This window comes from Litorimonas haliclonae, from assembly GCF_965138505.1.
Lineage (GTDB): Bacteria > Pseudomonadota > Alphaproteobacteria > Caulobacterales > Maricaulaceae > Litorimonas > Litorimonas haliclonae.
Window position 1 is genome coordinate 403,700 of sequence record NZ_CBCSCO010000001.1, and the last position, 57,671, is coordinate 461,370.

Annotated in this window: 52 protein-coding genes and 1 tRNA gene (2 of these 53 running past the window's edge); 20 read left to right on the forward strand and 33 right to left on the reverse strand. The window is 49.4% G+C overall.

Going from position 1 to position 57,671, the window contains the following annotated elements; translation table 11 throughout:
* Positions 1-329: the start of a TonB-dependent receptor domain-containing protein gene (locus ACNA05_RS01750; RefSeq protein WP_415809653.1), read on the reverse strand. Its footprint begins 2,782 nt before the window's first position; 329 of the gene's 3,111 nt are visible here — the first part of the coding sequence; its start codon is at positions 327-329; its stop codon lies off the left edge, out of view.
* A gap of 271 nt (positions 330-600) precedes the next feature.
* Here ACNA05_RS01750 and ACNA05_RS01755 point away from each other — a divergent pair, with 271 nt between their 5' ends.
* Both ACNA05_RS01755 and ACNA05_RS01760 read left to right on the forward strand, forming a co-directional pair.
* On the forward strand, positions 601-2,184 hold the full coding sequence (locus ACNA05_RS01755; protein ID WP_415809654.1) for an N-acyl-D-amino-acid deacylase family protein: 1,584 nt from the start codon (positions 601-603) through the stop codon (positions 2,182-2,184).
* A gap of 30 nt (positions 2,185-2,214) precedes the next feature.
* Positions 2,215-4,803 (forward strand): M14 family zinc carboxypeptidase, encoded by a 2,589-nt coding sequence (locus tag ACNA05_RS01760; RefSeq protein ID WP_415809655.1) that lies wholly within the window; start codon positions 2,215-2,217, stop codon positions 4,801-4,803.
* Positions 4,804-4,883: 80 nt separating this feature from the next.
* On the opposite strand, the gene ACNA05_RS01765 is transcribed toward ACNA05_RS01760, so the two are convergent.
* The 4 genes from ACNA05_RS01765 to dgcN all read right to left on the reverse strand — a co-directional run bounded on the left by ACNA05_RS01765 (position 4,884) and on the right by dgcN (position 9,351).
* Positions 4,884-5,801 (reverse strand): LysR family transcriptional regulator, encoded by a 918-nt coding sequence (locus ACNA05_RS01765; protein ID WP_415809656.1) that lies wholly within the window; start codon positions 5,799-5,801, stop codon positions 4,884-4,886.
* 96 nt (positions 5,802-5,897) lie between these two features.
* Positions 5,898-7,196, reverse strand: coding sequence for a dicarboxylate/amino acid:cation symporter (locus tag ACNA05_RS01770; RefSeq protein WP_415809657.1), 1,299 nt, complete (start codon positions 7,194-7,196; stop codon positions 5,898-5,900).
* A 145-nt stretch (positions 7,197-7,341) separates the two neighbouring features.
* Complete coding sequence (dgcA, locus tag ACNA05_RS01775) at positions 7,342-8,319, reverse strand: N-acetyl-D-Glu racemase DgcA (protein ID WP_415809658.1); 978 nt, start codon at positions 8,317-8,319, stop codon at positions 7,342-7,344.
* Positions 8,320-8,349: 30 nt separating this feature from the next.
* Positions 8,350-9,351, reverse strand: a complete 1,002-nt coding sequence (gene dgcN / locus ACNA05_RS01780) for an N-acetyltransferase DgcN (protein ID WP_415810103.1) — start codon at positions 9,349-9,351, stop codon at positions 8,350-8,352.
* 492 nt (positions 9,352-9,843) lie between these two features.
* On the opposite strand from dgcN, the gene ACNA05_RS01785 reads away from it, so the two are divergent.
* Positions 9,844-11,295: a flavin-containing monooxygenase gene (locus ACNA05_RS01785; RefSeq protein WP_415809659.1), complete on the forward strand. Its 1,452-nt coding sequence runs from the start codon at positions 9,844-9,846 to the stop codon at positions 11,293-11,295.
* 346 nt (positions 11,296-11,641) lie between these two features.
* Here the strand turns inward: ACNA05_RS01785 and ACNA05_RS01790 are convergent, their stop codons facing one another.
* Genes ACNA05_RS01790 through ACNA05_RS01805 form a run of 4 tightly spaced genes read right to left on the reverse strand, consistent with a single transcriptional unit; the run spans position 11,642 to position 16,251 of the window.
* Positions 11,642-12,913, reverse strand: coding sequence for a spinster family MFS transporter (locus tag ACNA05_RS01790; RefSeq protein ID WP_415809660.1), 1,272 nt, complete (start codon positions 12,911-12,913; stop codon positions 11,642-11,644).
* Positions 12,914-12,915: 2 nt separating this feature from the next.
* Entirely contained in the window at positions 12,916-13,836 is a 921-nt protein-coding gene (locus ACNA05_RS01795; protein WP_415809661.1) for an alpha/beta fold hydrolase, read from the reverse strand.
* Positions 13,833-14,699 (reverse strand): alpha/beta fold hydrolase, encoded by an 867-nt coding sequence (locus tag ACNA05_RS01800; protein WP_415809662.1) that lies wholly within the window; start codon positions 14,697-14,699, stop codon positions 13,833-13,835. Before ACNA05_RS01800 ends, ACNA05_RS01795 begins: the two co-directional genes overlap by 4 nt.
* Positions 14,692-16,251 (reverse strand): class I adenylate-forming enzyme family protein, encoded by a 1,560-nt coding sequence (locus tag ACNA05_RS01805; RefSeq protein WP_415809663.1) that lies wholly within the window; start codon positions 16,249-16,251, stop codon positions 14,692-14,694. The genes ACNA05_RS01800 and ACNA05_RS01805 overlap by 8 nt, the downstream gene beginning before the upstream one ends.
* 79 nt (positions 16,252-16,330) lie before the next feature.
* On the opposite strand from ACNA05_RS01805, the gene ACNA05_RS01810 reads away from it, so the two are divergent.
* Positions 16,331-16,999: a TetR/AcrR family transcriptional regulator gene (locus ACNA05_RS01810; protein ID WP_415809664.1), complete on the forward strand. Its 669-nt coding sequence runs from the start codon at positions 16,331-16,333 to the stop codon at positions 16,997-16,999.
* On the opposite strand, the gene ACNA05_RS01815 is transcribed toward ACNA05_RS01810, so the two are convergent.
* The gene (locus ACNA05_RS01815) at positions 16,996-19,254 is read right to left on the reverse strand and encodes a TonB-dependent receptor (protein WP_415809665.1); all 2,259 of its coding nucleotides are present in this window, start codon (positions 19,252-19,254) and stop codon (positions 16,996-16,998) included. The genes ACNA05_RS01810 and ACNA05_RS01815 overlap by 4 nt on opposite strands.
* 208 nt (positions 19,255-19,462) lie before the next feature.
* On the opposite strand from ACNA05_RS01815, the gene ACNA05_RS01820 reads away from it, so the two are divergent.
* Positions 19,463-20,593 (forward strand): CaiB/BaiF CoA transferase family protein, encoded by a 1,131-nt coding sequence (locus ACNA05_RS01820; RefSeq protein ID WP_415809666.1) that lies wholly within the window; start codon positions 19,463-19,465, stop codon positions 20,591-20,593.
* A 7-nt stretch (positions 20,594-20,600) separates the two neighbouring features.
* Here the strand turns inward: ACNA05_RS01820 and mmsB are convergent, their stop codons facing one another.
* Genes mmsB through ACNA05_RS01840 form a run of 4 tightly spaced genes read right to left on the reverse strand, consistent with a single transcriptional unit; the run spans position 20,601 to position 25,216 of the window.
* Positions 20,601-21,491: a 3-hydroxyisobutyrate dehydrogenase gene (gene mmsB, locus ACNA05_RS01825; RefSeq protein ID WP_415809667.1), complete on the reverse strand. Its 891-nt coding sequence runs from the start codon at positions 21,489-21,491 to the stop codon at positions 20,601-20,603.
* 29 nt (positions 21,492-21,520) lie between these two features.
* A complete protein-coding gene (locus ACNA05_RS01830; protein ID WP_415809668.1) occupies positions 21,521-22,567 on the reverse strand; it encodes an enoyl-CoA hydratase/isomerase family protein in 1,047 nt (348 codons plus the stop codon).
* Between the two features lie 3 nt (positions 22,568-22,570).
* Positions 22,571-23,710, reverse strand: coding sequence for an acyl-CoA dehydrogenase family protein (locus tag ACNA05_RS01835; protein ID WP_415809669.1), 1,140 nt, complete (start codon positions 23,708-23,710; stop codon positions 22,571-22,573).
* Positions 23,711-23,719: 9 nt separating this feature from the next.
* Entirely contained in the window at positions 23,720-25,216 is a 1,497-nt protein-coding gene (locus tag ACNA05_RS01840; protein WP_415809670.1) for a CoA-acylating methylmalonate-semialdehyde dehydrogenase, read from the reverse strand.
* A 90-nt stretch (positions 25,217-25,306) separates the two neighbouring features.
* On the opposite strand from ACNA05_RS01840, the gene ACNA05_RS01845 reads away from it, so the two are divergent.
* The 6 genes from ACNA05_RS01845 (at position 25,307) to ACNA05_RS01870 (ending at position 32,065) form a co-directional block, all read left to right on the forward strand.
* Positions 25,307-26,179, forward strand: coding sequence for a LysR family transcriptional regulator (locus ACNA05_RS01845; RefSeq protein WP_415809671.1), 873 nt, complete (start codon positions 25,307-25,309; stop codon positions 26,177-26,179).
* A gap of 151 nt (positions 26,180-26,330) precedes the next feature.
* Positions 26,331-27,938 carry an exopolysaccharide biosynthesis polyprenyl glycosylphosphotransferase gene (locus ACNA05_RS01850; RefSeq protein ID WP_415809672.1) on the forward strand — a complete coding sequence of 536 codons (1,608 nt, stop codon included), beginning with the start codon at positions 26,331-26,333 and terminating at the stop codon, positions 27,936-27,938.
* Positions 27,939-27,975: 37 nt separating this feature from the next.
* Positions 27,976-29,448 (forward strand): lipopolysaccharide biosynthesis protein, encoded by a 1,473-nt coding sequence (locus ACNA05_RS01855; RefSeq protein WP_415809673.1) that lies wholly within the window; start codon positions 27,976-27,978, stop codon positions 29,446-29,448.
* The gene (locus ACNA05_RS01860; protein WP_415809674.1) at positions 29,441-30,364 is read left to right on the forward strand and encodes a glycosyltransferase family 2 protein; all 924 of its coding nucleotides are present in this window, start codon (positions 29,441-29,443) and stop codon (positions 30,362-30,364) included. Before ACNA05_RS01855 ends, ACNA05_RS01860 begins: the two co-directional genes overlap by 8 nt.
* Before the next feature lie 89 nt (positions 30,365-30,453).
* Positions 30,454-31,131 carry a polysaccharide deacetylase family protein gene (locus ACNA05_RS01865; RefSeq protein WP_415809675.1) on the forward strand — a complete coding sequence of 226 codons (678 nt, stop codon included), beginning with the start codon at positions 30,454-30,456 and terminating at the stop codon, positions 31,129-31,131.
* Between the two features lie 4 nt (positions 31,132-31,135).
* A complete protein-coding gene (locus ACNA05_RS01870; protein WP_415809676.1) occupies positions 31,136-32,065 on the forward strand; it encodes a glycosyltransferase family 2 protein in 930 nt (309 codons plus the stop codon).
* A 15-nt stretch (positions 32,066-32,080) separates the two neighbouring features.
* Here the strand turns inward: ACNA05_RS01870 and ACNA05_RS01875 are convergent, their stop codons facing one another.
* Complete coding sequence (locus tag ACNA05_RS01875; protein ID WP_415809677.1) at positions 32,081-34,099, reverse strand: GumC family protein; 2,019 nt, start codon at positions 34,097-34,099, stop codon at positions 32,081-32,083.
* Between the two features lie 125 nt (positions 34,100-34,224).
* Between ACNA05_RS01875 and ACNA05_RS01880 the strand changes: the two genes are divergently transcribed.
* A complete protein-coding gene (locus ACNA05_RS01880; protein ID WP_415809678.1) occupies positions 34,225-35,127 on the forward strand; it encodes a polysaccharide biosynthesis/export family protein in 903 nt (300 codons plus the stop codon).
* Positions 35,128-35,212: 85 nt separating this feature from the next.
* Here the strand turns inward: ACNA05_RS01880 and ACNA05_RS01885 are convergent, their stop codons facing one another.
* The 5 genes from ACNA05_RS01885 to gatC all read right to left on the reverse strand — a co-directional run bounded on the left by ACNA05_RS01885 (position 35,213) and on the right by gatC (position 40,219).
* Positions 35,213-35,509: a hypothetical protein gene (locus ACNA05_RS01885; RefSeq protein ID WP_415809679.1), complete on the reverse strand. Its 297-nt coding sequence runs from the start codon at positions 35,507-35,509 to the stop codon at positions 35,213-35,215.
* A 374-nt stretch (positions 35,510-35,883) separates the two neighbouring features.
* A complete protein-coding gene (locus ACNA05_RS01890) occupies positions 35,884-36,573 on the reverse strand; it encodes a nitroreductase (protein WP_415809680.1) in 690 nt (229 codons plus the stop codon).
* Positions 36,574-36,949: 376 nt separating this feature from the next.
* Entirely contained in the window at positions 36,950-38,443 is a 1,494-nt protein-coding gene (gatB, locus tag ACNA05_RS01895; protein ID WP_415809681.1) for an Asp-tRNA(Asn)/Glu-tRNA(Gln) amidotransferase subunit GatB, read from the reverse strand.
* Between the two features lie 2 nt (positions 38,444-38,445).
* Complete coding sequence (gene gatA, locus ACNA05_RS01900) at positions 38,446-39,912, reverse strand: Asp-tRNA(Asn)/Glu-tRNA(Gln) amidotransferase subunit GatA (protein WP_415809682.1); 1,467 nt, start codon at positions 39,910-39,912, stop codon at positions 38,446-38,448.
* A gap of 4 nt (positions 39,913-39,916) precedes the next feature.
* Positions 39,917-40,219, reverse strand: a complete 303-nt coding sequence (gatC, locus tag ACNA05_RS01905) for an Asp-tRNA(Asn)/Glu-tRNA(Gln) amidotransferase subunit GatC (RefSeq protein WP_415809683.1) — start codon at positions 40,217-40,219, stop codon at positions 39,917-39,919.
* 150 nt (positions 40,220-40,369) lie between these two features.
* Here gatC and ACNA05_RS01910 point away from each other — a divergent pair, with 150 nt between their 5' ends.
* The 6 genes from ACNA05_RS01910 (at position 40,370) to pyrC (ending at position 44,959) form a co-directional block, all read left to right on the forward strand.
* Positions 40,370-40,966 carry a 1-acyl-sn-glycerol-3-phosphate acyltransferase gene (locus ACNA05_RS01910; protein WP_415809684.1) on the forward strand — a complete coding sequence of 199 codons (597 nt, stop codon included), beginning with the start codon at positions 40,370-40,372 and terminating at the stop codon, positions 40,964-40,966.
* 18 nt (positions 40,967-40,984) lie between these two features.
* Positions 40,985-41,578, forward strand: coding sequence for a 1-acyl-sn-glycerol-3-phosphate acyltransferase (locus ACNA05_RS01915; protein ID WP_415809685.1), 594 nt, complete (start codon positions 40,985-40,987; stop codon positions 41,576-41,578).
* On the forward strand, positions 41,579-42,175 hold the full coding sequence (locus ACNA05_RS01920; protein ID WP_415809686.1) for a hypothetical protein: 597 nt from the start codon (positions 41,579-41,581) through the stop codon (positions 42,173-42,175). It begins immediately after the preceding gene.
* 9 nt (positions 42,176-42,184) lie between these two features.
* Positions 42,185-42,637: a Holliday junction resolvase RuvX gene (gene ruvX / locus ACNA05_RS01925; RefSeq protein ID WP_415809687.1), complete on the forward strand. Its 453-nt coding sequence runs from the start codon at positions 42,185-42,187 to the stop codon at positions 42,635-42,637.
* A gap of 61 nt (positions 42,638-42,698) precedes the next feature.
* A complete protein-coding gene (locus tag ACNA05_RS01930) occupies positions 42,699-43,697 on the forward strand; it encodes an aspartate carbamoyltransferase catalytic subunit (RefSeq protein ID WP_415809688.1) in 999 nt (332 codons plus the stop codon).
* The gene (pyrC, locus tag ACNA05_RS01935; protein ID WP_415809689.1) at positions 43,694-44,959 is read left to right on the forward strand and encodes a dihydroorotase; all 1,266 of its coding nucleotides are present in this window, start codon (positions 43,694-43,696) and stop codon (positions 44,957-44,959) included. Before ACNA05_RS01930 ends, pyrC begins: the two co-directional genes overlap by 4 nt.
* Positions 44,960-44,966: 7 nt before the next feature.
* On the opposite strand, the gene ACNA05_RS01940 is transcribed toward pyrC, so the two are convergent.
* Positions 44,967-45,314: an Mpo1-like protein gene (locus ACNA05_RS01940; RefSeq protein ID WP_415809690.1), complete on the reverse strand. Its 348-nt coding sequence runs from the start codon at positions 45,312-45,314 to the stop codon at positions 44,967-44,969.
* A gap of 325 nt (positions 45,315-45,639) precedes the next feature.
* Between ACNA05_RS01940 and ACNA05_RS01945 the strand changes: the two genes are divergently transcribed.
* A tRNA-Asn gene (locus ACNA05_RS01945) sits at positions 45,640-45,715 on the forward strand.
* Positions 45,716-45,851: 136 nt separating this feature from the next.
* Positions 45,852-47,249 carry a DUF6538 domain-containing protein gene (locus tag ACNA05_RS01950; RefSeq protein WP_415809691.1) on the forward strand — a complete coding sequence of 466 codons (1,398 nt, stop codon included), beginning with the start codon at positions 45,852-45,854 and terminating at the stop codon, positions 47,247-47,249.
* A 273-nt stretch (positions 47,250-47,522) separates the two neighbouring features.
* Here ACNA05_RS01950 and ACNA05_RS01955 read toward each other — a convergent pair whose 3' ends face one another.
* The 12 genes in view from ACNA05_RS01955 to ACNA05_RS02010 are tightly spaced (at most 33 nt apart) and all read right to left on the reverse strand, a layout consistent with a single transcriptional unit that may run on beyond the window.
* Positions 47,523-47,846 (reverse strand): DUF736 domain-containing protein, encoded by a 324-nt coding sequence (locus tag ACNA05_RS01955; RefSeq protein WP_371397380.1) that lies wholly within the window; start codon positions 47,844-47,846, stop codon positions 47,523-47,525.
* A 33-nt stretch (positions 47,847-47,879) separates the two neighbouring features.
* A complete protein-coding gene (locus tag ACNA05_RS01960) occupies positions 47,880-48,104 on the reverse strand; it encodes a DUF2274 domain-containing protein (protein ID WP_415809692.1) in 225 nt (74 codons plus the stop codon).
* Positions 48,101-49,357, reverse strand: a complete 1,257-nt coding sequence (locus ACNA05_RS01965; RefSeq protein WP_415809693.1) for a TraB/TrbI/VirB10 family type IV secretion system protein — start codon at positions 49,355-49,357, stop codon at positions 48,101-48,103. Before ACNA05_RS01965 ends, ACNA05_RS01960 begins: the two co-directional genes overlap by 4 nt.
* Positions 49,354-50,406 carry a P-type conjugative transfer protein TrbG gene (trbG, locus tag ACNA05_RS01970; RefSeq protein ID WP_415809694.1) on the reverse strand — a complete coding sequence of 351 codons (1,053 nt, stop codon included), beginning with the start codon at positions 50,404-50,406 and terminating at the stop codon, positions 49,354-49,356. Before trbG ends, ACNA05_RS01965 begins: the two co-directional genes overlap by 4 nt.
* Positions 50,403-51,104, reverse strand: coding sequence for a conjugal transfer protein TrbF (trbF, locus tag ACNA05_RS01975; protein ID WP_415809695.1), 702 nt, complete (start codon positions 51,102-51,104; stop codon positions 50,403-50,405). Before trbF ends, trbG begins: the two co-directional genes overlap by 4 nt.
* Before the next feature lie 22 nt (positions 51,105-51,126).
* A complete protein-coding gene (gene trbL / locus ACNA05_RS01980; protein ID WP_415809696.1) occupies positions 51,127-52,494 on the reverse strand; it encodes a P-type conjugative transfer protein TrbL in 1,368 nt (455 codons plus the stop codon).
* Positions 52,494-53,228 carry a P-type conjugative transfer protein TrbJ gene (trbJ, locus tag ACNA05_RS01985; RefSeq protein ID WP_415809697.1) on the reverse strand — a complete coding sequence of 245 codons (735 nt, stop codon included), beginning with the start codon at positions 53,226-53,228 and terminating at the stop codon, positions 52,494-52,496. Before trbJ ends, trbL begins: the two co-directional genes overlap by 1 nt.
* Positions 53,207-55,666: a conjugal transfer protein TrbE gene (gene trbE / locus ACNA05_RS01990; RefSeq protein ID WP_415809698.1), complete on the reverse strand. Its 2,460-nt coding sequence runs from the start codon at positions 55,664-55,666 to the stop codon at positions 53,207-53,209. Before trbE ends, trbJ begins: the two co-directional genes overlap by 22 nt.
* On the reverse strand, positions 55,663-55,938 hold the full coding sequence (locus tag ACNA05_RS01995) for a VirB3 family type IV secretion system protein (RefSeq protein ID WP_415809699.1): 276 nt from the start codon (positions 55,936-55,938) through the stop codon (positions 55,663-55,665). The genes trbE and ACNA05_RS01995 overlap by 4 nt, the downstream gene beginning before the upstream one ends.
* Entirely contained in the window at positions 55,938-56,279 is a 342-nt protein-coding gene (locus ACNA05_RS02000) for a TrbC/VirB2 family type IV secretion system protein (protein WP_415809700.1), read from the reverse strand. Before ACNA05_RS02000 ends, ACNA05_RS01995 begins: the two co-directional genes overlap by 1 nt.
* On the reverse strand, positions 56,264-57,274 hold the full coding sequence (gene trbB, locus ACNA05_RS02005) for a P-type conjugative transfer ATPase TrbB (RefSeq protein WP_415809701.1): 1,011 nt from the start codon (positions 57,272-57,274) through the stop codon (positions 56,264-56,266). Before trbB ends, ACNA05_RS02000 begins: the two co-directional genes overlap by 16 nt.
* Positions 57,267-57,671, reverse strand: the 3' portion of a protein-coding gene (locus ACNA05_RS02010) for a hypothetical protein (RefSeq protein ID WP_415809702.1). Its footprint extends 111 nt past the window's final position; the window shows 405 of its 516 coding nt (coding positions 112-516); its start codon lies off the right edge, out of view — the gene reads right to left on this strand; it ends in the stop codon at positions 57,267-57,269. The genes trbB and ACNA05_RS02010 overlap by 8 nt, the downstream gene beginning before the upstream one ends.

Here is a 57,671-nt window from a genome sequence, read left to right on the forward strand (position 1 = left end):
ACGGAGGCGACATCACCCCGGGCATTGTTAACCGTACTGGAGTTGGAGTTATTGAAATTGACCGCCCCATTTGACGGCAAAGCCCGAAACAAATCTTCACCGTCAACAGATCCGATACTTTGCAGGTCTTCCGATGTAACAACCGTGACTGGAAGCGCTTCATTGACACGTGCGCCTTGAATATAGGTTCCGGTCGCGATGACTTCATCTTCGGGCGTCGCTGCAGATGGGGTTTGCGCATTGGCCACCATCGGCAAACAAACAAGCATAGTACTAGCAAGCCAAAACCGGCGTGATTTTACAGCTCCAAGCAAATTGCGGTTGTTCATAGTAAATCCCCTAAAAGTAAAATCAGACGAGACTGATTTTTAGTATAACTCAGATCGATACTGACAATATCCTTTGGGCTGCGTCAGAATCTGCTTCCTACATTGGTTAAGAAAAGGAGCGTAAGTCAAATTAAATCGACCTTCCATAACCCTAGTCTATGCCCTACCCCACTGAAAGCTATGGACATTCTCCAAGGGGTAAGTTTTATATCTGGGCAAGGCCACACGCCCCACTTTTTAAGCTAAAACTCTGATGAGACTATTTTAAATTATGAAAGTTTCGAACATCAAACGTCTCTTAACAATAACTGTCGGCTTAGCAGTTTCGGCGTGTCAGACAACTTTAGACGCTGACTTTTTGATCCTGAACGGAGATGTTTACACGGGTGAAGATTCTATAAGGCAGGATTTATCCGTCGCGACGAAGGGGTCTGATATTGTCTATGTCGGGACCAACCCTTCCCATATCAGAGCTCGTCAGAATTTGGATGCGAGCGGTATGATTGTCGCTCCCGGTTTTATAGATCCCCACACACATGCACGCGACGACCTTAAAAGCGAAGAATCCGAAAAGCGTGAAAACTCTGCCTTCCGACTACAGGGGGTTACGACAGTCGTGATTGGAAATGACGGCGGCGGGGCTCCTGATATTTCAGATCAGGCATCAAGTTTTGCAGAACAAGGTATTGGGACGAATGTAGGACTGTTTGTTGGACATGGAGCGGTTAGAAAACAGGTCATGAACCGGGACAATCGCCCTCCAAGCCCCAACGAACTTCTGGCTATGGAGAGTCTCATTGAAACAGCAATGAGAGACGGCGCACTCGGGCTTTCGACAGGTTTATTTTACAGTCCAGGTAGTCATTCGGAAACAGACGAAATCATCTCTTTGGCAAAGATTGTCGCGCAAAATGGCGGCATTTATGACAGTCATATCCGGGATGAAAGTAATTATAATATTGGCGTAAAAGCCGCCGTTGAAGAAGTTATTGAAATTGGACGCCGGGCTGAAGTTCCTGTCCATATCTCACACATAAAAGCTTTGGGCGTGGATGTATGGGGTCAAAGCAACGAAATTATTCAAGCCATAAATAAAGCCAGAAATGACGGTATAGATATCACGGCTGACCAATACCCCTGGACAGCCTCTTCCACCAGTCTGTCTTCAGCCTTTATCCCAAGCCGGTTAAAAGCCGGAGGCGAAGAGGTTTATCAAAACCGGCTATCAGACCCTGAATTGCGCTCAGAAATTCTGTCAGATGTTAAGGAAAACATTCGTCGGCGCGGGGGGGCAGACGCTGTCTTGCTAACTCGGAGTAAACCCGAATGGCAGAATAAGAGGTTAGATGAAGTTGCAAAAGAGTTCAATATGAGCCCTGAGCAAATGGTGGTGCACATCGCCCAAAACGGTGACTCTAAAATTGCATCTTTCAATATGAATGACGCCGATATCGAAGCGTTTATGAGCCAGACCTGGGTCATGACCGGATCCGATGGGGGTAGCGGCCACCCGCGGAAATTTGCGAGTTTTCCTCGGAAATACGAAATTTATGTGAAAGGTAAGCAAGTGCTAACCCTCACAGAGTTTCTCTATCGAAGCAGTGGGTTAACGGCAAAAACCCTGAATTTGTGTAATCGCGGCTTCTTAAAACAGGGGTATAAGGCAGATATTGTTATATTCGATCCCTCCGCCTACTCTCCCAAGGCAGATTATGAGAACCCTGATCGGTTATCCGAAGGCGTGACGTACTTACTGGTAAACGGGGAGTTGGCCGTCGAAAAGGGTCAGTCTTTGCCCAACCTTCCAGGAACTATCGTCAATCGATGTTTGAAAGCCAAACGTTCCACCCAATAAACAAACCTCACCAAAACCTAAGAGCCCTCAATGTTAAAACGAATACTTCCCCTCAGTCTCTGCTTTGCCGGTATGATATACGGAGCCGCCGAGGCCGCCCCCGTCGAAGATTACTTTCCTAACACTGAAGTTTTCGAAGCAAGCGTGACAACACCGGAAGATCATCTGGGCTATGGTTTAGGGGAACAACATATTTCACCGGCAGCTCTATCGGGATATATGAGACAGCTCTCCCGTGAAAACTCGCGCGTGGACATGAAAACAATTGGTTATTCACACGAGCGCAACAGTATTGACCACGTCTATATTTCCTCGCCAGAGAACATTGAAAACCTTGAGGTTCGCCTAGAGCAACATCGGAGTGCAACCTCCGCTGAAGAAGACATTCTTGTCTTATATCTCGCCTATAGCGTCCATGGGAATGAGGCCTCGGGTTCCAACGCCGCACCTTTGGTGGCATATTATTTAGCGGCGTCGAAAGACCCAAAAGTAAAAACTCTTTTGGAAAAGACCATAATCATCCTTGAACCCGTCCAAAACCCGGATGGGCTTGGCCGCTTTGCCTCTTGGGTAAATCAGCACCAAGGGAACACCCAAAACTTTGATAATAACAATCGCGAACACCACGAACAATGGCCCTCCGGACGTACAAACCATTATTGGTTTGATCTAAACAGAGACTGGATCTTCGCCGTTCATCCCGAATCAAAAGCGCGCATTAAAGCTTATCAGACATGGAAGCCGCATGTGTTGGGAGATTATCACGAAATGGGAGGTGATATTCCTAGCTATTTCTTCCAGCCCGGACACCCTGACCGCACTCACCCTCTAACGTCTCAAGCCAATCAGGATCTAACATTTGGCCTGGCCGAGTTTCATGCGAAAGCCCTGGACGAGCGAGGCCAAGCCTATTTCACTGAAGAACGGTTTGACGACTTATATTACGGTAAAGCGTCAGCGTACCCTGACTCTACCGGGGCTATTGGCCTGTTGTTTGAACAAAGCTCTGTTCGGGGCCACGCCAGAGAGCTTGGCGGTGAAGAAGTGACTTTCAATGATTCCATTGCCAACCAACTCACAACATCTCTCTCTTTAATTTGGGGGTCTGATCATTACCGAGACGATATTCTTTCCTACCGGTTCGAGACAATCAAAGAACAAAATGAATTAGCAGGCACACAAGATGTGAAGGGCTATATTTTTTCAGATAATGGAGATCCGGCTCGGGCGGGGGAACTTTTAAAAATCTTATCCTTGCATAATATCCCTGTGGAAAAACTTAAAGCAGACAAACAGGTTGGAGACGTAAACTTTCGTAAAGACCAAGCTTGGATTGTGCGTACCGGAGGCGCTCAAAATGCTCTAATCCATTCCTTATTTGAAATCCGTACTGAATTTAAAGATTCTGTCTTTTACGACGTTTCATCATGGAATCTTCCCTTGGCGTTTAATCTACCGTTTGAGACCCTCACGTCTTTAAATGGGATTGATAGCAGCCCCATCCAAGGCGCTGTTCTCCCCAAAGCGGTCACTCCGGGAAATGATAATCCTGTCGCTTACGCGATATCCTGGAATCAATTCCGCGCACCTCGCTTACTGCAAAGCTTTCTAGCGGCCGAGCTACACCCCCGTCTCGCGGCATTACCTTTTTCTGCGAAGGTTCAGTCCGGAGGGATTAAAAACTTTGCCGCTGGCAGTATTATTGTACAGCCAAAATCCGAAGCCGAGCATAAGAAAGTTCGCGAAAGTCTCGCATCCCATCCCGATATCAATGTTTATGGATTGACCACAGGTTTAACTCCGACAGGCCCGGATTTGGGATCACGGGGCATGGAAGCCATCGCTCCTATAAAACCGGCCCTAATTGTAGGAGACGGCATCAGGCCAACAGAGGCCGGAGAAATTCGGTACGCGGTCGATATGCGCTTTGGTGTCCCTTTAACAATTTTGGACAACACAGCGCTAGGTTCCGTGAATCTGTCTAATTACACACATGTTTTATTGGCTGATGGGTCTTACAACTCATGGAAAGATGCACCTGAAATTCTATCCGACTGGGTAGAAGACGGCGGCATTCTAGTTGCTCAGAAAAGAGCAGCCGAATGGGCGGAAACCAAAATGATTTTTGATCAAGACGATGAAAAATCTGACAACAAGCTATCTCAAGGAGAAAACAACGAATCTGAATCAGATATCGATGAGGAAGCCCCGTCAAGCAGGGCCTATCAAGATTACGAAAATGACCGTAGCAAAAAGACGATTTCGGGCGCCGTATTACGGGCAAAGGCCGATCTGACACATCCTTTATTGTTTGGCTTCACCGATACGGATATCCCTGTTTTTTACAATAGTGACCATATCCTGAGAGAGGCCCCAATCTCATACGACATGCCACTCTCATATTCCGGCGAAGAGCTTTTGATAACGGGATATGCCGACGATAAACAGTTGGAGAAGATAGCAGATACGCCAACTCTGGCATTGCACCGAAAGGGAAAAGGCAAAATAGTTCTCTTCTCCAACAATTCCAATTTTCGGGCGGTTTGGATTGGGACGGAACGTTTATACGCCAACGCCCTCTTTTTCACGCAATCAATAGATAGTCGTAAGGAAGACTGATCTTTATCATCCCCCAACTCTCTAATTTTGATTTTAATGATATCACTCGGCTAAATTGGCTGGGTGACTCGAGCGGTAGATCACTTCTTTTTCTTCGCAGACTTTGAGTCGAGAGAAGTTGAAGACAGGGTCTTTGTCAAACTGCGTATAAAATCCCGGGATAATTTTGATAACGGGCGATCATCAAGATGAATACAGTAAATCGGATATTCCGCTCGTTTCGTGAACGGTCTAAAGTCCAAATCTTCAGACAGATTTGCCTGCGCTGTGAATTCATCAACGATAGCAAGCCCGACCCCGTGCCTCACCAAGGCCGCGGCAATATAATAAGTCTGCACGGTAATGCTCGAGGTCATATTCATGGCATTGTCTAGCTGACCCTCCATTAAACTACCGACGGCTCCGTCATCTGTTAGACGGATAAGTTTATGTCCGCGCACCATGTCCAAAGACACCTCATCAGGCAAATTAGGAAGATCGCGCTTTGGATAAAGCAGAACTAGCTCGCCTTTCCCAATCCGTTTATCTGCGAGTCGGGGATGCAAAGGAGCGTCATAGACAATCCCAATATCGCTATTTCGTTCATATAGAGATCGCAACATATCCTCATTGTGCATCGTTTTAATATTAAACGTTACGCCGGAGAATCTTTTCAAAAACGTCGCGACGGCGGCTGGCACAACATCCAATCCAAGCGAAGGTAAGACAGCAATACGCAAATGCCCGTCATGGCCCCGGCTTATATTTTTTGTTGTCTCATTGAGCGATTGTATTCGGGTGTGAACATCGCGCGCTTCGTTGAATAAGATATGAGCTTCGTCAGTCGGGACTAGACGGCCTTTAACAACCCGGAACAAAGTAAACCCAATCCGGCTTTCTGCATGACGTAAAACTTTACTCACAGAGGGCTGGGACACATTTAAATGTCTGGCCGCGCCGCTGACCGAGCCAGCCTGATAAACGGCGTAGAATACCTCAATATGACGAAGAGACATCATAACGTTAAAGTCGCATGTCCGGAGCGTTCAATTCAAGCGAAAGATGAATTTAACGTTCTCAAAATCCAGACATAAAGTCTGCATTGTCTCTACGCCTTAGTGAACGGGCTCCGCTCTAAACACGTCCTCATCAAGTTGGTCTTCCCACTTTGCCACCGTGCACGCGACAGCAATATCTCCGGTCACATTCGTCACGGTGCGCATCATATCCAAGAGTCGGTCAAACGGGAAAATAAAGGCAATAATCAAAGTGTATTGCTCCAGACTTACCCCGAACACCCCTAAAACGGCGAAGGCTAAAAACAGACTGGCCGAAGGAACGCTAGCGGTGCCAATGGATGTCAGAGTGACAGTGATGGCAACCAGTACATAATCCATAAGTGATAAGTCTATGCCGAGAGCCTGGGCGGCAAACAAAGCGATGATGCCAAGATAGATAGCCGTACCGTCCATATTGATCGTCGCGCCCAATGGCAAAACAGACCCGGCAATTGAATCGTCAACGCCAAGATTATCCTTCGCACATGAGATTGTTACAGGCAGGGTCGCGCTGGAGGAGGAGGTAGAAAAGGCGACGCCTTGCGCGTCCACAACCCCGTAAAAAAACCTGACAAGCGGAAGTTTCAAAACCGTCCGCACTAAAATTCCGCCATAAACAACAACTATATGGACGAAGCAGGCAAGATATAAAGCAAGCGCGAGCTTACCCATCGCTGTAATAATTCCCAGACCAACATCCGCCATGACCCAAGAAATTAGAGCAAAAACGCCAAAGGGGGCCAGTTCCATCACAAAGAGAGTGATTTTCATCACAACTCTCTCGGCACTATCAAAAAAGTCCGCAAGCGGCTTTCCTTTTTCGCCAACTGAGATAATTCCAATCCCGATAATAATGGCAAAGAAAATAACAGGAATGAGATCGCTTCCGGCCATGGCTGCCACAGGGTTTTCAGGAATAATTGCCAAAAGGCTTTCTGAAATCGTGGGGGTTTCCTGCGTGGCTGTCTTCGCCAAATCAGCGCGGAGAGCGGGATCAACATTAGAGAGATCAACGCCCTCACCGGGCTTAAAAATTGTTCCGGATATTAACCCTAGAAAGACAGCAAAGAAAGTTGTTCCAAGATAGAGAGCAATCGTTTTGAACCCGAGAGATCCGAGCCGTTTTGGATCTCCCATAGCGATAACCCCGACAACCAAAGTCGTGAAAATCAGCGGCAAGATCAACATCTTAATGAGCCGGACAAATGCTTCCCCAAACGGGTAAATCCAGTTTGTTACAAAGTTAATCGCAGCTTCGCCGCCAAGGTAGTGGGCTGACAATCCTACAAGAGCCCCTAGCGCCAATCCGATAAGGACCCGCTTCCATAATGTAATACTTTGCCATTTTCTAAGCATATAAGTCGTCCCCTTCAAATCACCCCACACATTCCATCATCATGCGCTTATGTCGTATTTTACCGTTCGCGCAGCTGATTCTTTTTGTTGTTACCACTCGCGAAGCTGAAAGAATAGAATTGATGCAGCACGATTTACCCCTTGCCTAAACAATAAGCTGGGTAGGAGGACTCATCCGAATTCCGTCGAATTTACACCCTCCGTCACGATCTTTTTTCAGCCAGAGAGGGCCGTCAATATCGATAAACTCAACACCTTCGGTCAGGGCAAATACAGGTAGAATTGATAGGGAGGTACAAATCATACAACCTAAAAAGATCTTCATTCCTAGAGATTCTGCTTCTCTGCGAAGCTTTAAGGCCTCCGTGAGCCCTCCAGTTTTATCAAGTTTTATGTTAATGGCGTCATACAGCTTAGATACCTCTGTGAGAGTGTCTGAAGCGTGACAGCTTTCATCCGCGCAGATAGGGATTGGACTTTTAAAATCTGCCAATGCGCCGTCGGCGCCTTGGGGTAAGGGCTGCTCAATTAATTTCACCTCGGCATCGATCAATGCGGGCATATTTTCGACCAGCTGCTCCATCGTCCAAGCTTCATTTGCGTCGAGTATTAAAGTGGCCTTTGGTGCCCCTTGGCGAACAGCCCTTACACTTTCGGAAATATCTGTAGATCCCAGTTTAACTTTCAAAAGCCCCTCGCCAAGTCGTTTGGCGGCTTTGCCCATCTTTTCTGGACTATCCAGGCTGACGGTCTGTGCTGTCCTCACGGGGCTGAATTGTTTCAGACCGAATAACTCGGCCAAGCTTTTATCCTGGCGTTTGGCTTCAACCTGCCACAAAGCGCAATCTAGGGCATTTCGAGCGGCGCCGGCTGGTAATAAGGCCTGCAACTCTTCTCGAGCGATACCTTCCTCAACCTTTTGGGAGACTGACAGAATTGCCTCAATTACCTGTTCTAGGCTTTCGCCGTAACGGGGGTAAGGAACGCATTCGCCGTAACCTATGTTCTCTCCCTCCGTTATTTCAACAACAACGACATCAGCGACTTTTTTGGCGCCGCGAGAAATATTAAATACGGCGTTTAACGGCCAGCTTTCGGGTGTGACTTTAACCTGGCGTTTCATGCTTAAAGAATATCGTTTCTGCAAAAGCGATTAAATAAGAACATGGTCTACAATTCTTTCAACTCCGTGCCGCATGGGGTCCTGACACGGCAATTTAAATTCTCGCTCTAACTGGGCGCATAAGCGATCTGCTTCTGCCTTATCCAGGTTCCGGCTATTCAAAGCAATACCAGAAAAATGGGCCTCGGGATTGACGACTTTTGCCGCCCAGAGATTAGCTTTAATGCAATCCTCTAATTCCGGAACGCTGCGGCCCGGAAGGTGACGCATATGCGCTCGGTTCGCTTCATGGCACAAGATCAAATGATCCGGTTGAGCCCCGTGTAACAATCCCAAAGAGACCCCAGCATAGGCAGGGTGAAAAAGTGACCCCTGCCCTTCAATAATATCCCAGCCCCCGTCTTCTCGCGCCGGGGATAGAGATTCGACACTTCCAGATATGAAATCAGATATCACAGCATCCACTGGCACACCCTCTCCGGCAATAAAAATGCCAGTCTGTCCAGTGGCGCGAAAATCAGCGTTTTCCCCTCGCGCCTCCATTTCTTTTTGAATCGCAAGGGAGGTAAACATTTTGCCAACAGAACAATCCGTGCCGACGGTCAAAAGCCTGTTGCCGGGCCTCTTCGTGCCTGTACCGACCTTGAACGCCTTGTCACTACGTCTGACATTATGGAGTTTGCAATTCTGGCGCTCTGCTGCCTCTTTGATAAGGGCATTTTCTTGTAAGTCGTGATGCAAACCTGAGGCAACGTTCAGGCCTAATTCCAAGGCTTTCACTATATCCTCTAAATTCGACTCCTCTATGTACCCTCCGGAATTTGCATATCCGATAATGAGGGTTTTAGCCCCCCGCTTGGCGCCTTCTTCGATCGTCATCCGATCTGCCCCGACAGTCATTTCACTTTCCGCTGACACTACCTCGCCAACAACACTGTCTGGCCGCCAAATCATAATGCCCCGGGCTGTTTTTACAGCTAAAGGATCGCGGCTACTGCCAAGATATAAAAGATAAGGGGTTTCGATCATGATACACTCACCAAAAGTTCGCTCCCATAATGTTTGAAGCTTTTAACCCCCGAAAGGACTAATCTTACTAAGCGCTATAGCTTATGGTTATATATGAGTTTTTGAAAGGCCGTAAAATGTTCTAGGGTAACGCCTAAAACAAACGTCAAACTCTGATGTCCAAACGGTAACTTTTCTGTACAGCCAGAACAGAAATGAGCTTTGCTTTATTGGCCCGGACAATCCCGCCTTTATTTCGGTTGCTATACCGCCATAGAGCGGCGCCACACATCATCAGGTCCCCTTATCCAAACAGGAAACACCGTAGGGCCTAGCAAATTTTTGAAGCCCTTCAATTCAGAACAATCTCTTTCACTTCTAGGTTTAATTGATATGTAGAAGAGGAGCAAACAGCTCGTACGTCAGGAGACAATGCGTTGGAGTTAACGAGAAACACATGTTCCTTAAACTTAATCACAAATCAAGGTTTCACTCTAAACGGTATTGAGACTTCAAATGAGTAAGGGAGACCTTTATGACATGGTCATTATCGGCGCCGGACTTTCCGGCATAGGCGCGGCCTGTCGTTATCGAACAGAATTTCCTGACGATAAAATCGCTATCATCGAATCTCGCGAGGCCATAGGCGGCACTTGGGATTTATTTCGATATCCAGGCATTCGTTCAGATTCCGATATGCTCACCCTCGGATATGACTTCCGCCCTTGGGTTGGTGACAAAACCTTGGCGGACGGAAAAAGTATTCGCGAATATATTGAAACTGTCGCAAATGAATATGACGTCACGCAAATTATTCAATTCGATTCCAAAGTCACCGAAATGAATTTTTCAAGTGATACGGACGTCTGGACGCTAACCATTACCGACGCAAAATCTGGTGAGCCTCGTAAATTGCGTGCCCGTATTGTTCTGTCCGCCGCCGGTTATTACAAATATGAAAAGGGATATACACCCCATTTTGAAGGCCGAGAAAATTTTAAGGGCGAAATCATTCACCCACAACACTGGCCCGAAAACTTTGAGTATTCAGGAAAGAAAGTGATCGTGATTGGGTCTGGCGCAACAGCCGTAACGCTAATCCCGGAAATGGCAAAAACAGCCCATCACGTAACCATGCTGCAACGCTCCCCTAGCTACATTGCATCTATTCCCGCCAAGGATAAGATTGGAAACTTCTTTCGAGCGCTACTGCCAGAGAAGACCGCATACAAAATTAACCGCGCTAAAAATATCTGGATAGCCCGCAAAATGTATAGCAGGGCTCGAAAAAATCCACAGAAAGCCAGGGCATGGTTTCGTAAGAAAACAATAGCCGCTTTGGGGCCTGACTACCCCGTCGATAAGCATTTCAATCCTGATTACGACCCTTGGGATCAACGCGTCTGCATAATTCCGGATGGGGATTTTTTTACTGTGATTCGGGACGGCAAGGCGAATGTTGTCACGGACCATATTGACCAGTTCACTGAGAGCGGCATAAAGTTGAAGTCGGGCAAAAATTTAGAAGCCGATGTCATTATCACGGCCACAGGCCTAGACGTTATTTTCAATGGCGGTGCTGATATTAAAATTGACGATAAACCTATCTCTATATCAGAAAAATTTGGCTATAAGGCGATGATGTATTCCGGAGTTCCGAATATGATCTCAGTTTTTGGCTATACAAATGCTTCTTGGACCTTACGCGCAGATCTCATTTCTCAATACGCCGTACGGCTTGTCTCTCACATGAAGGAAAACGGATATACGCGGGCAGTCCCCGTCGCTCCTAAAAATATGCCTCAAAACCCTTGGATTGAATTTCAAGCCGGGTATTTGCAGCGGGTGATGGATAAACTCCCGAGTCAGGGCGACAGGCACCCTTGGCTCAATCTTCAAGACTATAAAACAGACATCAAACTCATGCTCGAAGACCCAATAGAGGACAACGTAATGGAACTTGAATAACGATCAGCGTCTAATAACCGCGCACATACGCCCGCCAATTAAAGTTTTTTAGTGATGAGCACTAACGACATACCAAGGCATTGATCCCGAAATTGCATGAAGATAGTCGGCTTTGACATTTTCATGTTCAAAACCTGCATCTATCAATAGCGATGGCAAATCAGCATTTGCAAAATCAAACCAAAACGGTTCATTGTTATGGTCACGTTGCCACTGACCTGGAATAAATCAGTACGAAAAACAAATTGACTTGTTTTACGCGTTTACTTTAAGCGCGTATTCACTAATTTTTCCCGGTATCTTCACTACCGAAAAGCGCAGCACCTATAAGATTTAAGCCGGCCGTTTATCTTTCAAACCTGAGGGCATTTGCGACTCCTTGACGGTAGTGTCGCGCCGCATCCAGATAGAACACAATGCTCAAAACGTTGAATATCAAGATAACTGTCAGGGCTCGCTGGATTGAACGCGTCCCCAGCTCTTCTGCAAAATAATCCGAGATCATTCCCAAGAGAACCGGGCCCAAGCCGATACCCAATAAAGTTAGTGACAAAAGCATTACCGCAGACGCCATTGCCCGCATTTGAACGGGAACAAGCTCTTGCATGGCTGTATAGGAAATTGAGGCATAAAGCAGTCCGAACAGACCAGGCACACAATAGACCCAATACGCCGTTTGCTTATCCGGGGCATATAAAAACCAGACGATAAACGGAAAGGCAAGAAGGCCTGTAATCAGGATTGTCCACGGGCGCCAACGAAGGTCTTTTTGCGATAATCTATCACATATTGCCCCAACAACAATGGCTCCGGCTCCGCCCAGGCCGCCCATGAGGAGGCCCAGCGCAATTCCTAACTCGCCAAGAGGCACTTCGTGAACGCGAATTAGGTAAAGTGGAATTCCAACCAAAAAAGCATTTGCTGAAACACAGACAAATACTCCGCCAAGAAGCAAGCTTATCATAGCTCTTTGAGTTAAGAAAAATGCGATTGTTTCCTTAACACTTGGTGTGTCCTTGTCTTGTTGTCGGCCTTCTGATTGTCCACGTCTTGGTTCTGATACTGTCAACATAAGAATAAGAGCTAAAAAAAGCCCCGGCACACCCGCAACAAGGAAAGCCATACGCCAACCATATTTGGCGGCGACAGCGCCGCCCAGAACAAATCCAATCAAAATTCCAAGGCTGATACCCGTTGTGTAGATTCCCAAAGCAAGGGCGCGGCGTTTAGGCGGGAAGACATCCGCAATCATGGCCGTCGCAGGCGGAGTGCCCCCTGCTTCGCCAATACCCACCCCCATACGCGCAATTGCTAATTGCCAAAAGCTTCCTGCAAAGCCGCTTAAGGCCGTCATTCCTGACCAGATTGAGAGCGAGAGGGCCACGATATTTCGTCGATTGCCGCGGTCGGCCCAGGCCGCAAAGGGTATACCGAGTATGGCGTAAAAACCAGCAAAAACGATACCTGTTAGAAGGCCGATCTGCGTATCGCTAAGATCAAATTCTTGTTTTATAGGCTCGGATAATATGACCATAATCTGACGATCGACGTGGTTCAACGAATAAACCAGAGTCAGAATAAAAAGGATATACCAGCGATTTGTTGTTTGCGTTTTCATGATTATTCCGCGCTTTCCAGAAACAGACGAATGTCTTCGGCAAGTTGTTCTGGTGTTTCTTCCTGAGGGACGTGGCCCGCATTTTCATAAATTTTAAGAGTTGAATTCGGGAGAGCGTCTGAAAACCAATCCGCTTGGGACACAGGAATCATTTTGTCTTGCTGACCCCAGACAACTAAGGTCGGGGATTTCACTTTTTCTAAGTCTATAGTCGGGTCAGGCAAGGTAAAGACAGAAAGCCGTTCAACAAAAGCGTCGCCATTGCCTGGGCGCTGCATCATGTATTGTATAGTCGTCACCCGCTCTTCGGAAAGGGTTTCAGGATTAGCGTAAAGACTAGAGGTCGCTTGTCTAACGCCCGCCTCTGGCGCCTTCGTTAAATAAAATTTGAGCATCATCGGCACGTCAACAGGCTCATCTGTCACGCCGTTTATTGAATAACCGCCCGGCGAAACTAACACTAATTTAGATACCTTCTCCGGCGACTGAGCTGCCACACGCCAAGAAACCAACCCGCCTAGCGAGTTACCAATCAAAACTGGAGCCTCAACGTCAAGCGCGTTAATAAAATCCCCCAAGAAAGCCACTGTCTCTTCATTGGAATAGCGTTTTTGAGAGTCTGGCCCCGTTAATCCGTGCCCGGGAAGGTCGAGCCTGATGACGCGATAGTCATTGGCCAAATTTTTAGCTAGGTCATCCCAGCTTTCTAAAGAAGACGTAAAACCATGCACCATTATCAAGGTTTCGGCCTCTTGAGGCCCTTCATCTCGGTAGCGGACATCCAGACCCTCAACGTTTATGATATGATCTGCATTGTTAAAGTACGGGCTTTCCGTCGCAACCGAACTCTTAGCTATATTTTCATTACAGGAACTTATCCCTAGAACGAGGGCAGAGACGAATATTGCAGCAAAAAATTTCATTTAAATGGCTCCAAAAACGCATCGATCTCGGCGAGACTTTCCGGCTCGGTTAGGATGGGGGCATGACCAATATTGGGAATAATAACACCCCTGAAATCAGGATGAGACCGGCTCATTTTTTCTAGCGTTTTATCCGATAAAATATCCGAACGCGCGCCTCTGAAAGTTAAAACTGGAACGGAGCTTAGATTGGCAAAGAGTGGCCACATATCCACAGGCGCAGAAACACTCTCGTCCTCTTTAAATGGATTCGCCAAGGCCGGATCATAGGCGAATTCTATGCGCCCGTCAGGCGATTGCCTACAAACCCTTCTGGCGAAATCCATCCAATCTTGAGAGGTGTAAAGGGGGAATACTTCCGTGCTTTGCTGGGTCTTAATAGCGTCAGCCGCCTCTTCCCACGACGCAAAATCACGGCTCGCGCCGACATATCCTTTTATGCGTTCAAGTCCTTCAGGAGCGATTTCCGGGCCAATGTCATTTATAACGGCAGCCCTAAATACATCCGGGTTTTGCGACGCCATTATCATCGTCATCAGACCGCCCATAGACGTGCCGATTGGGATCACTTTTTTTATACCTAAGTGATCAAGAAGTGTGAACATATCAGCACAATATATCTCTAGGCGATATTGACTGGCATCAGGATCATAGCCAGAACGCCCGCGACCTCGTTGATCCACTGTGACTACACGGAATCGATCCTGTAAATGCAAAGCTAAATCATGAAAGTCAGCAGAATTTCGCGTCAGGCCATGTAAGCCTAGAATAACGGGCTTACCTGTCCCGTCATCGTAATCACGCGCATAAAGCGTCAGGCCATCAGAACTTTTGTAGAATATGTCTTGATAGGTTTTAGTCAAAGAGACGGCCTTCATATTTTTTACGGAGTTCGCGTTTGAGGATTTTTCCATTCGGATTTCGAGGAATTTCATCCACTATATCAATATCGACTATTCGTTGTTGCTTACCCACTTTAGCATTCGTCCAACTGCGCAGCGCCTCTTTATCAATTGACCCATTCTTGGCGGCAATAACGGCGAGCGGAGTTTCGCCCCACTTCTGGCTTTTTACGCCGACTACAGCGACATCTTTTACATCCTCATGGCAAGCCATAACGGCTTCTATATCCTGCGGATAAACATTTTGTCCGCCGGATAGAATCATGTCTTTTTTTCGGTCTACAATGTAGAGGTAACCGTTTTCATCCAAATATCCTATATCCCCGGTGCGAAGCCAATGAACGCCTTGGCTATCCACCCAAAGGGCTTCTTTTGTAGCTTCATTTTTATTGAAATATTCCGGCATGACGATACGGCCGCAGGAAACAATTTCACCAGCTTGCCCGGTTTTGCATTCTTTATCCTCTTCATCGAGAATTTTCAGATCGGTTCCCAAGAGCGGAAGCCCTACCGAAGAAAGGCGGCCCGATGCATCCTCTGGATCCAAAGTCGTAATGACGCCCTCTGTTAGGCCGTAGAGCTCAATTATTCCGCATTCAAACCGATCAAATAACGCCGCTTTAACAGGCTCACGCAAAGGCGAGCCTGCGCTCATCATGCCTTGGATAGAGCTTGCGTCATACGCTTTATGGTCAAAATCCATCATACGCTCATACAATGTCGGAACCATCGAAAGGTGCGTGATTTTATCCTGTTCAATCCTGCTCCACAGGTCGGCAGCCTCAAACTTTCCGTTTAATAGAACAGTTCCGCCAGAGAGCATTGTGGAAAGCAGACCAACCCAGGTAATATTTGAATAAAGCCCGATCGTGACAAGAAAACGCGCCGAGCTATTATACCTCAAGGTTAAGGCCATATCGTAAGCCCAATCGCGACGGCCTTTATGAGTGTGCACAATCCCTTTGGGTTGCCCCGTCGTACCTGAAGAGTAAATTATATTTAGATAGTCATCTGGTTTTAGATTAACTTCAGGGCGAGATTTACTTTGTTCATTCCGCCAGCCCTCGAATAAAGGCCAGCCGTAACTATCTGTACCCGCGCAAACGCAGTTTCCAAACGTCTCTTTCGGCAGTTCTGTTTCCAAGCCCACAATACGATCGGCGTACTCCTCCGAAACAATAATCGCCTTCGCTCCACTATCGAGCACCATATTGAGTATGGCTTCGTCTGACACCGAGACGTTTAAAGGCGCAGACACAAAGCCCCCTGCCATAATCCCAAATAAAGCTTCCATCATCGGTAGGCCGTTGGACATCAAGACGACGACCCTGTCACCTTTTCTTAGACCCATCTCTATCAATCCATTTGCGACTTGATAGGTTCGTTCATTGAAGCCTTTCCAAGACAAAGTTTCTGTCTCTGCTATGACAGCGGGTTTCTCCGCCCGCCATTTTCCGTGCAGAGCAAAGATGTCTGGCAACAATGGATCAGTTGAATGAATTATTTTAGGCACAATATGACTCGTAAAGTTTGACCCGCATGAAAGAGGGCAGCATAATCAAATTAATTTTTTGACGGACGGGAGATATCAATTGGCGAACTCTGCCAAAACAACCAAGCAGAAGCTCTCGCGCAAAACCCGTATACTGAATGCGGCTGAGGCCTTGTTCGCGCAATTTGGGTATGATGCTGTGACCTTGCGCCAAATCACGAAGCTGGCCGGAGTTGATGTCGCTTTGGCCAATTATCACTTTGGACCGAAACGTGATCTGTTCAACGCTGTCTTGGAACGCCGCGCCGATGTTTTGAATAATGCCCGTCATACCGCGCTGGATGAATGTCTGGCCGCCGCCGGAGATCAACCTCCCACGGTCGACGCCATTATCGACGCCTATCTTGGGCCGTTGGGCGAGATCCACAATTCGGCGGATGAAGGATGGCAGCATTATCTGGCGTTGATTGCGTATGTGAATAACTCCCATGAATATGGCGGAGAGTTTATGACCCAGTTCTTCAACCCGCTGGTGAGGCGTTTTATCGATGCTCTCCGACTGGCTTTGCCGGAGGCCGATGAAAAAGCGATTTACTGGTCCTATCATTATCTATCCGGCGCGCTCACATTGACATTTGCGGACACAGGACGACTGGACGTCTTGTCAGACGGTTCGACTTCCTCTTCCGACACTGAGTTGGGCTATGCGCATATGAGCTCTTTTGTTACCGCTGGTATCAAAGCTATATGCGCACAGAAGTCCCCTTAGTACTTAAAACCGATAGACGCCGTGACCGTGCGCGGGGCGCGATAGAACACGGAGTAAGCTGAGTCCGCTCCTAACTGGCTAGGCGTTACAAAGTTATAGGCCGCAACGCGGGCGCGCTCGTCTGTGAGGTTTCGGCCATGAATGCCGAAGTCCCAACGGCCACTCTCGCTCGTCCAGTTCACGCCGAGGTCAAAGACCGTGTAGGCATCCGGATCGAGAGCCGGTCCGCCGTCGGGGAAGACGGGATTTGTTCCCGCCGCAAATCCAGGGTTGGGAACGTTAAACAAGAAGTATTCGTCTCGGTAAGACGCTGACCCGGTGAATAAAAGCGATCCCATTTGGTCAAGATCGTAATTATAGTTGAAGCCAAACCGGCTTGTGAATTCTGGCGTATTTTGCGTCACAAAACCATCAGAAATATCGACGCCTGCCGAAATGATTTCTTCAATTTCAGCGTCGATATACCCCGCCACTGCTGTCAGGGAGAAATTATCTGACAGGGCGAGACTCCCCTCGAACTCAATCCCTTTATATTTGGACTTACCCGCATTAAAAACGGAGGAAATAAAGGTATCATTTGTCCCGTCATTATCGGCATCGACGCCTTGCTGGACGGTAATTTGTTGATCTTTATAGTCCGCAATAAATCCGGCGAGAGAGTAAGTAAGGCGATTCTGCACTAAAGATCCTTTCAGACCGACTTCATAACTATCAACGGTTTCTGATCCGAATCCTTCACGTGATAGTCCTGTTGGGTCCAAATCCGCCCTTGCTCTAGGATCAAATCCGCCCGCTTTGATGCCTTGGGAATAGGAGCCGTATATATTCGTGTTTTCGGTGATGTCGTAATTCACAGCTATACGAGGCGAGAAGTCCGTATCCTTTCGCTCCAGGCCTTCATAGCCAGTCTGTGTTGCGAGAAAGACTCCAGTGTTATCGGGATCAAAGGCCGGAGAACCGAGACCTAGATATAGGTCCCGAGTGACATCTGCGACTGTTTTGTCTTCGGTATAACGTCCACCCAATGAGACGCTGAGCGCATCTGTCACGTCATAGGTGAAGTCAGCATAGGCAGAGATATTTTCCTTCTGTTGGTCGCCCGCTTGGTAAATCGTTAGGCCCAACGAGCTTAAGACAAGGTCAAAATCACCATCTGCTGATCCGTCTAAATAATATAGACCTGCGACACCGGAAAGTCTGTCATTAGAATACAGAACCTGAAACTCTTGGCTGAATTGGTCGTCAGCATAGTTGGCAGGAACGTCGAAATCCTGTTGCGGTAGAGCGTCAAAGTCAATCGGCGTAACAGTCACGCCTTCACGGTAAGCCGTAATAGATTTAAACGTAAAATTCTCGTTTGCCTCCCAGGACGCAGTTAATGACACGCCTTTGGTTTCGACTTCATTTCTGTCGCCTAGGCCGGCGCGCGTGTCATATTCGCTTTCTGTGACCGGAATCGTTCCGTCACCGCTTGGTAACAGACGGTGACCATGTTTGGCGTTGGACTCGTCTTTCGTATAATCACCTGCAAGTCGAATATTGACAGAATCTGTTGGGTTCCACTCCGCGCTGGCTCGAGCCGCGAAGATGTCTTTGTTATAATGATCCGCCCCGGTGTTTAAGTTTTGGCCGAACCCGTCCCGGCGATAATTTGCGACGGCGCCGCCAATAGCGAAAGTGTCGGATACGGGAACCGAGCCGGAAATGATTTGGTCAAATTGGTTATAGTTTCCGACGTTCACGCGAGCGTTTAGCTCTGGCTCTTGCATGTTAAGGCTTTTCGTAACGTATTTTATGGCTCCGCCAATGGTGTTTCGCCCGTAAAGCGTCCCTTGTGGTCCGCGCAACACTTCGATGCGCTCAACATCAAAGATGTCCAAAACCGCGCCTTGCGGACGGGCGATATAGACATCGTCGACATAGATACCGACACCAGGCTCGAAACCCCAAAGCGGATCTTGTTGGCCCACGCCGCGAATAAAGGCGATCAAGGTTGAGTTAGATCCCCTGGCCGCTTCAATAGTCGTGTTTGGCGTTAATTTTTGGATGTCAGTGATGTCGACGGCGCCGATATCTTCGAGGAAATCTCCTGACACAGCCGTGACGGAGATAGGTACGTCCTGAATACTTTGTTCGCGGCGCTGTGCGGTGACAACGATTTCATCATTGTTTTGGGCGAAGGCCGGATCGGTAATTGTCATAGCCGCTAAGACAAAAACGGATGACGAGAGTTTCAGCGCGAGACTGGTTTTCATAATTATTCCCCATGGAGCGACGCTAATTTCAACAAGCGTTCAATTTCAACGCTTGTTGAATAACAGGGAATGGATATTTGTCAAGAATAGTTATTCAATAAGATTTTTGACTTAGGTTTATAAGTTTTCGACTACGCCCTAAATAAATATCTTTGTGTATATACGAAATTCCATATGCAAAACTTCCAACGAATAAACAGGAAAACTTATGTCCGCTCCTCTCTCAGGCTACAGGCTAATAGAACTCGCCGGAATCGGTCCCTGCCCTTATGCTGGGATGGTTCTAGCCGATATGGGCGCAGAAGTTATTTTGGTTTGCCGCCCGGGTGGGATCAATTTTCCTGACATCGCTCATCGCGGCAAACGCATGATCACACTGGATCTGCAAAAGTCGGAGGGCGTAGCGGTTCTCTTGGACCTCGTCAAAACAGCCGATGGGCTATTCGAAGGATTGCGGCCCGGAGTGACTGAGCGCTTAGGAGTTGCGCCAGAAGACTGCCACTCCGTAAACCCAAAACTTGTCTATGGCCGGATGACGGGTTGGGGACAAAACGGGCCGTGGGCGGCAAAGGCCGGTCACGACATAAATTACATTGGTTTATCTGGAGCGCTTTATGCAATGGGCAAAGAGGGTGAAGTGCCTCCTGTCCCGCTCAACCTGATCGGTGATTACGGGGGTGGAAGCCTTTTTCTCGTCGCCGGCATGCTCGCAGGTCTGCTGCAAGCCGAGAAAACAGGTAGAGGCGAGATAGTGGATGCCGCAATGATTGACGGCGCCTCTTCTCTCATGACGTTATTTTATACGCTATCAGGACTTGGGCGGTGGACGCCCCGGCGGGAGAAAAACCTACTTGACGGCGCCATGCCATATTATCGTTGCTATAAAACGTCAGATGATCAATTCATGGCCGTCGGGTGTATCGAGCCGCAATTCTTTGCTCAAATGCTGTCGCTATTGAAAATTGATCCGCAAGAGTTTGGGCGACAAAATGAGACGGCTCGGCATGCAGAACAGCAAACAAAGCTGGAAGCAATATTTGCGTCCAAAACGCGCGACGACTGGGCAGAAATTTTTGATGGGTCAGACGCTTGCGTCACGCCTGTGCTGTCCTACGCCGAAGCCGCAGAGCATCCCCAAATGGCAGCGCGTGGTGGATTGAATTCGTCGGGTCCATTTACTCACCCTCGGAGCGCACCTGTTTTTGGCGCGCTAGAACCACATATTCCTCCAGACGTGCCCATGCCTAATCAGGACATGCACGCCCTGTTTTCCGAGCTTGGGTATTCAAAAGAAAAAATAAAAAGCTTAACAGACGAGAAAATTACGCCTCGGACGTAAACCGCCCTCAAAGCGATCCTTTGATCAATTTCATCACACCGGAAAAGTCGAGATCATCTTTTCCGGCCGCTTCCATCAACGCATATAAAGCTTCCGACTGAGCTCCTAACGGCGTTGAAACTCGGGCCGTGCTGGCCGCTTCTTGCGCCAAACGCAAATCTTTTAGCATCATTCCAGCTGCAAACCCTGGGGCGTAGTCTTTGTTAGAAGGCGCGCTTGGAACGGGCCCCGGAGCCGGACAATAACTTGTCATAGACCAGTTTTGGCCGGAGGCTGTAGAGCTAATATCGTAGAAGGTCTGCGCATCAAGACCAAGTTTCTCAGCCAAGTTAAAGGCCTCGCAAGTGCCGATCATATGAATACCGAGCAGCATATTATTACAGACTTTGGCGACCTGACCGTTCCCGGCCTCCCCGGCGTGGAAAACATTTTTGCCCATGTGATCCAGGATTGGTTTGGCTTGATCATAAGCCGACTTTTCACCGCCGCACATGAATGTAAGAGAGCCAGCAGCGGCGCCGCCAACGCCGCCGGACACAGGCGCGTCCATCATGGAAAAGCCATTTGCTTCGGCTTTCGCTATCACGTCGCGTGCCGTGGGAACGTCTATAGTCGAGGAATCAATGAAGAGCGCCCCTTCTTTTGCATTAGCAAAGACACCGTCTTCACTCGTATAGACGGTGCGAACATGTTTCCCGGCCGGAAGCATAGTGACCACGACATCTGCTTCTGACACAGCACTTCTAATGTCTTTTGCAGCTTTGCATCCCGCCTTAACAGCATTGGAAACAGCATCATCAGATAGGTCAAATGCACGGACGTCATAATCTGCTTTGGCCAGATTGGTGGCCATGCCAATGCCCATATTGCCAAGGCCGATAAATGCGATTGTTGTCATGTCGTTTCCTTTTGGAGGAGTCTAAGAGTCTAGTTCAAAAATTTTAGGGGCGGATTAGCAGTGGTTTTAAAAAGCCTATCCACCTGCTCGTCAGTCACGGCCTCCGCGCTTTCATGAGACCATTTTGGATTGCGGTCTTTATCAATGAGCTGCGCCCGAATGCCTTCGTAAAAATCTTGGGTTTTAAGGAAGTTTAGGGACAGGTCGAGTTCCTGCGTCATGGCCTCTTTAAAGCTTAAATCCAGGCCGCGTTTAATCGCTTCGAAGGTTACACTCAGCGCGAGGGGACTTTTCTTACGCAAATTTGCGGCCTGTTTCTCAGCCCATTCCCCGCTCATTCCGTCGAGAGCGTTTAAAATGCTTGGGACATCTTTTTCGTTAAAGGCGGTTAGAGCGGCCGGAAGGTCTGCATCCATAGGACCTTTTTCGTGAAACTTATCTAGCACGGCTATAACGGCATTGTCCGAACCATCAAGATCGGCTTCGCCGAGCGCTTTTATAAACCATTCATGTTTATCTGACGGTATGTATCCATTCGCCACGCCAATTTCCAACGCTTCAGCGGTTTTCAAACGCGCGCCAGTCAGGCCAAGCCATTGCCCGATATCCAAACCCAAACGCGGCAGAAAATAAGTACCGCCAACATCCGGAAAGTAGCCAATGCCCGTTTCCGGCATCGCAAAGAGCGTATTATCTCCGGCAATGCGGTGCTGACCATGTACGGAGAGGCCTACGCCGCCGCCCATAACAACACCGTCAATCAAGGTAATATAAGGCTTTGAGTAGCGTTGAATAAGCTCATTCAAAGCATATTCTTCTCTCCAAAACTGCTCGGCCCGATCATCTCCCGCTTTGCCACTATCGTGAAGCAGAATAACATCTCCGCCAGCGCAAAAGCCGCGATCGCCTGCACCGTCAATCAGCACGGCGCCAATTTTGTCGTCCTTTTCCCATTCCAATAAAAGCCGAGTCAGCTCCGCGCACATTTCATGAGTTAGGGCGTTAAGCGCTTTTGGACGGTTCAAAGTGATATGTCCGAGATTTCCTCGAACATTGGAAATAATTTGTTCAGTCATAATTTATTGTCTCAAGAGTGAACGGGACACGATCATACGCATAACCTGATTTGTCCCTTCAAGGATTTGATGGACGCGGAGGTCGCGCACAATCTGCTCAATTGGGTAATCTTTCAGATAGCCATAGCCGCCGTGAAGCTGCAGAGCGTCATTGGCAATCTCGCTACAATTATCCGTCGCAAAGCGTTTCGCCATGGCGCAGGCAGAGCCCGCATTTGGAAGGTTTTTATCAAGCATATCCGCCGCGCGGTAAATCATTACGCGGGAGGCTTCGAGTTTCGTTGCCATGTCGGCGAGCATAAATTGCGTATTCTGAAAGTCAGAAATGCTCTTGCCGAACTGCTTGCGCTCTTTCGTGTAATCAACGGTAGCGTCCATCGCCTTTTGCGCGCCGCCAAGCGAGCAACAACCAATATTGATACGACCGCCGTCAAGACCGCTCATCGCAAATTTGAAGCCTTCGCCTTCGCCGCCAACCCGGTTCTCGGCGGGGATGCGGCAATCTTCCATTATAACCTCTGCGGTCGGTTGAGCATTCCAGCCCATCTTCTTTTCATTCGCGCCGAAGGAAAGACCGTCCATGCCTTTTTCTACAACAAATGTAGACACGCCTCGCGCTCCGTCATCCGACGTCCGGGCCATAACGACATAGATATCTGACCACCCTGCACCCGAAATAAAAGTTTTGGTGCCATTGAGAACGTATTCATCGCCGTCTTTTACGGCTTTGGTTTTGAGCGAAGCCGCATCGGATCCTGCGCCGGGCTCGGTCAAACAATAACTGGCAATCAGTTCGCCTGCGGTAAGTTTAGGAACATATTTGGCGCGTAGTTCGTCGCTGCCATAACGGTCAATCATCCATGTCGCCATATTGTGAATCGTCATCATGGCCGTATGAGAAACGTCGCCTCTGGCAAGCTGTTCAAACACAATCGCGGAGTCGAGGCGCGTCAAAGCCGTTCCGCCATGCTCCTCACTTGTGTAAATACCACAAAAGCCGAGCTCGGCTGCCTTTTTAAAGACGTCCCGATCCAGAAATTTTTCTTCATCCCATTTAGATGAATGCGGCGCGAGTTCCGTGTCGGAAAACTGACGCGCCATGTCCTGAATAAGTGTTTGTTCTTCGGTAAGTTGAAAGTCCATTAGGAACCTCTAGAATGTCGGAATGACAAACGCGTTATCGTCATTGACCTCAGGTTCAGGCCAGCGCTGCGTCACTGTCTTCACCTTGGTGTAAAAACGTAGGCCTTCCATACCATATTGGTTCGCATCGCCAAAGGCAGAACGTTTCCAACCGCCAAAGCTGTGATACGCGACAGGGACGGGGATCGGCACATTGATACCGACCATGCCCACTTCTACGCGATCCGCAAATTCACGAGCGGCGCGGCCGTTTTGCGTAAAGATTGCAACGCCATTTCCATATTGATGCTCCGACGGAAGTTTCAGCGCCTCTTCAAAAGTATCGGCGCGAACGATTTGGAGAACAGGACCAAAAATCTCGTCTTTATAAGTTTCCATGTCAGGCGTAACATTATCGAGTAATGTTGGCCCGATGAAAAACCCGTCTTCGTACCCTTGCAATTTAAAGTCACGCCCATCAACGACGAGTTTTGCGCCCTCTTCTACAGCTTTCGTGATATCCGCTTCGATACTGTCGCGGTGGGCAGCGGTTACGACTGGGCCGTAATTCGCTTCGGCGTCTTCCGAAACGCCCACTTTCATCGCTTCAATGGCGGGGAGCATATGCTCTAGGAATTTCTCCGCCGTGCCTTCTCCGACGGGAACCACAACCGGCAAAGCCATGCAGCGCTCGCCAGCAGAGCCATAAGCCGCGCCGAGAATATCCTTAACGGCTTGCTCCATATTGGCATCCGGCATCAGAATGCCGTGATTTTTCGCACCGCCCATACATTGGGCACGCTTGCCATTCGCTGTGGCGCGGGCATAAACATATTGCGCAATATCGGATGAGCCGACGAAACTAACGGCTTGGATCGTTTCATTGTCACAAATGGCGTCGACGATTTCCTTGTCGCCATTGATGCATTGCAGAAGACCGACAGGGCCGCCAGCTTCGATGAACAACTCTGCCAAACGCATAGGGACAGACGGGTCCTTTTCTGACGGCTTGAGAATAAAGGCATTCCCAGTAGATATGGCCATGCCGAACATCCACATCGGTATCATCGCAGGGAAGTTGAACGGGGTAATGCCGGCCACAACGCCGAGCGGCTTACGCATGGAGTAAACGTCAATTTCCGGTCCGGCGCCATAAGTATGCTCGCCCTTTTGGCCATGCGGAACGCCGCAAGCAAATTCGATAACATCCACACCGCGAATGACGTCGCCGCGGCTATCGGCGATAACTTTCCCGTGTTCAGATGAAAGCGTCGACGCAAGTTCGTCCATTTCCGCTTCGACAAGCTCTTTGAATTTGAACAAAATGCGGGACCGTTTCTGCGGGTTCGTCGCCGCCCACTTCACTTGAGCCTCAGCCGCTGTCTTTACCGCCGCGTCCAACTCGCTCGGTGTTGCCATAGAAACCTTGGCCTGAACCTCTCCCGTATTTGGGTTGAAAATATCTTTAGTCCGGTCGCTTTTGCCTGCAACGCGTTTTCCGTCGATAAAATGGCCAATAGTTTTCATCAAATGTCTCCTTAAAGTTCTTATTCAAATTATAGATTGCATTTCTTTTCGTAAAGACCCAATAATCCAATTTACCTATACAATTTTGCAATGAACAATATGAATTGGGAAGATCTGAAATATTTCGTTTTTGTCGCGCGTGGTAAAACGCTTGAACACGCCTCCCACGCCTTAAAAGTTGACAAGGCTACAATTTCACGCCGCGTAAAACGCTTGGAAGACAGCCTTGGGAAAACCCTGTTTGAACGAAGCCGCAAAGGCTTCACTTTAACCCACCAAGGTGAAAAACTATACAAGAATGTCCAACAGATTGATTTTGAGCTTAGTAAAATAGAGAATGATCAACCTGAAACCCCTGATTTCATCACAGGAAACATCCGCATCAGCGTCGCAGAAGGTTTCGGAGCGAGCTTGATGGTGGACGCCATTGCCGCTTTTCACAAAGCCAACCCTTTTATTGAAATTGATCTGGTTTCCGGCAGCGGCTTTCTTTCTTTGTCCAGACGCGAAGCCGATATGGCCATCAGTCTTTCAAGGTCAAAGTCACGTCTCATCCACTCGAAACCTTTGGTGAACTATAGGTTGAGTTTATACGCCCATGAAGACTATCCGCGTTTAGGGGAGATAACTCAGCTCTCAGACCTGTCTGATCATACATTGATGAGCTATATAGACGATTTGGTTTATGCGCCTGAGCTCAATTATTTTGAAAATATCTTTCCCAATTTCTCAGCCACCATTCGCTGTTCTTCTATCTTAGCGAAACGACAATTGGTTCTTCGGCAAACCGGCCTGGCTATCCTCCCATCCTTTTTGGCGACGGATGATCTAGTAGAAATCTTACCAGAGGAAATCTCGCTTGAACGAACATTCTGGCTTCAGACACATAGAGCATTTCTGGGGACGGCGCGTTGCCGACTTCTCACAAACCACTTGAACAATATGTTCAGCCATACACTGTAACTAAATATTAAGCATAAAACTTTGCTACTGACCTGTTTTTAAATGAATTTTTAGTTTAATTCATTTTGAATTTTATTCCGTAATTCTGCACTTTGTTTACGGGATGTTGGGAGATTCCCCTTAAGTTTTCACCAAAGTTAGGTGGAAACGAATGTCAGCAGAAACTAAAAAAACGAGTGTCCGCGCCCGTGCGGATCTCTCCAGCGCAGAATTATCCTCTGCTTTGGCCTTTGCGCAGCTGGAATCCAAAGGGCGGGAAGGTGACGAAAAACGCAGAGGCTCTACACCGCTACCTCCGAATATGCCGGATCGGCGCCGACGCCGCAAATCCGTCGCCGACATCCATGTTCCACGAAAACAAGTCAATATGAACGTTATGCGCTTTACGATGCGCAGTATCGATATCATCGCTGTTGTCACGATTATCACGCTCGGGATTTGGAATGGCTATGTAGGGGCAAATGATAATGGAATCATCGCGCCGATCACAGCTGCGGTGCTGGGAAGCTTCTTCTTTATAAGCCTTTTATTCATGAACAGGGCGCATCGGTTTCGACCAACCGAAACTTTTATAAAACATTTGAAAACGGTTCTACTGGCGTCGGCTGGGGCGATCGGCGTTTGGCTAACCTTCGCGCTCATTTTACGACCTGACAGCTTTTTGCCTGATGCGCTCGCCAAAGCCGGACTGGCCGCCACGGCGCTTCTACTCGCATTGCACAGCCTGTATTACGCAGAAACGCGGCGATTACATGAAAAAGGCGCCCTCTCCCCAACGATTGTCATGTTGGGCGCAACAGAATCTGCCCGGCGCATTATTGAGGAAAACGCAAAAACCAGAGAGTTGAACATTTTGGCGATTTTTGACGACCGCCTTACCCGCGCACCATTAAATATCCACGGCGTACCCGTTGTCGGCCGGGTAGAAGACTTGCTCGCCTGGGACAAGCTGCCTTTTGTGAACCGGATCGTGGTCACTTTGCCGTCTATGGCTGAGGAAAGAAAACAAGCCTTTGTCAATGAAGTTAGATTACTACCCAACCGTATTGCATTCGTCGTTGATGAGTTTGAAACGCTTAACCACGTTCAGCAGCGCGTCTCGGAAATTGCCGAAATTTCCATGCGCGACGTTTCTGGAGCTGAGAAAAGCGGGCGTCATCTAGCTATTAAACGGTTCGTGGACGTTTTTATAAGCTCTGTTGCTCTCATTTTGGGCGCCCCCTTCCTATTGATTATCGCTGCGCTTATAAAACTCGATAGTCCGGGACCCGTTATTTTCAATCAACCTCGTCATGGCTTTAACAACCGCGTTTTCAACGTCTATAAATTCCGATCTATGGCGACAGAGAAGGAAGATATAAACGCGGCTCAACAAGTGACCAAAGGAGATAGCCGGGTCACAAAGATTGGCCGGATTATTCGTAAAACCAGTTTAGACGAATTGCCTCAACTTTTTAACGTCTTGAAAGGGGAGATGTCTCTTGTTGGGCCGCGCCCTCATGCCATCGGTATGCGCACGGCGGGAAAAGCCTCTATGGAACTCGTCGAGGAATATGCCCACCGCCACCAAGTAAAACCCGGCATGACTGGCTGGGCACAGATAAACGGCTCACGCGGCGCGCTCGAGAGCGGTGAAGATGTGGCCCGCCGGGTTCGTCTGGACGTCGACTATATCGAGCGGTGCAATTTGTGGCTCGACCTTTATATAATGGTTATGACCCTTCCGGTCCTACTCGGGGATAAGAAAACGGTTCGGTAATGAAAGCCTCTTTCTCAGACATAGTGAGGATCGAACCATGATGGGCCGGTCTATGCTCGCCTATATTCCGGTAAATATAGCCAATCTCATCGTAAGTTTTGGTACCGTGGTAATTTTGACTCGATTGCTCTCTGCCGAAGAGTTTGGACGATATGCGATTGCGGTCATTACGATGCAGATTGCCCATATGCTCATGTTCACTTGGCTTGAGGCCTCAGCGGCGCGATTTGAAGCTCGTGCCGATCGAGACGGAGACACCGCCTCATATCTCAAAACACTTTATAGCCTTGGGGCTGGAACGAGTCTTATTGCTGGGGCACTATTTGCCGCTGTGCTTTTTTTGGCTCCTATATCAACGGTGATGAAAACAGTCCTGGCTTTTGCAATTGGGTCAACTTGCTTACAGGTGTTTTTTAATATTGGCATGGAAGTTCATAAAGCGGCACATCGCATCAAACGCTACTCTCTGAGCTTCTCAACCCAGACTTTACTCAGCTTCTCCATTGGAATTATTATAATTCTAACGACCCCCCTAAAAGAAACCGGGCCGTTTGTCGGCATTATTATTGGCGTCCTTATCGTTCTCACTTTTGATCTTATTTTCATGCTGCCTCGTCTTAAAGGCGGCGCATTTGATCCGGCGAAAGTCAAGACATACGCACAATACGGGATACCTATCAGCCTCTCGCTTATCTTGGCCATCGCGCTGAGTTCAGCTGATATATATTTAATCGCAGCCTTCATGGGCGAAGCTTCTGCCGGGGAGTATAATGCGGGATATAATTTGGCCAATAGAAGTGTTGAGATGCTGTTTATCTGGCTTTCCATGGCCGTCACCCCCATGGCCATTACGGCATTTGAAAAAAGCGGATCCCAGGTTTCTGAAACGATTATGCGCGATTACGGCGCCTCACTGCTTTGGATAACTCTGCCCGCCGCTACAGGGATTGCCTTGGTGGCTAAAGACGCCGGATTCATCTTGGGTGAGTCCGTACGTGAAAACGCCGTCACAGTGATGCCTTGGATTGCTTTTGCCGGCGTATTGAACGGATTTATCAACTATTACGTCCAACGCGCTTTTGTACTTTCAGGCGAAACCAAATCTTTCGTTTGGGTTTTACTTGCGCCTTTTGGTCTGAATATCGGTCTGAATCTGTGGCTGATCCCGACATACGGGCTCTTAGGGGCAGTCTTTGCAACGATAGCAGCTTACAGCCTTGGCGCCCTAATAGCCTTTGTAGTGGCCCGTCGGTACTATCCCCTGCCCTTCCCAATTAAAGCTTTCGCCAAAATTTCGTTTGCGTGTTTATGTATGGCTATTTCCGTCCTGCTCATGCCTTGGCCCGAAAGCTGGTCAAGCGTCGTTCGACTACTCGCTAAAGCCGGATGGGGAGCGAGCGTTTATATAGCAGTCTGTTGGATCATAAATGCCGCAAATTGCCGAGACATTTTAGTTATGATTACGTCTAAAATCCGTCCGAGCACGCCAGCGGAGATTATCCGTGACTGATTATTTCACTAATCCGGTTTTTGGTAAAACGAGTCCCTCCCTCTCGGTTCTTATTCCCTTTTTCAAAGATGATGCATCCGGTCTCATTTCAGACTTGGCGGCACAAAATTGCTCTAAGCCATTTGAGGTTATACTGGTCGATGATGGCTCGAAGCAGGACGATTTAACAAAGCGGCTCCAAACTCTAATGGCAGATTTGCCCGTCGAGGTTTGCCTTGTCACTTTGGCCGAAAATGAAGGCCGTGCTTCTGCCCGCAATCATTTACAACAATCCGCGAGAAGTGATTGGTTGCTTTTTCTTGATGCGGATATGCGCCCCGCAGACTCGAATTTTCTGGAGAGTTACCTCGAAGAAATTAGCAGAAATGAAGCTGACATAATTTTCGGCGGGTTTAACGTTGAGGGTCAAAGTCAGGATAAGGACGGCGCCCTACACAGAGCGCTATCGGCTGTCTCGGACTGCTTACCCCTACCGCAAAGACAGGCGGCTGGACCGCAATATGTAGCGTCTTCCAATCTCTGCTTGCGGAAAGCCGTCATTGAGAAGAATCCGTTCGACAAAGGCTTTATTGGCTGGGGATGGGAAGACAGTGAATGGGCAGCGAGAGTTTCAAAAAAATACAAGTTAATTCACATAGACAACCCCGCTCTTCATTTGGGGTTAGAAAGTGCAGACACACTCTTGCAAAGATTTCGGACGAGCGGGGCCAACTATGTCAGGTTCACGGAGAAACACCCTGAACTCGCCAAAACACTCACCCTATACCGACTATCGAAAGCACTGAAAAAGACCCCCGGACAGAAACTAGGTCGCCCTCTTTTGAAGTGGATCGTAAAATCCAAAGCCCCAATGCGCGCCCGTTTGATGGCCTTAAAGCTCTGGCGGGCTTCGTGGTATGCGGACGCCATAAAATGAATACCTTGAGCGCATACCCTGTTTTTGTCCCGTCAAAATCGCTTTCGTCGCGACTAGCCCGGCGTCTTGTAAAGTACCGAGCGCGGCGAATGATGCCCTTCAATTCTGACAAGCCACTTGTCAGCTTTTCATTTGATGACTGTCCGCGCTCTGTGATGGAAAATGCCCTTCCCGTTCTAGAGAAACGAGATTGGCGAGCAACGATTTACGCGGCGATGGGACTTTGCGGCACGACCAATCATCTGGGCTTGCATATGAGCCGCGACGATATGCTGGCAACCCATGAAAAGGGCCACCATATTGACGGTCATACCTTTTCCCACATTAGCGCTGCGTCCATCTCAACAGAGAAATTTTTGGATGACATTGAAAAAAACCGAGCTGTTTTTAAGGAGATCGGCCTCCCACCGCCCGGCACATTTGCTTATCCATACGGAGAGGTCACGCTAGCGGCTAAATCAGCCGTAAGCCAAAAATACCCGCTCCTCCGTGGCATCCATTCCCCAAAGGGCGCAACGTCTATAGACCTAAATCAGACTGCGTCTCAACGTCTCTACTCCGGTAAAGATTTTGATGCCTGTCTTCAAGCCGTGGATAAATTGAAACGTTCTCCAGCTTGGCTGATATTATTCACGCATGACGTTCGGGAGAACCCAAGTGAATTTGGCTGCAGGCCTTCTGACTTCATGAAAATTGTCGAAGCGGTTGAGAAATCAGGAGCAGAGGTTTTACCGGTCGCAGACGCCCTGTCTCGGCTTCAGGGATAATTACATGAGTCAATCTTGGCAAAATATCGGCGTTTCAATTGTGATACCGACATATAAACGACCAGATGATGTGGTTCGGGCGCTCAAAAGCGTGGAGACTCAGGCCGCGGAACATGACCTTTGCGAGATAGTCGTCGTCGATAATGATCCTAAACATTCCGCCAAAGAAGCCGTTGAGGCATTTATACGCCAAGGCTCCGCCGACGTTACATTTGTTCATGAGCCCAATCCAGGCGTTTCAAACGCCCGAAATACGGCCCTCAATCATGCAAAAGGTCGCTTCATTGCATTTCTCGACGATGACATGGAAGCATGTCCCGGTTGGCTCTCAGGCTTATTAAAATCCGCTAAAGACTATCAGGCTGGACTCGTTTTCGGCCCTGTCAAAGCTGTTATGCCCGTAGAGGAAAATACTTACTTTGCCTATATGTCCGGTGCGTTTGACCGGATACCTTATGAAGATAACGGCTATATCGACAAGGGTGTCGCGACGGGGGGATGTCTAGCGGACCGACAGTCGGCAACTTTTCCTACACCCGTTTTTGACCCAGCCCTTAATCAGACAGGCGGAGAAGATGATGTGTTTTTCCGATACCTCATGCGACGCGGCGTCAAAGCCTATTGGACAAATGAGGCCAAATGTCTCGAACATGTGCCAGAAAAGCGGGCTAAATTATCTTATGTCTGGAAGCGGAACTTCGCGTTCGGCCAAGGCCCAACCCAAGAAGCTGCTGATAAAGGCGTGAATGGCCTGCCCGGCGTTCTGTACTGGATGGCGGTTGGCAGCGCGCAAAGCCTTTTCTCTTTGCCAGGCCTGGTATTCTATTCCCTGACAGGCTCGCCCAAACGGGTACGTTCATTGGTAAAACTGTCCCAAGGAATAGGTAAGATCTTTTGGATGAGTGCATTCAATCCCAAACTATATGGAAATTAAGCCGCGCGTTCTGGCTTAATTTGAATAAGGGTTTGGGGTGTGAGGCTGAGAATATGGCTGCTGAGATCCGTTACCTGGTTCCTGCGGATAGTTTGGCTCTGCATAGAAATGACTATTCGGATTATAGCCTTGAGGCGTTCCGCTCTGCGGATAGTTTTCCTCATGAGTTTCCGCTGGCGGTACCCATTCAACAGGGCCGTCTTGAGCAACAGGGCTACTCTGGGTGACAGGAGCTTCGTAGGAAACGGGACGAGTCTGGTCATACGTTTCTACCTGATTATGGTAGGCCGTGTTTTGATACGGGTCTGCCGGATGCCTCTTAGCTTCGGCGCTTTGGTAGCCCGCCACGTCATCATATCTCTGGGGCACGGTTCCCAAGGCCACATGCTCATAGGGAACAGGCGCAGGTTGAGGCGTCACTGGCTCGGGAATTTGCGACCCGGGAGCCATTGAGATCGGCTGGCCCTCCCGTCTTTGCCGATTCGCCGCGCTTTTGCTCGTGTAGAGACGGGGGTCAAGGAAGACCCGCGCCATAGCAATCATAAATAAGGTAAAGCCCCACCCCAACACGGCCAGAGCGAACATAAGCACACGCAAATTGCGGCCTTTCACGGCATAACGCGCGCGCGAGATCTCGCGAACATTCTCGTTATTAGATTCTGCCTGTTTCTGATTAATCAACGCTTCCTGCTCTTTAGCATTATAAGTCTTTAGTCGATCCGCCAGAGTGTCACGTTCCCGCTGGAGGTTTTGATATTCAGGATAGAGTTGTGTCAAGCGGCGCACTTTTGCGTCAGCGCTATTGAGTTGACGCTGAAGCGTAAATTCTTTTTCCCGCAAGGAGTCAGCTGTAGACTGTAGTGTATTCCGACGCGTGGCTAGTTCCTGGAATACAGGATTAGGTCCTACGCGGCGCCCCCCTGACGCCTGACCATTATAGCCAGACTGAACTGAGCGCAGCTGCTCTATCTCAGCTCTTTTCTGACGCACTGGATCGCTATTCGGCAAATATTTTGCCAGCAGCTGCCCGAGCTCAAGCTCTGCCTGAGCGATACGTTGCGATGCCCGATCATCTCGATAGAGATCAATCGTCTGAGACGTCTGCCGCAATTGATCTTCTACCTTTGCTAGTGCCGCTTCAGTTTCTGAGATCTCAGCACGTGTCGTATTTAAACTTGCCTTCAAATCTTCTGATCGCTTCTGAGCGCCTTCTTTTTCAGACTCAAAATCGGACACATTATTCTTGTCCAACATGTTCGCAATCATCCGCTCATTTTGATCAAGCTGCTGCTCTGTCGCAATGCGGCGCTGGGCAATAATGTCTCCGGATCCTTCAACGAAAACACTTCGGCGAAATGTCTTATAGGTATCCATAAAAGCGTTTAGCGTTTCTACCGCCACCGCTGGATCCTCATGTTTATAGAAAAGTTGGATGATTGAAGACTTAGGCTGAGGCATTACGACGAAAGCCGATTCTACCCTCTTGCGCCGCTCCATTTGGGCTTCCCGGATTTTGGCCTGATTATTACCCGCTTCTCGAATACTCTTTTCTGCTGCTTCATCAAACCTAAGGCTCTCCGCAGGGGTCGAGGTCATCTGCCCGATGACGGCATCTATAACCTCTGGGTTTTTTATAATGGCAAGTTCATTCAAAGTAATCGTATCAGAGGTGATTTGTAGATTGTTCTGAGGGTTTTGCGAACCAACACCCTGATAAACGTATTCATCCCCAAGCTGAACCATCAAGCTCCCATGAGCGGTGTAATCACGCTTAAAATCTTTTGTGACAAACCAGGCAATAACAACACCGATAATAAACAGCGGAATTACCCATCTAAGCTGGCGGCCAAAAGATTTTACAGCTTCAGAAAGACGAATATTCGGAACGCCTTGTGCGTAATCAGAAACGGTCAGGTCGCCCTTACGAACAGTTGATGCGTGAGAGTCATTTCGTCCCCTGCGGTCATAAGCTGGCGCACCCCCCGCGACATTATCGCGGTTCCCACGTTTCTTTCCAAGACCAAATACGGCCATAACCACCCTCAGTTTGATTCGTTAACAATAAAGCCTCTTAAATTTTAATATTTCCTTATCCATTCTTGTTAAGGATTGAAAAAAGTTGACCAAAAGGCTGCAAAGCCTCAATTCGAGCCCGATTTATGCAGAAACCCTTGAAATTCCTAAGCCTGTTGCTGCTTGCCGGAACATTTCTGACAAGCGTTTCAACCGAATCAGCGGCCCAGTCCCGCTACGGAAATTCTACTTCACAGGGACAGTATCACGGTTCGCATCATTCAAATCCGGCACTAACCAGGCGTTACGGGCAACTACCACCGAAAAAATATGGTGGATTAATGGCGCGCCTTCGGGGCGAAAAACATCCTGCCTATCAAATACCAGCCCGGCCGGCCCCAATCGGGTCCATGTTTCAGCAATGGAGAGAGTGGGAACCAGAATACCTAATCCAACCCGAAGACCAGCTGGACATAGTTGTTTCTTCTGCGCCGGAATTATCTCGGACACTTACGGTCGGGCCAGATGGTAGAATTGTGATGCCTATGAGCCAACCAGTCATGGCGGCCGGAAGAAGTTTTGTGCAGGTTCAGCATCTCCTTCGGGCAGAATTATCCAAACAATTGCGTGATCCGACAGTCGCCGTAACGCCCCGCGCTTATGCGCCGCAGCAGATTTTTGTCGGGGGCGAAGTCGGTACTCCGGGGACCTACACGATTCCGGGACAAATTGGAGCTCTGGAAGCTGTCTTGATGGCAGGCGGTATGCGCCCAACAGCTCGCACTTCTCAGGTGGCCGTCCTTCGGCGGGCGCCAAATGGCGGGATGATGATGCGCACTGTAAATATCAAAAACGGGCTCTCGAATATCCGCGAATATAATGACAATATGCAATTGCGCCGGGGCGATATCATTTATGTACCGCAATCGACGATCGCTGAGGTCGGAACATTCATGCAGAATTTCCGCAACGCCCTGCCAGTTGGCGTAAATCTAAGCTATCAATTTGGCAATAATGGAAATAACGGAACGACCGTTATTTCGCCGTAGCAGCTTTTATCGTCTCACCTGAAAAACAGGCTCTCATAAATTAGGCGGCAAAGTCCGCCTATTTTCATTCAATACATACTGGCAGTTAAGCTGCCGTTGAAACCATTTGACGGTTTTCAGCCAACCAGCCGCGAGCCGCTTTCAGCGCAAGTGTCACATCCTGTGCGCTCATTTCATTTTTCAATTGTGATTGATACGCTTTAGCCGGGCTAGAGCCCATCATCGCCGCAAGGCTGAACCATTTATGTGCTTCAACGAAATCGGGACCACGGTCCTCGACGTCGGTTGAATAGATAAGTCCCAAACGAAACATATCATCTGAATTGGCTTGAACGGCTATCGCCTGTTCGGCTTCTTGTACTTCAAGTGTTGTAAAGGCCATGTGACCCCCCTGTTATTATCCATCTCACCTAATACCTTCGAGAGCCCTGGAGATTGGTCTTTCGAGGCCGCCATTTGCGCCGGATTTTTCCGTGTCACTCAAGGCGTGATCAGACTTTTGCCTGACAGGATAAACATAGGGTTAATTTCAAACAGGGTTAATCAAGGTTTATAGTTGTTAAATCAAGTAAATAGGAGTTACTAGTAAGTTATTGCAGAATTAAAACTTCCTTACACTTAGCACTCTAAAAGTAAAAATGAAGTATAAATAGAGTGCTGATCAAGCATACCAACTTTCAAAAAAATGCGAAAAAAAATTTTATTTTTATGAAAAACGCGAGTTTTAATCGTTTTTCGGAGCTAGATCGGGGACTTTTAATCGTAGAAAGTCGAAACTTCTTCCAATTTAGCCCGGTCAGCGTAGAGATCGTTTACGGGATTATCCGGATTTCCATAACCGAGAGACATCCCGACCAGAACTTCTTGTTCGTCAGGAATTTCTAAAAATGTTCCGACGAGGTCCGGCCAATTGCGCCACCACCCCTGCGGCGCGGTATGAAGACCATGCTCACGGGCGAGCAGCATGATGGATTGAAGCAATATACCCATATCCATATATTGCGGCATACCGAGACGTTTATCCCCCGTTATGATAAGGCCAACTGGGGCTTCGAAAAACTTTATGTTTTGGAGTAGCCAGTTCAGGCGCGCGGCCTTATTATCTTTTTCGATCCCCAATAGAGCATACATATCTTCGCCGAGCTTATAACGCCAAGACCTATGAGGCTCCCAGAGGGGCGAAGGGTAAGCGGGGTAGGTTGGGTCTTCTGTTTCTCTCGCCTTAGCTCTCTTAACCCCCTCCTCGGTCATTTTACGCAAAGTCTCGCCACGTACGACATGGATGTTCCAAGGCTGCAGGTTTCCGCCAGACGGACTCCGCATCGCTTTCTCGAGTATGCTTCTCAAAAGCTCATCCGGGACGGGCTTGTCCAGAAAATCGCGAACAGTGATACGCGTATCGAGGGCATCTGTGACGCTGGCAGACTTTCCGGTGTCTAAACTCATTTATTCCGTTCCTTAAACTTCCCTATCCAAATCAATAAAAAGTAATCGGCCAAGCCTACGACAGCGCCTATGGTAATTGCAGTAACCAAATTATCAGATTGCTTGTTAATTAAAAAAGCGAGACCCATTCCGATAATGAGGGCGCCGAACGCTGGTCCTTCCTGAACTCTCATCTCTTCGGTCTTCCTCTGAATGTTTTAGACAAAATATAACGCAGAGCTAGATAGTCAGAGACGCCGATTACGGCCCCGATTGCGGAAGACGCCAGCGCATTCAAATCGGTCAAGACGATTAGAGCGTAAGCAACTCCGATCGCAAAAATCAGACCACTAAACGCCGCAATTGCAAAGGATATCAAATTCAGATTGTTCGGCAATTATAGCCCCAGCTTCTCGCGCAAGACCTTGTTGACCGCTTGCGGGTTCGCTTTGCCTTGGCTGGCTTTCATCACTTGACCAACGAAGAAGCCTATTAGTTTTGGGTTTTCTTTGGCCGCCGCAGCTTGTTCTTGGTTTGCATCGATGACGTCTTGCACCATCGTTTCGATAGCGCCCATATCCGTGACCTGTTTCAAGCCCTGCGCTTCGATGATTTCGTCAGCTGTACCTTCGCCGTTAAACATGCGTTCAAAGACTTCCTTGGCGATCTTCCCAGAGATCGTGTCATCGGCGATACGGTCGAGTAATCCACCAAGCATATCGGCTGAGACCGGGCTGTCATCCAGTTCGAGGTCTGCTTTATTCAGCGCGCCAAACAATTCGACCATCGTCCAGTTGGACGCAATTTTAGCGTCGCGTCCTTTGGCGACGGCTTCGTAAAAGTCTGCTTTCGTCGCGTCCGCGGTAAGAATACGAGCGTCATATTCCGGCAGGCCATATTCGGTCATAAAACGGGTTTTACGGGCGTCCGGCATTTCCGGCAGTTCGGATTTGATCCGGTCCACAAAGCTCTGCTCAAGTTTGAGCGGAAGAAGATCCGGATCCGGGAAATAGCGGTAGTCATGGGCATCTTCTTTGGACCGCATAGTACGGGTTTCGCCTTTGACGCTGTCAAACAAACGTGTTTCCTGATCAATCGTGCCGCCGGCTTCGATGATTTCAATGTGACGACGAGCCTCATAATTAATCGCCTGGCGGATAAAGCGCATAGAGTTGACGTTTTTAATCTCGCAGCGCGTGCCAAGCTCTCCGCCAGGTTTGCGAACCGAGACGTTCACGTCAGCGCGCAGATTACCCTTTTCCATATCGCCGTCACAGGTGCCAAGCGCCCGGACAATGCCGCGAAGTTTTTCAACGTAAGCAGAGGCTTCCTCCGGGGAGCGCATATCCGGCTTGGACACAATTTCCATCAACGCCACGCCGCAGCGGTTCAGATCGACATAGGTTTCATCCGGCGAAAGGTCATGCACGGATTTTCCGGCGTCTTGCTCTAGATGGAGGCGCTCAATCCCAACGGTCACTTCGTCGCCGACATTGCCGTCCGCATCAATCGGCAGGATCTCAATCTCGCCTTCGCCCACAACAGGAAATTCGAACTGAGAAATTTGATAGCCTTGCGGCAGGTCGACATAGAAATAGTTTTTGCGGTCAAAGCGAGAGAAGAGATTGATCTTCGCGTTCAGGCCCAAACCCGTCTTAACGGCTTGCTCGACGCAAAACTCATTCACCACCGGCAACATGCCTGGCATGCCCGCATCAACGAGTGACACCTGACTGTTCGGTTCGGAACCATAGGCTGTTGAAGAGCCCGAAAAGAGCTTCGACTTTGAGGCCACCTGTGCATGGACCTCAAGACCGATGATGACTTCCCAGTCACCCGTTTCGCCTTTGATATAGTCTTTTGGGTCGCCGACCCGCTTCGCTGTGAACATGTCTAGCTCCACCACTTTGCTGGCTTGGTTTTAAATCCAGCTGCACCTTCCAAAGCGCTCGCCGCTTTGAAAACCGTTTCTTCATCCAAGGCCCGACCAATCAGTTGAAGGCCGAGCGGCAGACCATTTTTATCCAGTCCTGCCGGCACAGAAATACCCGGCAATCCAGCCAAGTTCGTTGTCACCGTAAAGATGTCGTTCAAATACATTTGCACAGGATCGCTGACTTTGCGTCCGACCGCGAAAGCGGCGCTTGGCGCTGTTGGCGTGAGTATTGCGTCGCATTTCTGCCAAGCATTCTCGAAATCCTGAACAATCCGGCTTCGCACTTTTTGCGCACGCAGATAGTAAGCGTCGTAATATCCGGCAGAGAGCACATAAGTGCCTATCATGATACGGCGGCGAACTTCTTGGCCGAAGCCTTCCGTCCGCGTGCGCTCATAAGTGTCGGCAAGGTCTTCGCCCTCGACGCGCAACCCATAGCGCATCCCATCATATCGCGCGAGATTGGATGAGGCTTCCGCCGGTGCGACCACATAATAGGCCGGGAGTGCGTATTTTGTGTGCGGCAAAGAAATCGGGACAATTTCAGCCCCGGCCGCTTTCATCCATTCCACACCCTGATCCCAGAGCGCCTGAATTTCTTCGGGCATTCCGTCAATTGTGTATTCTTTTGGGATACCGATACGAAGGCCCTTAATGGACTGTCCGCAAGCGTTTGACCATTTCGGCACGTCCACATTTAGAGAGGTTGAATCTTTCGGGTCATAGCCGGACATCGACTCAAGTAATATCGCGGCGTCTTTAACGGTTTTGGCAATCGGACCCGCCTGATCGAGAGAACTCGCAAAGGCTACCGTGCCCCAACGGGAGCATCGGCCATAAGTCGGCTTGATCCCGACCGTCCCGGTAAAGGAGGCGGGCTGGCGAATAGAGCCGCCCGTATCAGTCGCGGTGGCGCCAAGACACATATCTGCTGCAACAGCCGAAGCCGATCCGCCAGACGAGCCGCCGGGAACCAAATCTTCATCTTTGCGCCAAGGGTTGATAGCCGGACCATAGGCTGAGGTCTCGTTGGAAGATCCCATGGCAAATTCGTCAAGGTTCAACTTACCGAGCATGACCATGCCATCAGCTTTCATATTCGCTGTCACGGAGCTCTCATAGGTCGGAGAAAAGTCACCGAGAATTTTGGAGCCTGCACAGGTTTTCACGCCTTCGGTGCAGAACAAATCCTTTACCGCCAGAGGCGCGCCTTCGAGTAAACCGACCTCGCCTTTTGCGCGGCGAGCATCAGAGGCTTTCGCCTGCTCACGCGCCAAATCATGTGTGTCCGAGATAAACGCGTTGAGTTTTTTACCGCCTTCGCAGGCCTTAATGTGCGCCTCGGTCAACTCCACCGAACTGAAATCGCCTTTGGCCATACCGTCCAATGCGTCAAACAAGGATAGTTGTGTTAAATCGCTCATCGCCCTACTCCACACTTCTCGGGACAACGAAGAAGCCGTCATCTTTCTTAGGCGCATTTTTCAAGATGTCTTCGCGTTTGCCGCCATCGGAAATGACGTCCTTACGGAGTGGCGCCGGCATATCGACAGCAGAGGTCATTGGATCGACCCCGTCCACATCAACTTCGTTTAACTGTTCGATCCACCCTAAAATACCGTTCAAATCATCCGCAAGCGGTTGAAGCTGGTCGGTCTCGACATGAAGACGCGACAGTCTCGCAATTTTCTTGACGTCATCTGCGCTGACGCCATTTTGGGGGTTAGCCATGAAAGCCTCGATATTAGCCCGTTTCCGGGTGTTAAAATTAGTCTCGCGAGTTAGCAGGCACGCCCCTCTATCGCAAGACTTGTGATTGCGCTGTCTGTGCTTTTTCGCTAGTCCGACCTATCTTTCATCCCTTGTGAATAGCCTGACCACATGGCCAAATTTGATAATGATATTGTATCGCCGAACACACCCCGAATGGGAAATGCCGTTACGCGCGGGATTGGACAGCTGATTCTCGATGGATTGGGCTGGAGAATCACAGGAAAACTTCCCAATGAGAAGAAAGTCATTCTTATCGGGGCGCCTCACACCTCCAATTGGGATTTGATCGTCGCGATGGCCTGCGTTTTGGCCGTCGGATTGAAGTTCAACTGGATGATGAAAAAAGAAGCTTTTTTCTGGCCGTTTGGTGGCTTATGGCGCGCCTTAGGGGGCATCCCTATTGACCGTAGCAAAAAAAATGATGTCGTGGCTCAGATGACAGAATGGTTTCAAAAAGAGGAACAACTTTGGCTGGGCATAACGCCGGAGGGCACAAGGGCAAAAGTTGACACCTATAGAAAAGGGTATTTACGGATGGCTTATGCCACAGGCGTCCCCCTTTATACTATAGGGATAAAAGCTGACACGAAAGAGATCGTGCTTGGAGGAAAATGGCCTCTCTCATTCGATATTGAACAGGATAATCGCAAAACCAAAGCCTATTTCGATAAGACCTTTACGGGTATCAATCCCAAAAATAGCTAATCACCGGATTTTAAAGTTATGAAATATGATAATCCTCATATGAGCGAGCACTCGCCGCGTATGGGCAATGCTGTCTCGCGCTGGATAGGAAGCGTTGGGCTTAAACTCACGGGATGGAAACTTGTCGGGCAAATGCCGGACGTCCCAAAATTTGTTATCGTCGGAGTTCCCCATACGTCGAATTGGGATGCTATCGTCGCGTCCCTCGCCATGCTTGCTTCAGGCTTCAAATATACATTCCTGATCAAGAAAGAATGGTTTTTCTGGCCAATGGGGCCTTTATTCCGTGCCCTTGGCGGCTACCCTGTGGATCGGGGCAAAGGCAATAATGTCGTTGATCAGGTCGTCGAGCTTTTTGAAAAAGAAGAAAAGCTTTGTATTGGGTTTCCGCCCGAAGGGACCCGGTCAAAAGTCGCGAAATATAAATCCGGCTATCTCCGCGCGGCGTACGCTGCCGATGTACCTGTCTTTATTTGTGCCTTCGACGGACCAAAAAAACGGGTCGTGCTAGATCGGCTCTTTCCACTGACAGGGGAGCTGAAAAAAGATAATGTAGCGCTCAAGACATATGTCGATAATAATTGGGTAGGAATTAACCCCGAGCGTCAATAAATGAACTCCCCGACCCACTCCCTTCTCGCTCTGGCACTACTGTCTAAAAAAGGGCACACGAAACGGAATTGGGCGGTGTTTATTGGCTCGATTGTTCCAGACTTAGTAATCTATCTCTGGGCGCCGTATCAGAGGTTTGTAAACGGCGTCTCGGGCACAGAGATGTGGCGGGAGCTTTATTTCCAGCCGCCCATGCAAAATTTGATCGCGTTTTTCAATTCCATCCCAATCTATCTGGCTCTGGCGGCGATAGGATGGGTCTTACGGACAAAGACGTTCGGGAAAATTCTACTGTTTTCTGCATTAGCGGCGCTGATCCATATGGCAACGGATATGCCGGTGCACTCTGAAGACGCTTATCGTCACTTCTGGCCTAATTCTGATTGGCGTTTTTATTCGCCTCTCTCCTACTGGGATTCCGATCATCATTCCTTTTGGGTGAGCCTCATTGAGAGCGCTGTCGCCCTGACCTGTATTGTGGTTCTTTGGCGACGTTTTCCAAAGCTGTGGGTGAAAATCCTCCTAAGTCTACTGGCCTTGTTTTATATCCTATTTCAAGTCATGATGGGTGTGGCGCGAGTTCAACTTTCAGGCTAAGCGCACCTCATGGCTTTCATCACTCTTGAAGAATTAGCAAACACGACTGGCGCGTTGCTGGGCGTAGACCCCGGGACTAAAACATTTGGCCTGGCCATCAGTGATCGCACACGCCTCATTTCCACGCCCCTTCTGACTATTCAAAGAACCAAATTCTCTATTGACGCTGTGTCCCTACTCAAGATTTTCAATGATAATGAATGTTCGGTTCTTGTCGTAGGCTTACCGATTAATATGGACGGCAGCAGCGGCCCCCGCGTTCAGTCTGTACGGGACTTTTGTATCAATTTAATGAGAGTTGACGACATTCCCATATTTCTTTGGGATGAACGCCTTTCAACTATGGCCGTCACCCGCACAATGCTCTCTGACGATATGTCCCGCAGTAAACGGGCTAAAAACGTCGATAAAATGGCCTCCGCTTATATTCTTCAGGGTGTATTGGATCGTCTTCGACGGTGAGTTAAACTTTGACTCTTTTTTGAGCGCGCCGTAAGACCACAAAAATCGTGAGAAGGGCTCTATGTCTTTGGCCGTAGACGACACAATTTTGGGACAAGCAACCCGGGACTATCCGTTTTCCAAACGGCATTGTCTTTCCGTTTCTGACTTTCACCGCGTAGATATTGAAAATCTGCTGCGCCTCGGTGAGCATTACCTGAATCTGGACGTCCAAAAATCTCCTGATCGGTCGGTTCTATCAGGCAAAACTCTCATTAATTTATTCTTTGAAAACTCCACTCGGACGGAGAAGAGTTTCGAATTGGCTGGGAAACGTCTTGGCGCCGATGTCATTTCGATGCAGGTGGCAAGCTCTTCAATCAAAAAAGGGGAAACCCTTCTCGATACGGCAGCAACGCTTAACGCGATGAATCCTGATTTGCTCGTCATACGCCATAGCGCATCAGGAGCGCCTTCTCTTCTCGCGCAAAAAGTCGAGTGTTCAGTGATTAATGCAGGGGACGGTATGCACGCCCATCCCACTCAGGCATTATTAGACGCTCTCACCTTAAGACAAGCTTTTCCAGAAGGGTTAGACGGCCTAAGAATTGCCATATGCGGCGACATCCTTCACTCCCGCGTGGCGCGTTCAGATGTGGCTCTGTTCAACATGCTCGGGGCAGAAGTTCGATTGGTCGGCCCGCCTACCCTCGTTCCGCTGGATGCGGATATGTGGGGCGCAGAAGTTTTTCACGATATGGAGACTGGGTTGCAAGGGTGCGATATCGTCATGATGCTCCGCCTCCAACTTGAACGAATGAGCGGGGCGTTTGTCCCGTCCAAGCGAGAATATTTCCATTATTACGGATTGGATCGCAAAAAACTCGGTTTTGCAAAACCCAACGCTTTTGTCATGCATCCAGGCCCCATGAACCGCGGAGTCGAAATTAGCTCTGAAATCGCAGATGACCCGGATGTCAGCCTTATCACCCGACAGGTCGAAACGGGAGTTGCCATGCGAATGGCCATTCTGCACGCTTTGGCAGAGGCTCAGCCGACAAACGGGGAGCAACGGTCATGAGCGCTCTTTCAATTGTTAATGCACGCCTCATAGATCCCGCCTCTGGCCGAGATGAAGAAGGCGGTTTGGTTTGTGAAGACGGAAAAATCCTCGAAATAGGCGATATTTTTCCGCGCGGAGATATAGTCGATGCGCGCGGGCTTATTTTGGCACCCGGCTTGATTGATATGCGGGTGCGCACCGGAGAACCCGGACTGGAAAACCGCGAAACATTGGAAACAGCGTCTCGCGCAGCCGTGGCAGGCGGCGTCACATCAGTTGTTTTAATGCCCGAAACGGATCCGGTGATAGATGATATTTCCCTCGTGGATTACCTTATTCGCAAAGGCTCAGACCTACCCGTTGATATTCACATCGCCGGAGCACTAACAAAAAAACTCGACGGTAAGAGCCTGACAGAAATTGGCCTCATGAAAGAAGCCGGCGCCGTTATATTCTCCAATGGATCTCAGCCCATACGGGACGCACAGACCATGCGGCGCTTGATGTCTTATGCGGCCAACTTCAACGCTCTGATTGCTAATCGCGCTGTTGAACCGACGCTTTCAGAGGGAACCGTCGCGCATGAAAGCAATCTGTCCTCGCGGCTTGGTTTGAACGCCGCTCCGTCTATATCAGAACGCATCATGGCGGAGCGGGATATTGCTCTTGCTGAGCTGACTGGCGGAAGGATACTGATTGACCTTATTTCGTCCAAAGCGGCTTTAGAAGCCGTCAAAACAGCCAAAGCCAAAGATTTGGACGTCTACTCCTCTATTTCCATCAATCACCTTTGTCTGAACGAAGTTGACATCGGCGATTATCGGAGCTTTGCAAAGCTTGACCCGCCTCTACGCGAAGAAAGTGATAGGCTGGCCTTGCTAGAAGGCGTCAACCAAGGAGAGATAGATGTCATTGTCTCAGATCATGACCCTCGCCCAGCTGGGGAGAAACGACTTCCCTATTCCGAAGCGGCGTCTGGGGCTGTCGGGCTTGAATTGCTATTAGCTGCCGGACTGTCCCAAGTGGCAGAAGGCCATATGGATTTGATGGCATTCTTGGCGGCTGTCACCTGCAACCCAGCGGATTTACTTGGTCTCGACACGGGCCGTTTGAATTCGGGCGCTCCGGCAAATTTTGTTTTGATAGACCCTAATAAACCTTGGGTGTGTGCAAGTAATAATCTGAAAAGCCGATCAAAGAACACGCCTTTCGACGGACGACGGTTAACCGGCAGAGCTGTAAAAACCTTCTATCAAGGCCGCGAAGTTTTTAGCTTATAGCGCAACTTTATTGCGAAGTGCTTGATGACTTGGTGACTCCGGCCTTCTCTAGTTCTTTCGGCATTTGACCCGTCAGAAAGCAGAAGAACATTTTAAAATCACTTATAAATGACCACAATGGATAGGTAAAAGTGGCGGGTCTATTCTTCTCAACGGCGGCATGGCTCATCCAAGCAAAGAAATATCCGGCCACAAGCATAAGCGGTAACATCCACCACCGGCCTGTAAAAACAGCGAAAACTAAAATACCGATGCCCATAGCGGTTCCGACATAATGCCAGCCACGGGTGGCGGGTTTTGAATGTTCGCGAAGGTAGAAAGGCCAAAATTCCGAATAAGTCTTAATGGATTTCATGTGCATCCCTTCTGTTCAAGCCTAGTTTTACTTAGCATAAATCCCATCATTTCACCAGTTATCCGAGCTGAAGTGAATCAAGACTAAACTTTCTTGAGTTTTTTAACAAAATTTTTACCTTGGTCGTTAATAAAGAGGATGTCTCCCACGAGACAACCCAATTTTCACCTAATACCTTCTGGAGCCTTTGTGCTCCTTTTTTTTTGCCTAAGGCAAATCAAAAATGAAATATCAGTCTATGTGATATTTCTCGCATTTTATTAAAAATCAGACTTGTCTGTTACCCATATATACTGTTACAGAGCGCGCCTACCGAGACTGGTGATCCGCAATAGCTCAGTTGGTAGAGCAGCTGACTGTTAATCAGCTTGTCGCAGGTTCGAGTCCTGCTTGCGGAGCCATCCTTTCCCTCGTGGAAAACACCTAACTCATTGAAATCGCAACATATTATAATTTGGATTAGGTCCACTTTTGCGTGAAACTGTGTTATTGTGCCCCAAAACGTGCCCCTAATCGTGCCCCAAAAGGAGCAATGATATGGCGAACTATGAGAATCGGTACTTGTACCAAAGAGGTAAGGCCTGGAACTATAAACGAAGAGTTCCCAGTAAGTATAAACACGTGGACGCACGCTCAAAAGTCAGAGCTTCCCTTGAGACTAAATCATTAGATATTGCTAGAATTCGGCGCGACGCAATGGAACGCGCCGATGAGGCTTATTGGGCGGCTCTTGCCAATGATGCTTCAGCAAACCAAGGGGTCACGGAAGCCACCCAGCGTGTGCAATCTCTTCATTATCAAGCCGCCAAAGCGAAAGCTCTGACATACGGGTTCATCTATAAAACGGCCCAAGAAATTTATGATGATCGCAATATAGACGATGCCAAAGGCCGTGTTATGGCACTTGCCGAACAGTTCGACATTCCTAAAGAAAAACCTCCCACACTTGAAACCAAAGCCCTGCTTGGAGGGATTGAAAAACCCAAGCGCGAGGACCGCACAGTATCCCAGTGCTTTACCTTTTACGTCAACGAAATTGAGTTCGACGCCCAATTAAAGAAATCGCCCGCACAACGGAAGTCTTGGGAAAATTCAAAACGAACATCTGTCGATTATTTCATCAAAGTCATTGGCGATATTGGAATGACAGAAATCACGCGTGACCACGCCATCACCTTTAGAAACTGGTGGGCCGACAGAATCAAAAATGGGGACGAAAACGGCAAACGTCCCACGCCCTACACGGCTAACCGGCGAATCGGAAACATGCGCACCTTATATTCGCAATACTTTGCCTTTATCGGCGAAGAAGACCGCGCCAACCCTTTCCGAAAACTGTCATTCAAAGACAATGACAAAAACAAAAGAAAACGCCCGCCATTCAGCATAAATTGGATGCGAAACAAGATCCTCAGACCTGGAGCTTTAGAGGGCTTGAACACAGAGGCTCGTAGTATTTTTCTGGCCATTATAGAAACCGGAGCTAGGCCAAGTGAGATATGCAATCTGCTACCTGAGAATATTCACCTCAATCATGACATCCCTTATGTTGAGATCAGAGAGCGGTCTAATCGAGAAGTAAAGGCCTCCGCTTCAAACAGAGATATTCCGCTGCTCGGCGTATCGTTGGAAGCCATGAAAAGTCATCCGGAGGGATTTCCTCGATATTTTGATAAAGATACACACCTATCCAATACGCTGATGAAGTTTTTTCAAGACAACAGTCTTTTGGAAAGCGAGAAACACACAATCTACTCTGTGCGCCATTCATTTGAGGACCGTATGCTAGAAGCTGGTATTGATCACGATCTGCGCTGCACGCTTATGGGACACAAGTTGAAACGCCCGCTGTATGGATCGGGAGGTTCGCTATTTTATAAGCGAGATGAGCTTTCTAAAATTGTCCATCCTTATGAGGACAAGCTATTTAGTTAGGGTATTATGTCTAATGCACATCATTAAGGGTGCGAGACTTTTGAAATGATGGAATGTGGCTGAGCGTTTTATTCAGTCTTTTTCGGCGTGATCTAAGTCTTTCAAGCTCTTCTTCAAACAGTTTATAGACAGGCCAGTAGTCTTCGCCGTGGTGGTTAATGACGCAGGCAACGACTGCTAGGCAGTCTTCTAATTCTCGTTCTTTGGTTGGCAAGTTAGACATTGAAGAACCGGTGCGCACTCTGGGGATGCGCACCTGCTTCCTAGCTTAAATTATGAACTGGATTTCGGGCGAGACCAAACGAGGTCTGCGCCGTCTTCTCGGTGGAACAGCGCCGCGTTGATCGGCTTTGTCATTTCGGGCCCATCGAGCTTCACGCTGATATATTCCAGCGGCTCAGCGTCATCCTGCGGTTCTGTGACATCGTTCCATGCAACGCCGAGATCACAGCGGCCGGATTTCACAAAGTAGTCTGGACTGTTTTCCGTCTTCTTCTTTTCATTCGCCACAAAGCGAACCTTCTTGTTTGTCATAAGTGTTGCGATCGTGCCCTCAAAGCCCGTCGCCGTCGGTTTGAATGTTCCAATAGTAGCCATAGCGTTTTTCTCCTGTGCTTGACGTGGTGGAATTTAGGCCAGCTCTCGCTTGGCCTTTTTGAAGCCCGCATCACCGGCAAGAAAGCTTGCGAGCATTGACGGGATGAGCGCTGAAATATCGGCCTTTTCGCCATAAGCCTTTTCATAGACTTTGGCATAGGCTTCCAAATCAGCTTCCAAGTCCGGCATCACAGAGATTGTGTGCTTGGTTGGCTTGGTATCGGGAAGTTTTTGTAATTTGATCTGTGGTTGGCTCATGGTCTTGCTCCGTAAGGTTTGAGGATAAGGTCACGCGAGACAATGACGTTAAATCGCCACCCTTGCCGCACACGCAGGGTCGGTTGAACATTGAGGTTACGGTCAATGATCCGCTGCCCCGCGATATTGGCTGTATCTTGCCCTGCGTTTTGCAAGGCGCGCGTTAGGCGGTCGCCATCATCACTGGCAAGCTCTGACCCAATAGATAGCAAAGAGGACAAAGCCGCCCCTTTGATAAACTGCCATGTGTGCTTATCGACCTTGTCTTTCAGGCCCGCAAAACCCTGGCTGTCTGAGCCCGGCAGATTATCCAGCTGAATGCTATCGCCGTTCGGCAAGATAAGCCGCGTCCAAACGACAAGCGCACGGCTCTGTCCAAAGGCGATGACACTATCATAGCGCCCCATCAGCCGTGAGCCCTGCGGGATAAGCAGATGCTGCCCTGTCACCGTATCATAGACGTTCTCAGTCACTTGGCCTATGACTTGGCCCGGCAAGTCTGAATTTAGTCCTGTGACCAGTGATGCCGGAATGATGTTACCCGCCATGACCTGATAGGGTGAGCGCGGCGATACGAGGCCGTGGGAGTTGTAGATGTCGTCTGCATCACGGTCTAAGAAAGCCTGCTTGTCAATTTGACCGTTTGGGTCACTCTGGCTACCGCTCAAATTAAAACCTGATGGCGGCGCAGGATAATCAGGCATTTGCGGAACGGGAAACCCAAGACTTTGGCTCAGTTGATCGACGGGGCCTGCGCCTGCATATTGCTGAACCTGATCGCCTTGAGCTTTACGTCCCACGTTAAAGAATAAGCTCTGGGTCTTCGGCGGTTGTACGGGACGATTATAGACAGGCGCGGCAGGCTGATATGATGACTGCGGCGGCGCGCTATATGACGCGCGCTTTTGGGGGCGCGGCTTTAATGCCGCCTCGGCTATGGGAGGTTTCGGAATAGCTTGGCTTTTCGATAGATAAGCCTCACCAAGATCACCCGGCAAAGGCGGCCCTAATGTGGGCTTCATCTCTTCATAAGTCTTTGGAAGCAATTCGAGTCCCGCGGCCATGGGCTTATGTGTGACGTTGTAGAGCTCTTCCGCTTTCTCATCATGCACTGGCGATTGAAGCGCCATTGCTAAAGCTCCGAACATCACGGCGCCTAAGACTGCTGCTCCGCCCAATAGCGCCTTGCGGCTAAAGCGGCGCACAGCGCGAGGCCGTGCCCGAATGGTTAAGTTTGGAGGCGTATCACTCATGATGCGCGCTCAATACGAACGACGGTTTGCTTCTTTTCGCCGAGGCGCAATTCAGCGGCGTCGAATAAGCGGTCAACAACGTAATAACCGTCTCTGACGCGATAATTGACGAGCTTGCTTATGCTGCCTTTACCGTCCGTGACGAATAAGGGCGGCGCTTCGGATACGGCCAACCCTACCGGAAACTCAATGAAGACCTTTGAGCCATCATCAAAGACGCGTGTTGGCCGCCAATGAGGGTTGTCACCCTTGATGACATAATCAAAGCGCAGCTCATCGGGGCTTAGCTTGGCATCCACCCTCTCATTACTCGCCCTGGTAACGCGGGTGGTTTCAGGCGTGCTTGTGCGAATGTTTCTGATAGCGTCATGCGGATAACGCCAAGAAACCGCTGCCATATAGGTGTCGGTAAATGACTTCAGATCCAGATAATAGGTGCGCCGCGTCGATGTGATAATGGCATTGGTCGAGAGATTGGCCGCCATGGGCTTGACCAAAATATGAACCTGCTCATTCACGCCTGAGCCTGAAACCGTATCGCCAACAGTCCAGCGTTCGGTGTCGCCTGCGGAGACAGTGATAAGCCCTTCGCCCTTTTCCAAAGCGATGTCTGTAATCTGTGTCGGCGATGTATAGACCTGATAAAGCGATCCCGGTGTGTAAGGGTAAAGCTGTATGGCATTAAGGTAATTGTCAGTTGTTGGCTTCACTATGGCCGCGTCATTGGCATAGCTAACGGCCTGAAACCCTGACAGTGATGGCCCGCTATCAAAGAGCTCCACATCAAGCGGCATCGGTTTCAATTGGCCGTCCATAATCAAGGTCGACATTGCAAGGTCTGTGTAACCTTCAGTCTCAGCCAAAACGTCATATGTTTCCGTTGGTTCAGGTAGATAAAGCGCCTTGGACATCTCATCCGGCGTGGTCACGCTACCTGATTTGAGGTCGCCCCAAGCCCCTTTAAGACTTGCGCAGCCTGATAGGCTGATAGCGCCAACCAAAATTGATGCGGTCATCATTTGGCGCGGTATGTTTGATGGCTGTCTCATTGGGAGCCTCCTGTTGCGTTGAGGTCTTTTGACCAGTGAAGTCCGTGGACATAGAGACCGAGCGGATTGCGGTGCAGCGTCTCTGCGTCCGTTGGAGCTTTCGTAATAATTGAAAGACTCGCCGTATAAGTTTGGACACTGAGCTGCGCGCCATTACGGAAAGACTTTTCACGCCAGCGCACTTCAAAACTGTCCTCTGAGGAACGCACGATGCTTGTTACATCCACTGTGACGCTGCGCTGCCCAATGTCCGCGAAAGGGTCATTCTCATTGGCATAGCTATTCAGCGTAAGTGCGGCTTGATCCGTGGCGTAATTATAGGCGTTCAGCCAATTATCGCGCAGAACAACGGGATCAATTGAGACGGACCGGACATTGGTTATGAAACGTGCCAGTTGATGCGCAATCTGGGCATCCGAAGGTTTGAAATTTGTTTGCGCAGGGCCAGACGTTTTCACCGCGCCCGTCTCATCAACCTCCACAACCCAAGGCACAATACTGGCTTGCGCGCTTTGATATATCAGGCCGCTCGTGGACAGCGCCGCTAATCCCATTGCGCCGCAAAAAGCGAGGCACCATCTATTGCTACGCGCATTGGCGCGGCCTAATCGTCGATCTTCCTTTTGTCCCGCACGTTGATAAGGCGTTTCGGGGATCGGTGTTTTTCCAAATCTCGATTGGCTACGTTTCCATTTCATCGTCTTGTCCTCCTATTCGGATCTATGCGTCGAGGTTCAGGGATGGACCGCTTCCACTGCCGCCGCCATCTCCGCCGCGAAGCGCATTGGTAGCCGTGCGCGTGGCGTGGCGCGTTTGTTGTTGGCGATGAACTTTTTTGGCCCAATTGGGCCCTTTGCCCGTTTCGCCGGATGCGGCTCCGCCGCCATCTTTGCGCGGCGCTTTCATGCCTTTGGATAATGCGGCCATCCCGCCGCGCATCCCATTGCCGTGCGCCGTAGAAACTGCACCGCCTGCCGCCAGCACTTTACGCCCTCCGGCTTTGGCAACGGACATAACGCCGGCCTGGGCCACAGCGCCAACGCCCGCAGCCGCGCCTTTAATGCCGCCGCCTTGCGAGATACTGCCCATCGTAAAGGCAAGCCGCGTACCGCCCGCCATAGATGCGCCCGCTTTCACAGATGCGGCTGCGCCTTTGCCGAGACCTTTAATACCTGCACCAGCTACGGCTCCGCCGGCCAATGCGCCCGCGCCAAGGGCGGCCATCGTTCCCACGGCCGCGCCTGCACCTAATTGCGGCGCGCCCGAGACCAGCCCAGTTGCAATGCCCGGCCCGAAAATACCAAGAGCCAATAGAGCCATTGAACCCAGCATGATGGAGGCCGCGTCTTTTAGCGTAATAGGCACAATCATATCAGGGTCGCTCGCAGGCGGCGCAAAAGCTGACGTGATGTCGCCAAAGATTGTCGAGCCGATGCCTATGATAATCGCAAGCACCATGAGTTTAATGCCGCTCGCTACGACATTCCCAAGAACTTTTTCCGCCAAAAAAGATGTCTTATTCCAAAGCGCAAACGGTATCAGAATGAATCCTGCAAGCGTTGTCAACTTGAACTCAAGAATGGTCACAAAGAGCTGTATCGCGATAAAGAAGAACGCGAACATGGTAATGATCCACGCTAAAAACAGCACGACAATCAAGACGATGTTGTGAAAGAACTTCACAGGCCCTGTAAGTTCGCCGATTTGCGTCAAAATCGGGTGAGCAGCTTGAAAACCCGTATTGGCTATAAAGCCAGGCCGCAGCAAATCGTCAGCCGTCATTGTCGTAGCTGTCGCTTTTAAACCAAGTCCGCCAAAGCTGTTGAAAACGATATTCGCAAGGCCGGAGAAATTTGTGATGATCAGCGCAAAGACGCCGACATACATGACTTTTTTGAGAAACTTCCCAATGATTGAATTATCAGACCCCATAGCCCAGTAGAGGCCTGCCAAGGTAATATCAATTCCTATCAATATAGCCGTGAGATATTGAACCTCACCGCCGAGGAGCCCAAAGCCGCTATCAATATAGCTTGTGAAGGTGACGACAAATTCGTCAATCACGCCGAGACTTGTTGGATCAGCCATTACTGTGTGCCTCCGCTATAGGCGTCACTTGCATTGCCCATGAAAAGCCGTCTGCGGGCACGGGCCTCTTTTTCGAGCGCTAACTGGCGGGTCGCTTCCAGACTACTTGCGCGGGCTTGCGTAATTTTCATCTGCTGCGCTTGCATGGACTGCTTAACAAGCAAGCCCATGAGCTGATTAGTCGATTGGGTAGCTTGCAACTCGCCAACTGCGCCGTGACTGCTATTCATAAGCTGGCCGAGCAAGGCCTGATCTTGCTGAAGGCTTTCCACCATTTTTGACTGCATGAGCATGGCTTCATTTTGAGCGCTCTCTGACATCTGAAATTGCGCTTCCGCCTGAACCATAAGCTCATCTTGCGACAGGCCATCATAACTCTCAGGAAAGTTCTGCCAGATGAGCTCGCGTGTCCGGGTTACATCATAGGCGACATTCTCCGCTTGCCTGTTCAGGTAAGCAATTTCATTCAAGATGCGGTTCAAATCAGTGGCGGAATTAATATCCAGTCTGGATAAATGTTTGGCCTGATTGATGAGCATATTCGCTTCATTGCGAAGCTGCTGCGCTTGACGAATAAGTTGATTGTAATTGTGTACAGCAGTTTGAAAATTTTGAGTGTAATTTGATGGATCATAAACGATACCACCGAAGAATTGGGCATGACTTGCAGGCGCATGGGAAAAACCCATTGCCGCAATTAAAGCCAGTGTGATTATTCCGCGACGTCTAGCCATGGGACATACTCCTCTTCATGAAATTGTTCGCTCATCAAATCAGCGGCCCACTCCAGTCCTTTGAAATGCAGCCAGTGGGCCGCGAAATCGTCGTGTCCGCCAAGTTCGAGAACACGGTCAATTTGGGTTTGGTCTTTCTCTGAACCCGCCGCGCAAAAGGCGAGTGCAACGGTCCCGAGCTGCAAATCAAACAGGCGATTGCCGCCGTGACTTTGAAAATAGTAATCCCGCTTGGGCGTGGCGGACGCTATGATTTGAACTTGCCGCTTGTTTAGGCCGAAGCGGTCGTAAGCTTCTTTTTGCTGTGGCTCCATTGCGCGGTTATTGGGAAGAAAAATCCGAGACAGGCAGCTTTCAATAATCGCAGGCGCGATTGGGCTATTTGCGATATCCGATAATGACTGCGTTGCGAAGATAACAGAGACATTTTTCTTGCGAAGAACTTTAAGCCATTCTCGTATGCGGTCTGCAAACATGGGGTCATCAAGAAAGACCCAGGCTTCATCCAGTATCAGGAATGTGGGCTTACCATCAAAACGCGCTTCAAGCTTATGAAACAGATAAGTCAGCACAGGCGCAACAAGCGCTTTTGAGTACATTAATTCTTCCATCTCAAACGCCTGCACGGCGTTATCACGCAGCGTATCTTCATTGCCGTCAAGAATATGGCCGTAAGCGCCTTCAAGGGTGAAAGGCTTTAAGGCCAAACGTAAATCGCTATCCTGGATTAGAGCTGACAGGCCTGTGAGCGTGCGTTGATCCTCGGGCGCACTGGCAAGGCTTTGCAAAGCAGACCAGACAGTGCTTTCAACTTCCGCCGTGACATTTACGCCCTTAGACACTAGCAATCCTGAAATCCATTCTGAGGCCCATGCCATTTCATTCGGCTCATCAATTCTGCGTAAGGGCTGGAATACCAAAGCTGAGTCTGTCTCACCCAGCGCGTAGAAGTCACCTCCCAAAGCCTCAATCATCGCGCGTGATGAGGCGCCTTTATCGAAGGTAAAAACTTGCGCATTAGAATAGCGCTTGAACTGCATGGACAACAGATTGAGCAGCACGGATTTACCTGCGCCTGTTGGGCCGACAACCAGCGTGTGGCCTACATCGCCTTGATGGGTAACCAATCGAAACGGCGTATGATCTTCTGTTGTCGCATATAATAGCGGCGCCCCGCCCAGGTGCGCGTTACCTTCCGGCCCCGCCCAAACCGCCGAGAGCGGCATCATATGCGCGAGGTTTAATGTGGACACCAACGGAACGCGCACATTTGCATATGGATTGCCGGGATGAGTCCCAAGCCAAGCGTCAACGGCATTGACCTTCTCATGTATGGTGACAAAGCCGCGTCCATTGATAATGCGCTCAACCGCTCTGATGCGCGCTTCAGCTACTGTCGCGTCCTCATCCATCACGCATATGGCCGTTGTCATATAACCGTAGGACACATAGTCCCCGCCGAGGTCTTGCAAGGCGGCATCTGCATCAATCGCTTTATTGTCGGCATCGCTATCCACGAGCGGCGTCGTCTCATTCATCAGCGCTTCTTTGAGCAGCGCGACCACTGACTTACGTTTGGCAAACCATTGCCGCCGCGTCTTAGTGATGACCTTAGAGGCTTCTGCCTTGGAGAGCGGCAAGAAGCGCGTCATCCACCGATATGAAAAACCCAGTGTGTTTAGCTCGTCCAATATGCCCGGCGTCGTCTCGCTCGGAAACCCGAGGATTGTTACCGTATGAATGGAATGTTCGCCAAGGCGCGGGACAAGCCCGCCCACCAAATCAGCACCACCAATGAAGCTATCAATATAGGCAGGTGTTTCGGGCGTTTTGATAGGGTGACGTTTGGGGGATACCGTTGAGTGCAAATATGTCAGGGCAGCATCATCATCCAGCCACTCCGCCATCGGGAATTGGCTTTGCAGGAGATCCAAACATCTATCGCATTCCGACATGAAACTTTGAAGATGGTCTTGAACCGATACGCCTTTATCGTCAGTTGGTGTTTCTATAATCCAGCTTTCAGCCTTACTGGATCTGTCCGCAGGCGGAATAAACTGAAAGGTCAAGTAATAGACGCTCTCAAACAGGTCTCGCTGACCCGCCTCTTCTTCAAACTCACCTCTACGTTCCTGTTCGACTATCCAAGCTGCGGGGTCAGTAAAGTCAGACAGTGGATACTCACGGGCCGGAATACGCGCCGCTTCAAAATAAAGCGCCCAGCCAGACCCGAAACGGCGAAGCGCATTATTAAGGCGTGCGCAGGTCGCCACTAATTCTTCTTCTGTCGAGCTTTCAAGGTCAGGGCCGCGAAACTCCGCTGTGCGCTGAAAGCTCCCGTCCTTATTGAGCACCGTGCCGGGCGCAATGAGCGCTGTCCAAGGCAGATAGTCTGATAAGCAATCTGGCCGTTTTTGATATTCACTTAGATTCATCATGCCAAATACCCCTTATGTTTGATGTGACGGACCAGAACTTCCATGAACTGAGGGTCACGCGAGGCGAAAAAGACGCAAAGGGTATGGGCGCAGACATAGTAGATGATGCCGAGTAGCCAGAGCTGGAGACCCAGCCCTAAGGCGGCTGCAAGCGTGCCATTCAGGATGGCCGCCGTTCTCGGAACACCGCCTAAAAGGATGGGTTCGGTCAAAGAACGGCGCACCGGAATGGTGAAACCTTCGGGAAGCTGATATGCGGCCGTGTCCGTCATTAAATGACAGCCCCGCCCGTAAAGCTGAAGAATGACGGAAAGAAGCTTGTCGCGGTAAAGGCAATCGACAGACCAAAGACAATCTTGATAAGATTGCGCATACCGCCGCCTGCATCACCAAAGGCAAGGCCAATGCCCGTCATGATAATTGCAATTGTGCCGAAAATTTTCGCTACAGGGCCCTCAATGGATTGCAAGATGCTCGTGAGCGGGCCTTCCCACGGCATGGCTGATCCTGCTGCGTAGGCCGTTTGCGGCATCAATATCATAATCAGAACAACAATAGCTGCGCCGTAGAAAAGCCGTTGGTTTATGGTTCCGTGTGTTAGGGGTCCGTACATGAGTTACCTCCTTCAAAAGTCAGTTTAGGGATGGAAGACGAGGCTGTGAGCGGTTCGAGCTGATAGCCCTTGTCCGTCAGATCAATGAGGCGCGCGATGGTTTGCACACGGCGTTTTGAGCCTCGCCCGGAAATGAAGACAATCACGTCGATGGCCTCCGCAATCAGAGCCCGCGGAACAATCGCCACGCCCTCTAAAATCAGTTGTTCAATGCGGCCCAGCGCCGCTTTCGCTGAATTTGCATGGACGGTCGCGATACCGCCGGGATGCCCCGTCGTCCAAGCCTTAAGCATGTCAAGCGCTTCAGGCCCGCGCACTTCGCCGACGATGATCCGGTCAGGCCGAAGGCGCAGAGTCGAGCGCACCAAGTCTGCGAGGGTGACATTCAAGCCGTGCGTACGAAGGGCTACCGTGTCCTTGGCCTTACATTGAAGCTCGCGCGTATCTTCAAGGATAAGAACGCGGTCCCCCGTGTCGGATATTTCAGACAGTAAGGCATTGGCGAGCGTGGTTTTACCGCTTGATGTGCCGCCAACGATTAAAATGTTTTGGCGAGACGTGACCGCGTATTTCAAGGCTTCTGATTGGTCATATGTAAGACTGCCCGCCTGCACGTAATCATCCAGGGTGAAAACTGCGACTGCGCCCTTGCGAATAGAGAAACATGGCGCTGAAACGACAGGCGGCAAAACACCTTCAAAGCGTTCTCCATTACCTGGAAGCTCCGCGCTGATAATAGGCGCTTTCGTTGTCACGTCTTGATTGATGTGACTGGCCACAAGGCGCACCACGCGCTCGCCCTCATCAGGCGTCAACACACTGTCCGTATCAAAACGGCCGATACCTAATTTATCAAGCCATAAACGCCCATCAGGGTTGAGCATGATTTCGACAACTTTGGGGTCATCAAGCGCGCTCGTAATAACCGGGCCCAGCGCCGTGCGCAGCATAGCAAGTGTGCGATCTGAGGTGGCGGTTGTTTGAAAGCTAGACATTTGCAGTCTCCTTCGTCTTGGGCCTAGCCGCTTTCTTCTTTTGTAATTTTTCGAGAAGCTGGATTTCATCAAGGCGAAAGAAGTCTTGGTCGGAGACAAGGACATCAGACAGAGCTTGTTTGAACGTCTTGCCGCCCGCGCGCATTTTAACGCCAAGTTGATCGATAAATTGGTTCATTAGACCAACGCCACGCGCGGCACGGGCGTCAGTATCCGCCGCCGAGATTTGCGGGGCCATTGTAAAGTAAAAGTGCAGGAAGAGCGCAAAGGTCTCGGAATGCAGATTGAGATCACGCGAATGGCGATGATTATGGCGGATCATCATATCCAGTTTTTCGAGGATACGGGCGTCTCGCGCATCGTCATGCTCAAATGTGAAACAAGCTGACAGAGCATC

Coding starts and splice junctions, on each gene's coding strand:
- ACNA05_RS01755 (WP_415809654.1), top strand. CDS start 601: ATGAAAGTTTCGAACATCAAACGTCTCTTAACAATAACTGTCGGCTTA.
- ACNA05_RS01760 (WP_415809655.1), top strand. CDS start 2,215: ATGTTAAAACGAATACTTCCCCTCAGTCTCTGCTTTGCCGGTATGATA.
- ACNA05_RS01765 (WP_415809656.1), bottom strand. CDS start 5,801: ATGATGTCTCTTCGTCATATTGAGGTATTCTACGCCGTTTATCAGGCT.
- ACNA05_RS01770 (WP_415809657.1), bottom strand. CDS start 7,196: ATGCTTAGAAAATGGCAAAGTATTACATTATGGAAGCGGGTCCTTATC.
- dgcA (WP_415809658.1), bottom strand. CDS start 8,319: ATGAAACGCCAGGTTAAAGTCACACCCGAAAGCTGGCCGTTAAACGCC.
- ACNA05_RS01785 (WP_415809659.1), top strand. CDS start 9,844: ATGAGTAAGGGAGACCTTTATGACATGGTCATTATCGGCGCCGGACTT.
- ACNA05_RS01790 (WP_415809660.1), bottom strand. CDS start 12,913: ATGAAAACGCAAACAACAAATCGCTGGTATATCCTTTTTATTCTGACT.
- ACNA05_RS01795 (WP_415809661.1), bottom strand. CDS start 13,836: ATGAAATTTTTTGCTGCAATATTCGTCTCTGCCCTCGTTCTAGGGATA.
- ACNA05_RS01815 (WP_415809665.1), bottom strand. CDS start 19,254: ATGAAAACCAGTCTCGCGCTGAAACTCTCGTCATCCGTTTTTGTCTTA.
- ACNA05_RS01820 (WP_415809666.1), top strand. CDS start 19,463: ATGTCCGCTCCTCTCTCAGGCTACAGGCTAATAGAACTCGCCGGAATC.
- mmsB (WP_415809667.1), bottom strand. CDS start 21,491: ATGACAACAATCGCATTTATCGGCCTTGGCAATATGGGCATTGGCATG.
- ACNA05_RS01830 (WP_415809668.1), bottom strand. CDS start 22,567: ATGACTGAACAAATTATTTCCAATGTTCGAGGAAATCTCGGACATATC.
- ACNA05_RS01835 (WP_415809669.1), bottom strand. CDS start 23,710: ATGGACTTTCAACTTACCGAAGAACAAACACTTATTCAGGACATGGCG.
- ACNA05_RS01840 (WP_415809670.1), bottom strand. CDS start 25,216: ATGAAAACTATTGGCCATTTTATCGACGGAAAACGCGTTGCAGGCAAA.
- ACNA05_RS01845 (WP_415809671.1), top strand. CDS start 25,307: ATGAACAATATGAATTGGGAAGATCTGAAATATTTCGTTTTTGTCGCG.
- ACNA05_RS01850 (WP_415809672.1), top strand. CDS start 26,331: ATGTCAGCAGAAACTAAAAAAACGAGTGTCCGCGCCCGTGCGGATCTC.
- ACNA05_RS01855 (WP_415809673.1), top strand. CDS start 27,976: ATGATGGGCCGGTCTATGCTCGCCTATATTCCGGTAAATATAGCCAAT.
- ACNA05_RS01865 (WP_415809675.1), top strand. CDS start 30,454: ATGATGCCCTTCAATTCTGACAAGCCACTTGTCAGCTTTTCATTTGAT.
- ACNA05_RS01870 (WP_415809676.1), top strand. CDS start 31,136: ATGAGTCAATCTTGGCAAAATATCGGCGTTTCAATTGTGATACCGACA.
- ACNA05_RS01875 (WP_415809677.1), bottom strand. CDS start 34,099: ATGGCCGTATTTGGTCTTGGAAAGAAACGTGGGAACCGCGATAATGTC.
- ACNA05_RS01880 (WP_415809678.1), top strand. CDS start 34,225: ATGCAGAAACCCTTGAAATTCCTAAGCCTGTTGCTGCTTGCCGGAACA.
- ACNA05_RS01885 (WP_415809679.1), bottom strand. CDS start 35,509: ATGGCCTTTACAACACTTGAAGTACAAGAAGCCGAACAGGCGATAGCC.
- ACNA05_RS01890 (WP_415809680.1), bottom strand. CDS start 36,573: ATGAGTTTAGACACCGGAAAGTCTGCCAGCGTCACAGATGCCCTCGAT.
- gatB (WP_415809681.1), bottom strand. CDS start 38,443: ATGTTCACAGCGAAGCGGGTCGGCGACCCAAAAGACTATATCAAAGGC.
- gatA (WP_415809682.1), bottom strand. CDS start 39,912: ATGAGCGATTTAACACAACTATCCTTGTTTGACGCATTGGACGGTATG.
- gatC (WP_415809683.1), bottom strand. CDS start 40,219: ATGGCTAACCCCCAAAATGGCGTCAGCGCAGATGACGTCAAGAAAATT.
- ACNA05_RS01910 (WP_415809684.1), top strand. CDS start 40,370: ATGGCCAAATTTGATAATGATATTGTATCGCCGAACACACCCCGAATG.
- ACNA05_RS01915 (WP_415809685.1), top strand. CDS start 40,985: ATGAAATATGATAATCCTCATATGAGCGAGCACTCGCCGCGTATGGGC.
- ACNA05_RS01920 (WP_415809686.1), top strand. CDS start 41,579: ATGAACTCCCCGACCCACTCCCTTCTCGCTCTGGCACTACTGTCTAAA.
- ruvX (WP_415809687.1), top strand. CDS start 42,185: ATGGCTTTCATCACTCTTGAAGAATTAGCAAACACGACTGGCGCGTTG.
- ACNA05_RS01930 (WP_415809688.1), top strand. CDS start 42,699: ATGTCTTTGGCCGTAGACGACACAATTTTGGGACAAGCAACCCGGGAC.
- pyrC (WP_415809689.1), top strand. CDS start 43,694: ATGAGCGCTCTTTCAATTGTTAATGCACGCCTCATAGATCCCGCCTCT.
- ACNA05_RS01940 (WP_415809690.1), bottom strand. CDS start 45,314: ATGAAATCCATTAAGACTTATTCGGAATTTTGGCCTTTCTACCTTCGC.
- ACNA05_RS01950 (WP_415809691.1), top strand. CDS start 45,852: ATGGCGAACTATGAGAATCGGTACTTGTACCAAAGAGGTAAGGCCTGG.
- ACNA05_RS01955 (WP_371397380.1), bottom strand. CDS start 47,846: ATGGCTACTATTGGAACATTCAAACCGACGGCGACGGGCTTTGAGGGC.
- ACNA05_RS01960 (WP_415809692.1), bottom strand. CDS start 48,104: ATGAGCCAACCACAGATCAAATTACAAAAACTTCCCGATACCAAGCCA.
- ACNA05_RS01965 (WP_415809693.1), bottom strand. CDS start 49,357: ATGAGTGATACGCCTCCAAACTTAACCATTCGGGCACGGCCTCGCGCT.
- trbG (WP_415809694.1), bottom strand. CDS start 50,406: ATGAGACAGCCATCAAACATACCGCGCCAAATGATGACCGCATCAATT.
- trbF (WP_415809695.1), bottom strand. CDS start 51,104: ATGAAATGGAAACGTAGCCAATCGAGATTTGGAAAAACACCGATCCCC.
- trbL (WP_415809696.1), bottom strand. CDS start 52,494: ATGGCTGATCCAACAAGTCTCGGCGTGATTGACGAATTTGTCGTCACC.
- trbJ (WP_415809697.1), bottom strand. CDS start 53,228: ATGGCTAGACGTCGCGGAATAATCACACTGGCTTTAATTGCGGCAATG.
- trbE (WP_415809698.1), bottom strand. CDS start 55,666: ATGATGAATCTAAGTGAATATCAAAAACGGCCAGATTGCTTATCAGAC.
- ACNA05_RS01995 (WP_415809699.1), bottom strand. CDS start 55,938: ATGACGGACACGGCCGCATATCAGCTTCCCGAAGGTTTCACCATTCCG.
- ACNA05_RS02000 (WP_415809700.1), bottom strand. CDS start 56,279: ATGTACGGACCCCTAACACACGGAACCATAAACCAACGGCTTTTCTAC.
- trbB (WP_415809701.1), bottom strand. CDS start 57,274: ATGTCTAGCTTTCAAACAACCGCCACCTCAGATCGCACACTTGCTATG.